Annotated in this window: 51 protein-coding genes and 1 pseudogene (2 of these 52 only partly in view); 29 read left to right on the forward strand and 23 right to left on the reverse strand. The window is 60.9% G+C overall.

The features are described from left to right. From ACKFRT_RS00820 to ACKFRT_RS00830, 3 genes and pseudogenes are all read right to left on the reverse strand, one after another. A protein-coding gene (locus ACKFRT_RS00820) for a hypothetical protein (RefSeq protein WP_408925407.1) crosses the window boundary here: on the reverse strand, nucleotides 1–264 show its beginning. It extends 1281 nt beyond the left edge of the window; only the first 264 of its 1545 coding nucleotides appear in the window; the start codon lies at nucleotides 262–264; its stop codon lies beyond the left edge, outside the window. Between the two features lie 359 nt (nucleotides 265–623). Further along, nucleotides 624–923 carry a hypothetical protein gene (locus tag ACKFRT_RS00825; protein ID WP_293818868.1) on the reverse strand — a complete coding sequence of 100 codons (300 nt, stop codon included), beginning with the start codon at nucleotides 921–923 and terminating at the stop codon, nucleotides 624–626. A 144-nt stretch (nucleotides 924–1067) separates the two neighbouring features. Continuing rightward, nucleotides 1068–1580, reverse strand: a pseudogene (locus tag ACKFRT_RS00830) (hypothetical protein). Nucleotides 1581–1752: 172 nt separating this feature from the next. Between ACKFRT_RS00830 and ACKFRT_RS00835 the strand changes: the two are divergent. Next, complete coding sequence (locus ACKFRT_RS00835; RefSeq protein WP_408925408.1) at nucleotides 1753–1992, forward strand: type II toxin-antitoxin system Phd/YefM family antitoxin; 240 nt, start codon at nucleotides 1753–1755, stop codon at nucleotides 1990–1992. Beyond that, the gene (locus ACKFRT_RS00840) at nucleotides 1989–2408 is read left to right on the forward strand and encodes a type II toxin-antitoxin system VapC family toxin (RefSeq protein ID WP_408925409.1); all 420 of its coding nucleotides are present in this window, start codon (nucleotides 1989–1991) and stop codon (nucleotides 2406–2408) included. Before ACKFRT_RS00835 ends, ACKFRT_RS00840 begins: the two co-directional genes overlap by 4 nt. Nucleotides 2409–2418: 10 nt before the next feature. Here ACKFRT_RS00840 and ACKFRT_RS00845 read toward each other — a convergent pair whose 3' ends face one another. Continuing rightward, nucleotides 2419–3195 (reverse strand): YoaK family protein, encoded by a 777-nt coding sequence (locus tag ACKFRT_RS00845; RefSeq protein ID WP_408925410.1) that lies wholly within the window; start codon nucleotides 3193–3195, stop codon nucleotides 2419–2421. 441 nt (nucleotides 3196–3636) lie between these two features. Between ACKFRT_RS00845 and ACKFRT_RS00850 the strand changes: the two genes are divergently transcribed. Next, entirely contained in the window at nucleotides 3637–5376 is a 1740-nt protein-coding gene (locus ACKFRT_RS00850; protein ID WP_408925411.1) for a hypothetical protein, read from the forward strand. Continuing rightward, nucleotides 5376–6566: a hypothetical protein gene (locus ACKFRT_RS00855; protein WP_408925412.1), complete on the forward strand. Its 1191-nt coding sequence runs from the start codon at nucleotides 5376–5378 to the stop codon at nucleotides 6564–6566. Before ACKFRT_RS00850 ends, ACKFRT_RS00855 begins: the two co-directional genes overlap by 1 nt. 129 nt (nucleotides 6567–6695) lie before the next feature. Here ACKFRT_RS00855 and ACKFRT_RS00860 read toward each other — a convergent pair whose 3' ends face one another. After that, entirely contained in the window at nucleotides 6696–7472 is a 777-nt protein-coding gene (locus ACKFRT_RS00860) for a MerR family transcriptional regulator (protein ID WP_408925413.1), read from the reverse strand. A 271-nt stretch (nucleotides 7473–7743) separates the two neighbouring features. On the opposite strand from ACKFRT_RS00860, the gene ACKFRT_RS00865 reads away from it, so the two are divergent. From ACKFRT_RS00865 to ACKFRT_RS00880, 4 genes are all read left to right on the forward strand, one after another. After that, nucleotides 7744–9009: a metallophosphoesterase family protein gene (locus tag ACKFRT_RS00865; RefSeq protein WP_408925414.1), complete on the forward strand. Its 1266-nt coding sequence runs from the start codon at nucleotides 7744–7746 to the stop codon at nucleotides 9007–9009. A gap of 86 nt (nucleotides 9010–9095) precedes the next feature. Next, nucleotides 9096–9599, forward strand: coding sequence for a 2'-5' RNA ligase family protein (locus tag ACKFRT_RS00870; RefSeq protein ID WP_408925415.1), 504 nt, complete (start codon nucleotides 9096–9098; stop codon nucleotides 9597–9599). 170 nt (nucleotides 9600–9769) lie between these two features. Then, entirely contained in the window at nucleotides 9770–11008 is a 1239-nt protein-coding gene (locus ACKFRT_RS00875; RefSeq protein WP_408925416.1) for an MFS transporter, read from the forward strand. A gap of 77 nt (nucleotides 11009–11085) precedes the next feature. Continuing rightward, on the forward strand, nucleotides 11086–11742 hold the full coding sequence (locus ACKFRT_RS00880) for a hypothetical protein (protein WP_408925417.1): 657 nt from the start codon (nucleotides 11086–11088) through the stop codon (nucleotides 11740–11742). Between the two features lie 21 nt (nucleotides 11743–11763). On the opposite strand, the gene ACKFRT_RS00885 is transcribed toward ACKFRT_RS00880, so the two are convergent. From ACKFRT_RS00885 to ACKFRT_RS00905, 5 genes are all read right to left on the reverse strand, one after another. Then, nucleotides 11764–12639: a patatin family protein gene (locus ACKFRT_RS00885; RefSeq protein ID WP_408925418.1), complete on the reverse strand. Its 876-nt coding sequence runs from the start codon at nucleotides 12637–12639 to the stop codon at nucleotides 11764–11766. Between the two features lie 107 nt (nucleotides 12640–12746). Then, on the reverse strand, nucleotides 12747–13709 hold the full coding sequence (locus tag ACKFRT_RS00890) for a DUF808 domain-containing protein (protein WP_408925419.1): 963 nt from the start codon (nucleotides 13707–13709) through the stop codon (nucleotides 12747–12749). Nucleotides 13710–13734: 25 nt separating this feature from the next. Then, entirely contained in the window at nucleotides 13735–14445 is a 711-nt protein-coding gene (locus tag ACKFRT_RS00895) for an SDR family oxidoreductase (protein ID WP_408925420.1), read from the reverse strand. Nucleotides 14446–14522: 77 nt separating this feature from the next. Continuing rightward, the gene (locus tag ACKFRT_RS00900; protein ID WP_408925421.1) at nucleotides 14523–16376 is read right to left on the reverse strand and encodes a hypothetical protein; all 1854 of its coding nucleotides are present in this window, start codon (nucleotides 16374–16376) and stop codon (nucleotides 14523–14525) included. Beyond that, the gene (locus tag ACKFRT_RS00905) at nucleotides 16354–17064 is read right to left on the reverse strand and encodes a DUF4232 domain-containing protein (protein ID WP_408925422.1); all 711 of its coding nucleotides are present in this window, start codon (nucleotides 17062–17064) and stop codon (nucleotides 16354–16356) included. Before ACKFRT_RS00905 ends, ACKFRT_RS00900 begins: the two co-directional genes overlap by 23 nt. A gap of 220 nt (nucleotides 17065–17284) precedes the next feature. On the opposite strand from ACKFRT_RS00905, the gene ACKFRT_RS00910 reads away from it, so the two are divergent. After that, on the forward strand, nucleotides 17285–18454 hold the full coding sequence (locus ACKFRT_RS00910; protein ID WP_408925423.1) for an acyl-CoA dehydrogenase family protein: 1170 nt from the start codon (nucleotides 17285–17287) through the stop codon (nucleotides 18452–18454). Nucleotides 18455–18668: 214 nt separating this feature from the next. Next, entirely contained in the window at nucleotides 18669–19340 is a 672-nt protein-coding gene (locus ACKFRT_RS00915; protein ID WP_408925424.1) for an excalibur calcium-binding domain-containing protein, read from the forward strand. A gap of 72 nt (nucleotides 19341–19412) precedes the next feature. Here ACKFRT_RS00915 and ACKFRT_RS00920 read toward each other — a convergent pair whose 3' ends face one another. Further along, complete coding sequence (locus tag ACKFRT_RS00920; RefSeq protein ID WP_408925425.1) at nucleotides 19413–19964, reverse strand: DUF402 domain-containing protein; 552 nt, start codon at nucleotides 19962–19964, stop codon at nucleotides 19413–19415. Between the two features lie 93 nt (nucleotides 19965–20057). Next, nucleotides 20058–20744 (reverse strand): hypothetical protein, encoded by a 687-nt coding sequence (locus ACKFRT_RS00925; RefSeq protein WP_408925426.1) that lies wholly within the window; start codon nucleotides 20742–20744, stop codon nucleotides 20058–20060. Between the two features lie 371 nt (nucleotides 20745–21115). Between ACKFRT_RS00925 and typA the strand changes: the two genes are divergently transcribed. From typA to ACKFRT_RS00960, 7 genes are all read left to right on the forward strand, one after another. Further along, on the forward strand, nucleotides 21116–23032 hold the full coding sequence (gene typA / locus ACKFRT_RS00930) for a translational GTPase TypA (protein ID WP_408925427.1): 1917 nt from the start codon (nucleotides 21116–21118) through the stop codon (nucleotides 23030–23032). A gap of 96 nt (nucleotides 23033–23128) precedes the next feature. Further along, entirely contained in the window at nucleotides 23129–24871 is a 1743-nt protein-coding gene (locus ACKFRT_RS00935; RefSeq protein WP_408925428.1) for an ABC transporter family substrate-binding protein, read from the forward strand. 5 nt (nucleotides 24872–24876) lie between these two features. Then, nucleotides 24877–25890 (forward strand): N-acetyl-1-D-myo-inositol-2-amino-2-deoxy-alpha-D-glucopyranoside deacetylase, encoded by a 1014-nt coding sequence (mshB, locus tag ACKFRT_RS00940; RefSeq protein WP_296215269.1) that lies wholly within the window; start codon nucleotides 24877–24879, stop codon nucleotides 25888–25890. A gap of 96 nt (nucleotides 25891–25986) precedes the next feature. Next, nucleotides 25987–26463: a hypothetical protein gene (locus ACKFRT_RS00945; RefSeq protein WP_296215265.1), complete on the forward strand. Its 477-nt coding sequence runs from the start codon at nucleotides 25987–25989 to the stop codon at nucleotides 26461–26463. A 73-nt stretch (nucleotides 26464–26536) separates the two neighbouring features. Then, nucleotides 26537–26854 (forward strand): ferredoxin, encoded by a 318-nt coding sequence (gene fdxA / locus ACKFRT_RS00950; RefSeq protein ID WP_043015056.1) that lies wholly within the window; start codon nucleotides 26537–26539, stop codon nucleotides 26852–26854. Between the two features lie 73 nt (nucleotides 26855–26927). Beyond that, nucleotides 26928–28052: a succinyldiaminopimelate transaminase gene (gene dapC, locus ACKFRT_RS00955; protein ID WP_408925429.1), complete on the forward strand. Its 1125-nt coding sequence runs from the start codon at nucleotides 26928–26930 to the stop codon at nucleotides 28050–28052. A 78-nt stretch (nucleotides 28053–28130) separates the two neighbouring features. Next, a complete protein-coding gene (locus tag ACKFRT_RS00960; RefSeq protein ID WP_408926112.1) occupies nucleotides 28131–29018 on the forward strand; it encodes a pseudouridine synthase in 888 nt (295 codons plus the stop codon). On the opposite strand, the gene dapD is transcribed toward ACKFRT_RS00960, so the two are convergent. Both dapD and ACKFRT_RS00970 read right to left on the reverse strand, forming a co-directional pair. Next, nucleotides 29015–30025: a 2,3,4,5-tetrahydropyridine-2,6-dicarboxylate N-succinyltransferase gene (gene dapD / locus ACKFRT_RS00965; RefSeq protein ID WP_408925430.1), complete on the reverse strand. Its 1011-nt coding sequence runs from the start codon at nucleotides 30023–30025 to the stop codon at nucleotides 29015–29017. The genes ACKFRT_RS00960 and dapD overlap by 4 nt on opposite strands. Nucleotides 30026–30040: 15 nt before the next feature. Further along, nucleotides 30041–31471 carry an amino acid permease gene (locus ACKFRT_RS00970; RefSeq protein ID WP_408925431.1) on the reverse strand — a complete coding sequence of 477 codons (1431 nt, stop codon included), beginning with the start codon at nucleotides 31469–31471 and terminating at the stop codon, nucleotides 30041–30043. A 94-nt stretch (nucleotides 31472–31565) separates the two neighbouring features. On the opposite strand from ACKFRT_RS00970, the gene dapE reads away from it, so the two are divergent. From dapE to ACKFRT_RS00995, 5 genes are all read left to right on the forward strand, one after another. Further along, a complete protein-coding gene (gene dapE / locus ACKFRT_RS00975; protein WP_408925432.1) occupies nucleotides 31566–32702 on the forward strand; it encodes a succinyl-diaminopimelate desuccinylase in 1137 nt (378 codons plus the stop codon). Nucleotides 32703–32885: 183 nt separating this feature from the next. After that, nucleotides 32886–33773 (forward strand): TIGR00730 family Rossman fold protein, encoded by an 888-nt coding sequence (locus ACKFRT_RS00980; RefSeq protein WP_408925433.1) that lies wholly within the window; start codon nucleotides 32886–32888, stop codon nucleotides 33771–33773. 68 nt (nucleotides 33774–33841) lie between these two features. Beyond that, a complete protein-coding gene (locus ACKFRT_RS00985) occupies nucleotides 33842–34195 on the forward strand; it encodes a DivIVA domain-containing protein (RefSeq protein ID WP_408925434.1) in 354 nt (117 codons plus the stop codon). A 4-nt stretch (nucleotides 34196–34199) separates the two neighbouring features. Continuing rightward, complete coding sequence (locus ACKFRT_RS00990; RefSeq protein WP_296215251.1) at nucleotides 34200–35678, forward strand: M17 family metallopeptidase; 1479 nt, start codon at nucleotides 34200–34202, stop codon at nucleotides 35676–35678. Between the two features lie 127 nt (nucleotides 35679–35805). Then, nucleotides 35806–36681, forward strand: coding sequence for a methyltransferase domain-containing protein (locus ACKFRT_RS00995; RefSeq protein ID WP_408925435.1), 876 nt, complete (start codon nucleotides 35806–35808; stop codon nucleotides 36679–36681). A 57-nt stretch (nucleotides 36682–36738) separates the two neighbouring features. Here the strand turns inward: ACKFRT_RS00995 and ACKFRT_RS01000 are convergent, their stop codons facing one another. After that, entirely contained in the window at nucleotides 36739–38316 is a 1578-nt protein-coding gene (locus ACKFRT_RS01000; protein ID WP_408925436.1) for a GH32 C-terminal domain-containing protein, read from the reverse strand. Between the two features lie 27 nt (nucleotides 38317–38343). Then, on the reverse strand, nucleotides 38344–39528 hold the full coding sequence (glgA, locus tag ACKFRT_RS01005; protein WP_408925437.1) for a glycogen synthase: 1185 nt from the start codon (nucleotides 39526–39528) through the stop codon (nucleotides 38344–38346). Nucleotides 39529–39683: 155 nt separating this feature from the next. Between glgA and glgC the strand changes: the two genes are divergently transcribed. Next, complete coding sequence (gene glgC, locus ACKFRT_RS01010; RefSeq protein WP_296215244.1) at nucleotides 39684–40901, forward strand: glucose-1-phosphate adenylyltransferase; 1218 nt, start codon at nucleotides 39684–39686, stop codon at nucleotides 40899–40901. A 92-nt stretch (nucleotides 40902–40993) separates the two neighbouring features. Here the strand turns inward: glgC and ACKFRT_RS01015 are convergent, their stop codons facing one another. Beyond that, nucleotides 40994–41674, reverse strand: a complete 681-nt coding sequence (locus tag ACKFRT_RS01015; RefSeq protein WP_408925438.1) for an O-methyltransferase — start codon at nucleotides 41672–41674, stop codon at nucleotides 40994–40996. Nucleotides 41675–41872: 198 nt separating this feature from the next. Here ACKFRT_RS01015 and sigE point away from each other — a divergent pair, with 198 nt between their 5' ends. From sigE to tatB, 3 genes are all read left to right on the forward strand, one after another. Beyond that, nucleotides 41873–42463, forward strand: a complete 591-nt coding sequence (gene sigE / locus ACKFRT_RS01020; protein ID WP_296215239.1) for an RNA polymerase sigma factor SigE — start codon at nucleotides 41873–41875, stop codon at nucleotides 42461–42463. A 72-nt stretch (nucleotides 42464–42535) separates the two neighbouring features. Then, the gene (locus tag ACKFRT_RS01025; RefSeq protein WP_296215237.1) at nucleotides 42536–42904 is read left to right on the forward strand and encodes an anti-sigma factor; all 369 of its coding nucleotides are present in this window, start codon (nucleotides 42536–42538) and stop codon (nucleotides 42902–42904) included. Nucleotides 42905–42940: 36 nt separating this feature from the next. Next, entirely contained in the window at nucleotides 42941–43519 is a 579-nt protein-coding gene (tatB, locus tag ACKFRT_RS01030; protein ID WP_408925439.1) for a Sec-independent protein translocase subunit TatB, read from the forward strand. Between the two features lie 74 nt (nucleotides 43520–43593). Here tatB and ACKFRT_RS01035 read toward each other — a convergent pair whose 3' ends face one another. The 3 genes from ACKFRT_RS01035 to ACKFRT_RS01045 form a co-directional block, all read right to left on the reverse strand. Continuing rightward, nucleotides 43594–44724 carry an Mrp/NBP35 family ATP-binding protein gene (locus ACKFRT_RS01035; protein ID WP_296215234.1) on the reverse strand — a complete coding sequence of 377 codons (1131 nt, stop codon included), beginning with the start codon at nucleotides 44722–44724 and terminating at the stop codon, nucleotides 43594–43596. A 63-nt stretch (nucleotides 44725–44787) separates the two neighbouring features. Further along, nucleotides 44788–45324 carry a DUF1003 domain-containing protein gene (locus tag ACKFRT_RS01040; RefSeq protein WP_296215232.1) on the reverse strand — a complete coding sequence of 179 codons (537 nt, stop codon included), beginning with the start codon at nucleotides 45322–45324 and terminating at the stop codon, nucleotides 44788–44790. Nucleotides 45325–45328: 4 nt separating this feature from the next. Beyond that, nucleotides 45329–46660, reverse strand: coding sequence for a magnesium transporter MgtE N-terminal domain-containing protein (locus ACKFRT_RS01045; protein ID WP_296215231.1), 1332 nt, complete (start codon nucleotides 46658–46660; stop codon nucleotides 45329–45331). Nucleotides 46661–46798: 138 nt separating this feature from the next. Here ACKFRT_RS01045 and ACKFRT_RS01050 point away from each other — a divergent pair, with 138 nt between their 5' ends. Further along, nucleotides 46799–47452 (forward strand): hypothetical protein, encoded by a 654-nt coding sequence (locus tag ACKFRT_RS01050; protein ID WP_296215228.1) that lies wholly within the window; start codon nucleotides 46799–46801, stop codon nucleotides 47450–47452. A 114-nt stretch (nucleotides 47453–47566) separates the two neighbouring features. Here the strand turns inward: ACKFRT_RS01050 and ACKFRT_RS01055 are convergent, their stop codons facing one another. From ACKFRT_RS01055 to ACKFRT_RS01065, 3 genes are read right to left on the reverse strand one after another with little or no spacing between them, the layout of a single operon-like run. Continuing rightward, on the reverse strand, nucleotides 47567–51262 hold the full coding sequence (locus tag ACKFRT_RS01055) for a multifunctional oxoglutarate decarboxylase/oxoglutarate dehydrogenase thiamine pyrophosphate-binding subunit/dihydrolipoyllysine-residue succinyltransferase subunit (protein ID WP_408925440.1): 3696 nt from the start codon (nucleotides 51260–51262) through the stop codon (nucleotides 47567–47569). A gap of 53 nt (nucleotides 51263–51315) precedes the next feature. Continuing rightward, nucleotides 51316–54792: an ABC transporter ATP-binding protein gene (locus ACKFRT_RS01060; protein WP_408925441.1), complete on the reverse strand. Its 3477-nt coding sequence runs from the start codon at nucleotides 54790–54792 to the stop codon at nucleotides 51316–51318. Nucleotides 54793–54843: 51 nt separating this feature from the next. After that, nucleotides 54844–55611: a hypothetical protein gene (locus ACKFRT_RS01065; protein WP_408925442.1), complete on the reverse strand. Its 768-nt coding sequence runs from the start codon at nucleotides 55609–55611 to the stop codon at nucleotides 54844–54846. A gap of 64 nt (nucleotides 55612–55675) precedes the next feature. Here ACKFRT_RS01065 and ACKFRT_RS01070 point away from each other — a divergent pair, with 64 nt between their 5' ends. Together ACKFRT_RS01070 and ACKFRT_RS01075 are read left to right on the forward strand one after the other, a co-directional pair. Continuing rightward, complete coding sequence (locus ACKFRT_RS01070; protein WP_408925443.1) at nucleotides 55676–57190, forward strand: carboxylesterase/lipase family protein; 1515 nt, start codon at nucleotides 55676–55678, stop codon at nucleotides 57188–57190. A 165-nt stretch (nucleotides 57191–57355) separates the two neighbouring features. Then, on the forward strand, nucleotides 57356–57671 hold the 5' end (the start) of the coding sequence (locus ACKFRT_RS01075) for a hypothetical protein (protein WP_408926113.1). It continues 536 nt past the right edge of the window; the window shows 316 of its 852 coding nt (coding positions 1–316); the start codon lies at nucleotides 57356–57358; its stop codon lies beyond the right edge, outside the window.

The following is a 57671-nucleotide window of genomic DNA, read 5'->3' on the forward strand; positions in this document are numbered from 1 at the left end:
CTGTCCTGGGATGACTTTGCTTTTGGGGTTGGTGGTGGGGTGCCAGTTTTTGCCCGCTTGGTTATCGACGTTGTTGTCGTCGAAGCCTGGTTCTGCCGGTTCGAGATCTTCGCGCCCGGGTGCGACGTAATCGGCGTTGTTGTCGGCTGGTGTGCTGGCGGCTGCTGGTGGTTGTGCGGGCTGAGCTTGCACGGTGGGGGTGAAGCCGATGCCGAGGGTGAGGGCGAATAGGAGAGTGGTGATAGTGCGAGATGGTCTGGCCATGGTGGGGCATCTTTCGCTGTGGTGAATGGTTAGAAATGAACTTAGCGCGAGATAGTTCCTTTGGGGATGAAAAATGGTTGAATAGTTGGGAAATCTTGTAAATATGCAGGAAGATTCCTGAAATTATTCTGCATGGCTGTTTGTCGACAGTCTATTCAGCGCTATATCTGTTCTTCTTATATATGGAATAGGTGAGCGGCCGGGAGAGGGGATGCGATGCGACGTGCCGTGAAAGAGATGCGAACTCCCCGGACTTTCCTCATATCCCGAGCCAGGCATACTCGGAGGCAATCGACGTGTGGCATTGTTCACCCCGATAGCCACGTATCCGGCAGCAGCCTCAAGTACTGCCCCCGCTTTCAAGCGGCGTCCGGTTTTCCCTTCCCCATCATCTGCACTACGTGTTCAGTGCCCAAGTCGATCAGTGCCGACAGATTATTAATCGCACTCGGGTTCGCGGAACGGAAGGCCTGCACGCGGTTCCTGACGCCTTTGCCAGGTGTAGCGGAGTCGTATTGGGCCTGGATTGAGAACACAGCATCGATAAGGGCTGTGCTGATCTCCTGGGGGTAACCACCGCGGTAGGCGGTGAAGTTTGATTCGGGGATGTGGCGGGTTGCGGCAATGACAGCGTCAAGCTGGGCCGAAGTTATGGTCATGCCTGTGAGATCTCCGTATCAGTGGTATTTGGTACGCCTACGTGGGCTGCATTGATCCCTAAAGCGAAGTAGTACTGTAGGTCACCGTGACGTCTTTAAGTTCCAGGGTCGGAACGTGCGGGGCGGGAAGATGCGAGGCGGGGCTCATCGGTTCTCTCCTAGGGCTGCAAGTGGGTTGGTGCGGGTGACGCGGACGACGGCAATCAACGCGCCGATCAGGCTAGATACGAAGAGGATCGCGCTGCCGCTGAGGACGGATCCGAGTTCGGTGGCGTAGGGCATGGCCGTGGTTTCCAGGAAGCTTTCGAGGCCGACGGCGATGAGTGCACCGACGATGACGGAGATTTCCTTGTACGCCTACGGGCTTATCTCTTCGCCCTTACATGCGCCAGCGTGGATTTCCTGCCAGACGTCGAGGGGCAGGTAGGCTGCGTCGACGTTGACGATGTAGCGGGTGAAAGCAGAGTCCGTCTGGGGGCCATCGGCGAAAGCGATGACGTCACTATCCATTGCCTTCAGGCCGGAAACACCGTCGTTAACCAATCCGGCTGTGAGGCCGGAGATGATGACGACCAGCAAGGACATGAGCGCCAACACGACGCTCATGAGGAGGAATCGGGTGCGCGCAAAAAGCATTTCGCGCAAGGCTAGAAACATGATGAAAAACCCTGGGGTTGAGGTTGGGGGAGGTGAGCGGTTGATCAGTCGCTACACAGGCTTTAGCAACAATGTGTTGCAAAGATAAAAACAGGGCGTTTCTAACAGCGGGTATTGAAAGTACCGCTGGTTAGTTAGAATGTAGGTACGTTGCTACAAAAGGAGGGTTCTCATGACTAGCGTGAGTGCGCGTGAGTTCAATCAGGATGTGAGTTACGCGAAAAGGAAGGCCAGTGAGGGGCCCGTTGTTATTACTGATCGGGGTGAGCCGGCCTTCGTATTGCTTTCCATTGATGACTACAGGAAGATCTCCGGCTCGAATAAAGGCTGGGTTTCGCGGTTGCAAATGGAAGAGGACATTGACCTCGAGGACGTAAGGATGGACTTCGAACCGCGGGTGCCCGAGCTATGAACTACCTGCTCGATACGAATGTGGTAAGCGAACTCCGGAAGCCGCCCGGGAAAGTAAATCCCAGGGTGTTTGAGTGGGTTAATGCGCAGATCTTGCACAGCCAATTCCTCTCTGCCATCACTATCTATGAGCTCAAGTTAGGTATCTCCCGAAAGAATCACATCGATCCTGTGCAGGGGCAGCGGCTGCAAAAGTGGTTCACTCAGGATTTACTTCCGCTGTTCGAAGGCCGGGTTCTTCCTCTTGATGAGCGAGTGGCTATAGAGGCGGCCAATTTGAATGTTCCGGATCCCCGGCCCCAGGCTGATCCATTAATTGCTGCCACCGCGCGTGTGCATGGGCTGACAATCGTGACTCGAAATCAGAAGGATTTTGAGCCGATGGGTGTGCAATATTTGAACCCCTGGGAGCTCTAGTCCACTAGCACTAAACCGCCAGCCCACGGTTGCGCCGCCACTGGCGGTACACCAGTGCAGTCACGGTTCCCGCGTACAGCATGCCCGTCACCACCAGAACCGCGTGCAGGCCCACCTGGACATACATCCAGCCGCCCAGCAGTGCCCCGCAGGCTAGCGCCATCCACAGAGCGAAGTAGCGTATCCAGTCGATGTGTGCCCCACCGAACAAAGCGGCCACGAATCGCTGCGACATCTTCACCAGCGTGCCGGTCATATATGTCAGCGAGATGCTCACCTCGCCATCGCGTTCGAACGTGGAGTTCATCGCACCCACGGTGAACGATAGACTGTACACCGCCAGCTGCTCGTGCCCCGTTAGTACCATCACCGATGCGAGCGTGGAGGTTGCACAAATAAACAACAGGATCACCTCACGAGTGCGCGTGCGTGGCAAATGCCTATGTCCCAGTTGGCTGATCAGAGCCCCAATTCCCACGCCGACCAAGAACAGCACCATCACGCCGCCCGCTGTCGCAGCAACCTCCCATTTCCCCGCGTTTACTGCCGCCGTCAGGCGCGTGGTGTTACCCGACATAAACGAAAGGAAGTACCCTCCCAAGTACAAAAACCCCAGCGTATCTACGAATCCTGCGATGGAGGATAAGTAGATAGCCAGTGCGTGTTCTCCGGTGCGGTAGCCTTTCATGGCGCAATCGTAGCAACCGGCGCCGTAGAAGCTCAGTAGACTGCCTCCGTTTTCTCGCGTCGGAGCTCGACTCAGAACGGCGGAAGCAATTCGATTCATCTGCAAGCTCTTGATCAGGCGGCTCGCGTGTGCTGGAGGGGTAGCGGAGCTGGTGTGCTTGTGCGGCCATGGCTCGCACTAAGTCGGCGTTGTCGAAACAAGCGGATCTCCCAGTCCCGGTTTAGTTCTTCTACCAGGGCTTGAGTTATCGAACTATGGCTGATCTTGAAGCCGAATCTTGGAAGCAGAAGCCGTTACGGCAAAGAATAGAAACTAGGGTGAAAGCTTAGGAAGCAAAATCCGGGGCACCATCTAAAGAATACTTTCTGCTACAATAGTAGTGAAATGGGTATATCCTTTCTAAACGTTGACATTGAATGGAAGTCATGATGGAAAAGTATAAACAGCGCTCCCCCAGGTAGTTTTGTTGGAAACGGAACAGGTGCTAACAAGTGGACGCGCCTCACACAATCGACGACGAACTTTCTAGCAAGTTTTTTGTTGGTTTTCACTATCACCTCTCCCGCAGCGGCTCAACAAACCCCTGAGGTTCTTTCCGATACGGAGAGCAATAATGCCAACTATGTTGCACCGGATCGTCAGGGGCTTGAGCCGACCGAGCCAGGGTTTGACGATAACACGGTAGATAATGACGCTGGCGCCGACTGGGAGCCGACCGAAAACCCGAAGAGCATGGTCATCCCAGGACAGATGCGCTCAGACCGAGAAACTGTGCCTGCTGGTTTCACAAAAGAGGAAGCCGATCTAGCTGAGATCCAGGAAGCTCAAGAGCAAGCTACTGCGCGTGGTGCCGAGCTGCAGGCTTTCGCAACGGTTGCACCGACGAATTGTCGAACCTACTGGCCGTCCACTTTTAAGGTTTGCGGCGAAATCCGTAAAAAATACGATTCGATGGGGGGACCGAACAGTTTTCTAACGTGGCCAAAGTCTAATGAACTCGGACTTCCAGATGGTGTGGGGCGTCGGAACGAATTCATCAATGGTTTTATTTACTGGCATCCTAGCTTTGGTGCACACCCAGTGACGACACACTTTTCAATCGCATGGGATCGCACGGGTTGGGAACGCGGCGCACTGGGGTACCCCACCACTGATGAGATAGCTTTGCCGGACGGCATCGGTCGTAAGCAGTCTTTCTCGAAAGGGCACATCTACGGGTCTCTTGCTGGACTTGGAACTATCAAAGGCGCAATCTACGACAAGTGGATGTCCATTGGGGCAGAAAAGGGAGTGTTGGGCTATCCAATAACTGATGAAACCATCACACCGGATGGAGTTGGCCGATTTAATCGGTTTACTGGTGGAATGATGTACTGGCACCCACAACACGGAGCACATAGTGTCAGAGGGTCAATCCTGGACAAATGGGCCAGGCAGGGGTATGAGAGAGGAGCGAGCGGGTACCCTGTCGGGGACCCAAAGGACGACGATACATTCAGAATCACCCAGCACTTCCAACGAGGGAGCTTGTCTGGATACGAAACACCCATTCCTGAGCTCGCCGAAGCTCTGGATCTGAGTGAAAAAGAGACGGACGAACTATACACACAACTCAGTGAAGACTTTCGCCGTCACCAGATTCCTTTGCGCAAAGGGTTTGAAGATGCTTACCAGCGTGCCAAAGAGTCTCTAGAGTTCACAGCCTTCGGATACAGCCCAGTTCCGTCCCAGACGAATCCCTACGCAACAAATCGCGCGTCGGTTCCTGGAACAGGTTGTGATGAGGCCGATTTCAAAGCGCCAGGAAACGAGCGAACTAATCGGGGTGATGTTTTCTACTCAAAAGCAGTAAGGGCTAAAGTGATTAACCATGGACACAATGGAATTTTCGTAAGCCAAGGAAATGCTGATCCGCGGAGAGTGTCTACCGTCGAAGCGGTGGGACCCGGTCAAGGAGTGCAGCTATTGCGAGGTGGGGAACGATTAGGTGTATGCCAGCCTACTTACCTTTCTGTCAAAACAGACAATGCTACTAGAAATAAGGCTGCTAGCTGGGCCGAGGGTAAAATTGGAAAGGGTTATAACAAAAACTTTGCACTCACGAGGATAGGGTATCTAGACAGAGACTCATATAATTGTTCTCAACTCGTTTGGGCTGCTTATAAGCATGCCTCAGGTGGCGGCTTAGACATAGGCGAAAGATACCCCTACGAGCGATATCAGGCAGGGGTATACCCTATGGACATCCTTCTCTCGCACAGAACAAGAGCGTTCAGCTAATGAGTAAGCGTAACGCTATTCTGATCCTACTGACACTAATCTTAGTGGCGGGGTCGTTTCTGTTGTGGAAATATATTCCAGCGACCCCAAGGATCACGGAATCTGGATCAGAAGAAGCTCAATACATAGGAATTTCAACCGAAACAAACGGACCTCTGACGCCAACCGATAGAAACAATATTTTCTGGACTTCGGAATCAGGTGAAGGTGGCGTATATTACTCCACAGTGCCCGTATATTTCCCATCGCTCCTTAGGGTAGGTAATGGCTTCGCCTCTCCCGATAAGGATTCAATCATCCTAGTAGATCAAGATCTCCACGAAAAAAGAAGCTTCCCGGTGCCTGGACTAGGTACAAGTACGCAAAGTGCTTCAGCAAATTCACGTAACTATATGCACGGAGTTTTCTTATTCAATACGGGCGACTCCACCTCTTCCAATTCTAGAAAAGTGGTCGCAGTGAGTTCAGGTGGGGTGCGGAGTATAGACCGCGAGAATTACCTAAGCGCGCTTACGGCTTGCAATAATGGAACCATAAAATGGATTGAATTCTTTCCTCGGGATAAGGAATCTATAGACGATAAGGGTACGGCACAAATAGTTACTTGGACTCCTGACGGAGAAATTGAGACTTCCGATATTATTTGGGACTTTCAATACGAACCGGGTCACGAGAATCAGCTAGCATGCGACTCGTCTTCCAATGTAATCATCAGTGAAGATAACAACGGAAAACCAGTGTCGCTTCTTTTGAAAAGTCTAGGTGAAAAGACAGAAGTTGAGGGCAAGGTTGATCTTCCGGAAATTCCGCCGCCCGCAATGGCAAGGTTCTCTAAGGTTATTCAAGGTACTCTGTATTCGTTAGATAAAGATAATGCGTTAACTGCTGTCGATATCCGAACAGGAAGTATCAAATACAGAGAAACGCTTGATGTTAAAGGCCCTTCGCCAGTCTCCGTAACTTTCGAAAACGATATAGCCTATCTGGTTGTTCGTCCAGATCGCTTTGAAAACAAACAAGCTGTATTGCCTGTGGACTTAAAGAACCCACAGTGCGTCGGGGAGGTGGTTCCTCTTATGGGGTATGATGAGACTTCTCAAAAATCGAGACTGGAAAGACTGGGAAACTCTTTTATGGTAGCTACAAGCGTGCTCCCTATAGATGTAGATAGAAAACCTATTTGCCGGTAGGTGCTGTTTAGGCTGAGCGCTATTTGAAATAGCCTGGCTTTTGTGTCGTTTAGGGTTGATTGGAAGACCTGGGCTTAGGCAGGCCCGCCCAGGAAACATCCCAGAACCAATTTCTGTTGGTTCTCCCGGCTAGTCATCCCAGCTGGGATTAGTGATTCCCTCCTGGTTGGCACGGTGTTCCACCAGCGAAAGCAGGTAATCCTGTGCTCCCTGGTATGCTTCGGCAAAACGCTCGTCGTCTACGTACATCCGTGCCAGAATCAACTGCCGCGAGGTCGTAACCTCGTACCACTGGTTAATCGTGGCGCGGTGCCGCTCCACGAGGGCTTGTGCTTCTTCGCTATCGGGGGTGACGCCACCATCTCGGGCGGCTACCAGATCCGCCACGAAGCGGTCGTGGTTGGCCTTAACCTCCTGGAAGTCGCCATCAGTCATAGAGGCCAGCTTTTCCTGAGACTGCTGGTATTCCGGGGTGTCGCCCCAACGTTCGCGAGCTTCCTCCTGGTAAGCGGGCATCTTCTCGCCGAAGTACTGCTTGATCTTGTCCATTTGTTCCATGGTGTATCCCTCCACTCGGGTTGTTGTTATCAAATCCTCGACCGCACGCAATTGGCTCTCCACCTCGTCGCGCTTGCGCGCCAAAGCTTCCCGGTGGGCGCGGAGGGCACGGTCAAGGGCAGCGTCGGAAGGCGCTTCAATCAGGTCGGGGATCTCCGCCAGCTTGAAGCCCATGTTCCGGTACAGCACAATGGCCGCGCCGATGCGCAGATTTTCCTCGGTATAGAGGCGGTAGTCGCCCAAGGTGCGCCACTGTGGGCTGAGTAGCCCAATGGAATCCCAGTGGCGCAGGGCTTTGGGCGTCACTCCCAGAAAATCTGCAGCATCACCAATCGTGTATTCGGTCATGGGCTACATCCTTTCGGTTGCCGCAACGGCAAGGTCAAGCGGAGAGATCAAGTGGCAAGGTCAAGCGGTGGAGAGGGAAAACGCGAAGTTGTTATGAATTCATCTTCATGCAACCTCGCGCTTACCTGCTGGCGATAGTTTGTGGTGGTTCAATTCTCGCAGAAAAAGGAGCACCCTCACCTTGTCTAATAATTTGTCTAATAATTCGTCTTAAGCGCCGTCTTCCAACTCGCAGCAGCCGGAAGGCCGGCAGAAGCCCAAGCAGTTTAATGTGAACCGCCGTAACTTCCTGGCGGGAACGGGAGCGTTGGGCGTCACCGCGGCGCTTGCACCGGCAGCACAGGCGCAGGCGTGGAGTTCGTCGGCTGGCTCGCTGGCCGGTTCCAGCTTTGGTCTAGGCCGCGGAAACGGCAGCAACGGCAACGACGGCAGCGACAGTAGCGGTGGCGACAACAATGGCACCGGAGCAGACATGCCGCTGAAGTTCAACGGCGACGGCAAGTTCAAGATCGTCCAGTTCAACGACACGCAAGACGATCACCTGACCGATCGCCGCACCATCGAATTCATGGGTAAAGTGCTGGACCAGGAGAAGCCGGACTTCGCGCTGATCAATGGCGATGTGATTTCCTCGGGCCCCAAGACCACCGAGCAGGCCTTCCAGGCCGTCAACAATGTGGTACTGCCGATGGAATCTCGCAAGATCCCGTGGGCCATCACCTTTGGCAACCACGACGAAGACTCGATGGAAGACGGCACCCAGGCCGACGAGATTGCGCTGCTGAACTTCGTGCGTAAGTACAAGTTCAACCTCAATGCCGCGGACGATCCGATCTACGGCGAGTCCAACGTTTCCCTGTTGGTCCAGGGCAACGCCAACCCGAACCCGGCTTTCGCTATCTGGCTACTGGATTCCGGTAACTACATTGGTGAGGAGCTAGCGGGGCAAGAGACCAAGGAGATCCCCGGCTACGACTACATCCACAGCGACCAGATCCAGTGGTACCGCGAGACCTCCCGAGCCTACGAAGAGCGCTACGGCAAGAAGGTTCCCGGCCTGATGTACTTCCACATTCCCACTTACGAGCATCGCGACATGTGGTTCGGCGGTCCTTACAACAACGGCCCCATCAAGCACAGCCAGGCGAAGAAGCGCCACAGCATTGAAGGCGTGAAGAACGAGGATGTTTATGTCGGATCCTTCAACCCGGGCATCTACTCCGCTGTCCGCGAGCGTGGCGATGTGCTGGGCATCTACTGCGGCCACGACCACATCAACACGTTTAACGGCAACTACTTCGGCGTAGAGCTGGGCTACTGTCCAGGCACCGGCTTCGGGCCATACGGCCTGCACGACGGCACCTGGTCTATGCACACCCTGCGCGGCGCCCGCGTGTTCGAGCTGGACGAGGCCGACGAGCGCGTCTACAAGTCCACCCGCCTTGTCTTTGCCAAGGAACTGGGGCTGGATATGAACCCGAAGAAGCAGCCGCTGGAGAAGCCTGCGAACCTGCCGGAGTACGTGTCCTTCGAGTAGCTCGCCCAAAGTTCGTCTGAGGAGGTTCGCCTAAGGAGTGGCAGCGCACCGGGCGCACACGTGGTGGCCAGTTAGGATAGGGGGCAATGTCCGTCAATTCCCCTGAAAACATCCTGCTGAACCTGCCCGACGAGCAGTGCGCCACCATCCGTGGCATCTTCGACGAGCTCGCAGGCCGCGGGTTCCCGCCGCAGCGCCAGACTCCGCACATCACGGTCACCTTTTCCCCAAGCATGGCTCCGCATGTTGTGGAGCGTGCTCGCGAAATTTTGCCGGGTGCTATTCCTTCCGAACTCGCACGCCGGGGCGTGGTGGTCTTCGGGACGGGCAAGAAACAGACCGTCGCGTGGCTGCTCGAAGCCACTGATGAGCTGGAAAACGCTGCCCGCGAACTCAGCGCCCTCAACCCCGACGGCCGCGGCCCGCGTTGGGTTCCACACCTCACGGTCGGCTTACGGTTGCCGCGGGATGTCGTCCCTTCTTATATTGACGCCCTGTCTCAGATCACACCGCGAGATCTAAAGTCCATCACCGCAGCTGAGGCGACGTATTGGAGGCCAAGTGTGGGGGAGCGCGTGGTACTTGCCTGATGGCTGGTGGCGGGCCGGGGGATGAGGGGGCGTCTACAAGTAAAGAGAGGAAAGAAGTGAACCCTGTCTCACTTAGGCTGCAGATGTTTGGTAAGCTGCTTCACGTAAAAATTCACGGCTGATCTAATGGGAGCCATAGACCGCAGCTAAAACCACAATTTCAGAAGAAGGTGTCTTTCACGTCCGCGTCAGCGAATAAACCGAAGAATCTACACGAAGACCCCAACGCGCAAGGGCACGCCACAGCGAAGGAGCCGGTTGTAACACCGGCTTTTGTCTTTGCATGGTTAGTAAACTTTGCCCAGTTCATGGTCTTCTACGTCCTAGTGACGACCATGGCGGGATATGCAGTTAAGGAATTCGCCGCCAACAACGCGAGCGCGGGTCTGGCCTCCAGTGCCTTCGTTATCGGCGCAACCGCCGCGCGTGTGTTCTCGGGGTTCCTCGTCGACGCAGTGGGGCGCCGCCGGGTGCTGTTCACCGCCCTGGTCATGGTGATCGTGACCTGTGCTTTCTACATTCCCGCGAGCTCGCTGGGGTTACTGATTGCCGTGCGCATCATCCACGGCATCGGCTACGCCTTCGCTAGCACCGCGGTGATGGCGGTCGCTCAATCGGTTATCCCCAACGCGCGCCGCGCGGAAGGCACCGGCTACTTTGCTTTGGGCACTACCTTGGCTACCGCGGTTGGTCCGGCGCTGGGGTTGTGGCTGGTCGGTTCCGTCGGCTACACCACCATGTTCCAGGTTGTCCTGGGGATGTCCGTCGTGGCGTTTCTGCTTTCCCTGCTGGTTCGCTCTCCGGAGCCTAAGGGTGCGGATGGGCACCACCACCAGCCGACGTTTAACCTGTCGGCTATCGTCCACCCGAAGGTCGCGCCTATTGGATTCTTTATGCTGCTGGTCGGTATCTGCTACGCAGGTGTGATCACCTACCTCAACAGCTACTCCGAGGACAACAACCTGGTCACCGGTGCGAAGTACTTCTTCCTGGCCTACGCCCTGGTTACCTTGGTGATGCGTTTTGTGCTGGGCAAAATCCAAGACCAGAAGGGTGACAACATCGTCATCTACCTGGGCCTGGTCACTTTCGCCATTGCACTGGTCATCCTGGCCTTTTCCACACAGGACTGGATGGTCATATTGGCCGGCGCGTTGACGGGCTTGGGGTACGGCTCGCTGATGCCGGCCGCACAGGCGATCTCCGTGAAGTCTGTCGAACCGCATCAGATGGGCGCGGGCATTTCTACGCTGTTCCTGCTGCTGGATGTCGGCGTGGGCTTCGGGCCGATTTTGCTGGGTATGATCGTTTCCGCCACCAGCTACCAGGCTATGTACACGATGCTGGCCGGGCTGGTCGTGGTTAGCGCCGTCGTGTACTTCCTTGTTCACGGTCGGAAGGTTAGCTAGAGTTCGCTAGAGTTCTAGTCTTCACTTCCGCATGGCGCCTGTGGGCGCTGCGGGAGCCACCGAAAGGACCCCGCCGTATGCAGCACGCCGTGAGTTTCGCGTTGGCCGATTCCGTCAACGTACTGCTCATCGGCGTGCTTTTTGCTGTCGCCGTGATGCATCCGAAGCCGCATCGTTATGCCGCCATCGCCGCAGTGTTAGTGGCAGGCGACTGGTGTGGGGTGTTTTTGCTCTCGTTGGCTGTACTGCTGCTGTTCAATGGCGTATCAGACTCTGTGCAAGCCGCCCTGGACTCGCCGATCTTCGGCCTGGTTCTCATCGCGGTGGGTCTTTTAAGTATTTTCTTGACGCTGCGCGGCGGCGATCCTTCCCCCATGATCAATCGTCTGGCGCGGCCTCTGCGCGCAGCGTCGTGGGGGACGTTCTTCTCGGGCATGGTGCTAGGAATTGTGCAGTCGGCAACGTCCGCGCCCTTCTTTGCCGGGCTGGCCTATCTGAGCACTGCGGGTATTTCGGACGCGGCGAAGTACCTGACGGTTTTCCTGTACGCCACGCTGGCGCTGAGCCTGCCAGCGCTGTCGGCCGTGGCGCTGGGAATTGTGCTCCGGCGGCCGGAGAGTGGACTGGCGCGGTTTATCGACGGGCTGCGCCATCGCAAGGAGCAAATGGTTGCACTGGCGGGATACGTCGTGGCTGCGATGCTGATCGTGCTGGGGTTGCTGAGCATCCTCTAGTACCGCCGTGCAGTCTGGGTGCTAGGCCTCGCCCAGAAACTCCATCCACGTATCCCACTCCCGCTTCGTCTGTTCCAGGCCATCATTCCAGGACTGCTCTAGACGATCCATGCGCCGCTCGGTATTGCTGACTCTCATCTTTTCCGGGTAGAAGACGAGTGCCTGGCCTTTGGATTCGAGCTCTGCGATTTTGTCGGAGGCCAGGTTGTACTTAGGCGGGCGGTCGATCATCGCTTGAGCCACGGCAGGGCGCTTGCGCAGCAGCGCGCGCACTAGCTGCGGACTGCGCAGTGCCGGGCGGACGTACCCCTTCGGCTTGGTGCGCAGCACCAGGAATTTTTCAAAGCCATCCTCGATGGCCGCATCGATCAAGAGGCCGCCGGAGGCACCGAGGGCACCATCAACATAGTCCACACCGTCGATAGTCGGCACAGGCATCAGACCCGGCAGGGTAGAGCTGGCGCGCACCTTGCGCATCAGGTCCGGAAGATCCTTCACGTCCTTGCGGCGCCAGTAGATGGTCTCGCCGTTATCTGCACGGGTTGCACCGATGCATATTTGCGAGTTGGAACGCCGGAATGTTTCCCAGTCGAATGGCAGGTCGTTGCCTGGTGCGCCGGCGGTTTCGTAGATGTACTCGGCGTTGAAGTACCCGCTACCGCGTACGAAGGACGTTAACCCGCCGGTCTTGGGGTGCCCGCCGAATTCCACGAAGGACTCACGCGCGCGCTTCCTATCACCAGAGAGGAAGTTCACGGTGTGGGAGGCTCCAGCGCTGATTCCACCAACCCAACCAAACTCGATATTGTGCTCTATCAGCTGGTCGATGCACGCGGCGGTGTAGCTGTTGCGCATTCCACCGCCCTCGAGAACAAGGGCTACATCTTTGGCAGACACGACAGTGGAGCCTCCTAGGTCGACGAGGAAGTATGAGTGCGCGCTCCGGCGCTTCTATTTACATATGTAGCGCAGTTGCTGTGTCTTTGTTGGTTGGGGGTAGACAGTTAGCGGGAGCGCAGCTTCTTTACGCCACCTACGACTGCGACGATGATCAGGCCAATGATCAGGCCGCAGAGCAAGCTAAAGCCGGTCTCTACCAGCCAGGTCACCGCACCGCCGAAATGCTCAAAGTTTTCCACAATGTGGTGCACTGTCTCGTACGGCCAGTGCAGCCCCAGTTCGTCGAAGCCCACCAGCAGAATGTGGCCACCGACCCACAGCATGGCCAGGGTGCCAATAATGCCGATCAGGGTGAGCAACTTTGGCATGCCCTGTACCAGGAACCGGCCGAACTTCTTCGTCCCGTCGCCCGCACCCTCCTTGTGCATCAGTGCCAGGCCCATGTCGTCAATCTTGATCAAGATGGCCACTAGGCCGTACACCGCGAAAGTCACAATCAGGCCAACAATGATGAGAACTAGTGCACGGGTGAGCAGGGGCTCGGGGGCGACCTCGTTAAGGGAGATCACCATGATTTCGGCGGAAAGGATGAGGTCCGTGAAGATCGCACCGCGCACCATCGCATCCTCGGACTGGTCTTCGCCCCCGTCTGTTTCTTCGCCCTTGGTTCCGGCCTCGCCTTCGTCTTCCTCATGGGTGCCGTGCCCACCCAACCCGAGTTTCTCAACGATCTTCTCGGCGCCTTCGTAGGAAAGATAAAAGCCACCGAGCATCAGCAAGGGGGTCAGCGCGCTGGGCAGTAACCAGCTCAGCAGCAGGATGATCGGGAGGATAATGATCAGCTTGTTGACGAGGCTGCCCTTGGTGATCTTCCAAATGATCGGCAGCTCGCGCGCCGGGCTCGCCCCGGAGACGAACTTCGGGGTGACGGCAGCATCATCAATAACAACCCCAGCCGCCTTCGTTGAGGTGCGGCCCGCCATAGCAGCGACGTCATCCGCCGTGGCCGCGGTCTTCTTCGCGATAAGGGCAATATCGTCTAACAGTGCCGCTAGGCCAGCTGCCATGGGGTTCTCTCTTCTCTGTTGGGGGTTAGCTCGATCGGTTCTCGGCGTGTGCGTCGAGTGCCTCGGCGATGGGGGTTTCGCCGTTGTTGAACTCGATAAAGTGGCCAACCAGGTTCGGTCGATCCACAACTTCGGCGATAACGGTGGCGACGTCGGCGCGGGAGACCTGGCTGGACTTCAGCGCGTCGTCGCCGTTGGCGGTGCCATTCGCCTTCGGCGCGCGTGTCTCGATCTTAGCGGTCGGCTCGTCCAACGTCAGGGCAGACGGGCCGACGAGGGTCCACTGAGTTGCAGATGCGCGCAAGTGGTCGTCTGCCGCTGCCTTGGCCTCGCAGTAGGTGAACATGGAGTGATCCTCCGGCACACCGTGGTCTGCGCGGGAGTTGAAGTAGCTGACCATGATGTAACGCTTGGTGCCCGCACCGTCGATAGAGCGGATCGCTGCATCGCGATCCACGCGCAGGGTACGCGCGTCGTCCCCGCCGCCTACGCCCGCGGACCAGATAATAACGTCCTGATCTGCGAACAGCTTCTCAAACCCAGCGACATCCAGCTGCTCGATATCCTGCACCACGGCCTGTGCGCCGGTGGCCTCCACGTCTGCCACGTGGTCGGGGTTGCGCACCACGGACGTTACCGTGTGGCCAGCTTCCACGATCTGCGGTGCTGCCTTCAGCGCCACCTTGCCGTGGCCACCGAGGATCATAACGTTTTGAGCATTCTGAGCGTTGGACATGTAGTGCCTCCTTGAGGGAATTGCTTGAGTTAGCTCTAGTTGCCCTCAACGGTACGGAAGCACGAGGTATTCCAGCCCTAGTCGGCCTTCTTTGCCGCCAGCGGGCCGATGCTTCCGGCACCGATACACACGTAATCACCGTGAGCGCGCCCCTGCGTTGTGCCCTGCGCGCCATTGGTTGTTTCTGCGCGGACCAGCAGGATTCCACCTCCGCCGGAGACCCGCACCCAACGGGGCTTCAGCTCGGTATTGACGTGTGCCTCCACTGCACGCCCCTCGGTCCGCTCGGCTTCTTCCAGACCGTTGGGGGTGGTGATGGTAAGTGTCATGTCAGTGCTTGCGGTCGCGTTGAGCTGCCAGGTCCAATCGCCGAACGGTAGGGCCTTATCCAGCACAATGGCCTGGGACTGCCCTGCGGCGATGCGCACCCCACACTCCGGTTCTTTACCAGGGGTACTTGTTGCGGACGCCACCACTTCCGCATCCACAATCTGCCCCGATTCGTCAATAATCTGTGGCGGTTGATCTACCTGCGTGACGGCGGGCTGGCCTGTCAGCGTGGAGATGCTGTCATAGGGGTGCACCACAGGGGTGAGGATATCCAGCGGAGCGGGTTGTTCCAGCAGCTGCGGGGGATCCTCTGGTCCGTCCAGCTGCGTGGAGGCGCGTAGGTTGGCTAAGTATTCGGCTGTCCGGTCGTTGCTCCAGGCACCCACCCAGGTGTACGTCGAGGTGAGGCTAATGGCAATAGCCGCGAGGATCGCACCTGCCCCGACCCACCGAGGAGGCCGGGCTGCGGCGCGGAGGGTGGGGCGGTAGGCGGCGTGGGGGCGTCTATAAGAAAAGGCGCAACAACCTACGACAAGGACGGCGAAGGTGAACCAGTCCGCAAAGTAGTGCATGGAACTCAGCAGCAGCCCCGCAGTGCCGGAGCCACTGCGGGCACGGCTGAGCAGCGCGTAAATAATCGCGAGGTAGCCCAGAATTGCGAGCAGGCCGAGCGCACGGCGGCGAATGTCGCGGCGCAGCCAGAATGCCGCGGCGACGAGGAGTAAGACCGCGCTGACCACGCCCCACCACGTCGGGGCAGTGGCGAAAGCGCTGGACGGTGACCATCGATCCCAGGCCACAGGACCGCCCAACGCGCCGGGCAGTACGGCAGTGAGCAGGCTATTAGGCAGAGCCGACCACAGTGACTGCTGATCCGACGAGCCCGTGGGCAAGGGAGAAAGGGTGAGGAAAAGCAGCGACCAGGCGACGAACAGAGCGCCAGGGGCGGCGAAGAAACGAGCGATGCGAGGCCGGGGGAGGCCGGAGAGCAGTGCAAGGGCGAGGGCGGCCGGGACGATGGTGAGGGCTTTCTCTGTGAAAAGCAGCGCGCCCAGCAGTACCGCAGTAGCAATAAGGGAGTGGCGGAGCCGGCCGGCGAGCACACAGAGCAGGAAGCCCGCCATGCCGATCTGCCAGGCCAGGGCGTTGAGGGCGGCGGACCACCAACCGGCGGCGTCCATTAAGAAGGGGCTAAACAAAAAAGCGGCGTAAAGGCCCAGGGTGGTCAGCGAGCGGCCGGCGAGGCGCACGCACACGAGCGCCCAGAGGGCGGCGGCGACGGCGCTGAGAAGCATGATGAAACAGGCGGGGAGCCACCAGTTCAGGGGTGCTATGCGGTGTGCTAACACCTGGGTGAGCGCCGAGGCGGGCATGAGGTGCCCATCGTAGCTGGCGAAGTAACCTCCAAATGAGGCGCCACGGAAAGTGGCGGGGATGAGGAAATCATCCCAATAGAACGTTCGCTGGCTGAGTTGGAGCGCGCGGGTGATGAGGGCGAGGAGGGCAACCGCGACGAGCAGAGCGGTGAATCGGCGGGATGGCTTGTGGGCAGAAAGCACAGTGTAGTGAGATGCGGCGCTACTGGCCAGCCTTGTCGTCACCCCTATTATCCAGACCGACGGGTTGGACGGATAGGTACTCGACATCCCCGGAGCAGCCCTCCAGGTTCTTCATCGGTACGTATGCGGCCTTAGTTTGCTCTGGCGGGTAAACGCGCAGACCGTCAGCCTTCTGCGACTTGCATTCCTGGGGATCCAGTACGCCGGTCTTGGTGATCTTTACGCCGGCGATGGCGGATGCGCCAGGGTCGAGCTTTACGGTTTTGCTCGGCACGCCATCTTCGCGCTGCGCGGGCTTGCCCAGCTGGGTGCCGTTATGGTTCGTGACCATGGACACGCCTGGGAAGCCGCGCATCGAGCACGGTGTAGAGGAGGTGTTTTCAAAGACGACATTCACCAGGGTGGATCCGGCCGCACCCTGCAGACCGGTGGTCGTGATCTCCAGGTCGTTGGTGGCGCACATGCCGCCCTTGTCTACGGCGCCGTCGTCGGTTTTGCTGCCGGTGCTGCCGGTGCTGGCGGTATCTCGGTCGGCGAGGGTCTGGGCGGAGGTGTCTTCGCTAGAGGTGCTCTCGGTGGATGCAGCCTCGGTGGGCGCTGCGCCGTCATCCTCGCAGGCGCTCAACGTCAGCGCGGTGCCCGCGAGCAACAGGGCAGTGGCGCCCGCGGCAAAGGTGGAGCGTGGGGCGCGGGATCGGGGCGTGGCCGGGTGGCGGCGTAGGCTCATCATGGTTACAACTGTAAACGTAAGGTGCACATGTGGCCAATGAGATTGGCATATTGTTACCGAAAGGTAAGCGGACAGTAATCCCGCCGCGTCTAGGGCGGGAGGGTGGGATGCAAAGTTCTTTATGTATTTATGGCTTTCAATCACCGAATGGCCGAAGCGCATTACACTCGGAGGGAAAGAACGTTCTCAACTTCATTGCTAGAGAGGCGAAGAATTAACCATGGGCTTCAACCCTGATTTCGAACCATTCCGTCTGCCCGACGAGTACCTCGCCCTGCGCGAGGCTATCCGCGACCTGGCTGAGCAGCAGATCGCGCCCTACGCCAAGGACGTTGACGAAAACGAGCGTTTCCCGCAGGAGGCCCTGGATGCCCTGAACGCTGCGGGCTTCAACGCCATCCACGTGCCAGAAGAGTACGGCGGACAGGGGGGCGATTCCCTCGCAGCCGTTATCGTCATCGAAGAGGTAGCCCGCGTTTGTGGGTCTTCCTCCCTGATTCCAGCGGTGAACAAGTTGGGCACCATGGGGTTGATCCTGCAGGGGTCCGATGAGCTGAAGAAGGAAGTTCTGCCGGACATTGCTAACGGTGCTCTTGCCTCTTACGCACTCACGGAGCGCGAGGCTGGTTCGGACGCCGCAGCGATGAAGACCCGCGCTGTCCGCGACGGCGACGAGTGGGTCATTAACGGTTCCAAGTGCTTCATCACCAACGGTGGTAAGTCCACCTGGTACACCGTCATGGCCGTGACCGATCCGGAGGCTGGCGCTCGTGGCATCTCCGCGTTCATGGTGCACAAGGACGACCCGGGGTTCAGTGTTTCGGGTTACGAGCACAAGCTGGGCATCAAGGGCTCCCCGACGGCCGAGCTGCTATTCGAGGACTGCCGCGTTCCGGCTTCCCGCATGATTAACGAGGAGGGCACCGGCTTCAAGACCGCCCTGCAGACCCTGGACCACACTCGTCCGACCATCGGCGCGCAGGCGCTGGGTATCGCGCAGGGTGCATTTGATCAGGCCGTGGCTTATGTGAAGGAGCGCAAGCAGTTCGGCAAGGCGATCGCCGACTTCCAGAACACCCAGTTCATGCTGGCGGATATGAAGATGAAGATCGACGCCGCACGCCTGATGATTTACACCGCTGCCTCCAACGCAGAGCGTGGCGTGGCTGAGGATGGCGCCAAGCTGGGCCTCATGGCTGCAGGCTCCAAGGCATTTGCTTCCGACGTGGCCATGGAGGTCACGGTGGACGCGGTTCAGCTGCTCGGCGGCTACGGCTTTACCCGCGACTTCCCGCTGGAGCGCATGATGCGCGACGCGAAGATCACCCAGATCTACGAAGGCACCAACCAGATCTGCCGCATGGTGATGGGCCGCCAGATCTTGGGTTAGTAAAAGCTCACGATCGATATAACGAGGGCCAGACGAATAACGTACACCCCGCACAGGTCGGTGAGTAGGGCTCGAAGCGATGGAAATAACCGGGGTCGAACTCTCAGAGTGCTTCCAGCTCATTGAAGCTTGAAGTTCTATTCGGGGGGGGGCGAAAAACCACCCCCTGAGCATTTGCTTAGAAAAAGGTTAAACAATGGTTTACCTTTACAGCATGATGAAAAAAGTTGTGGTGGCCGCGCTGTCGGTCAGCCTGATCATGGGAGGTATCTCCCCGGTCGCGGCGCAAGAAAATTCCGTGGTTTCTGAAGGACTTTCCTCATCGGGGTCGAGCGCTTCTGATCGGACAAACGCAGAGAGCAACGACTCGGAGTCTGAAGCCGCTGGAGGTCAGTCTTCCTCCGAAGATCCAACAAACGTTGAGCTAAGCGCAACGCCGGTTGGGTCTACTGACCTGAAGACGGTTATTGGCGCGATTGTCGGAACCCTCGCGGTGGGTGCACTTATTGCCGCTGGTTTAAATTGGGCAGTTCAGTCACGCATCATCCCCAACCCCTTCCCAGGGCTAATCCCCAATCCGCCTGCACCTCCAGCTCCGGTAAAGAAGGCGCCGGCAAAGCCTGCTCCGAAGCCTGCGCCGGCAAAGAAGCCTGCTCCGAAGCCTGCGCCGGCACAGAAGCCTGTTGTTGCGAAGCCCGCACCGGTTAAACGTCCAGCCCCAGCAAAGCGCCCGGCTCCTGTACGCCCGCAAAACGTGTACTACGCAAATTGCAAGGATGTGTGGAATCGCTTGGGCCGTCCGATCTACCAGCGAGATGCAGGTTTCTCTGGCCGTTTCGACCGTGACGGCGACGGCGTGGGCTGCGAAAAGCGTCCAAACTATTAGTCAGCCGTAGCTCTCATTACCTGTGTCGGGTGGTGAGAGTCTTTTGGTGTTTCGGATAGCTGAGGCAGTGCGTCAAAGACTCACGCCATGGGCTGTTAGCCAATCGGCCACGCAGCCGTGTTCGTGTAACCCGTCAAGCAGACGCTGGGTGGACTCCAACGCCCTGCGTGCCTCTTCGGCGGATATGTAACCCGCCAGGAGCGCTTCACCTAACTCGTCCAGGTCCAAGACCTGGACTTTTTGGTGTGCGGAGGCTCCGAGGGTGTGCGTCACCACATCGACGTAAAGGTCGCGGGTGTGCCAGGTTGCTGGGGTGGTGGCGTCATTAATGTCGATAAAGGCGATGTCGATGTAGAAATCCTGCGTCGGCTCGATGCCGTCGAAAAAATGAAATTTGTTGAGGCGGATATCTAGGTGGGTGACGAGCCACGACTCGAGGTAGTGGAAGCGTGGGTGGCCGGGGGTGGGGCGGCGCATGTAGAGCACCGGGTGGGGTGTTGTCGTGGAAGATTGCGCGGTAGATAGTTCATAGGCATCGACGGAACGTTCGTATCCCTTTGGGTCGATGTTGATCCTGCGGGCGATGTCGAAAGTCTCTTGCTTTACTCTGTGTAGATCAGCCATGGCTTTGGAGGGGACGTTGTGGGGATATGAAAAAAGCCGCGCGGAGGGCGCGGCCATGAGGGGTGGGAACCCAGATTGTCTAGGTCTAAGCTCTTAGACGTGCAGCAGCGCTGCGGTCGGCAGGAAGTTGCAGTTGGAGTTGCCGGATTCCTTCTCGTGGGTGGTCACGCCACCTTCCAGTAGGGCGATAACGGTGCCCTTGCCGGTCTTGGCAACACCGTTGACGGTGGCTGGTCCCTTGGGGTTGATGCCGGTAAAGCCCAGCGGGGTGCGGCCGATCTTGCCGGTGTTGATGTTGATCCAGTGGACGTTCATCGCGGTGGTCTGCTTCTTGGCCACGGTGCCGGTGCCCATGGCGGTAAAGACGAAGTTGATCTCGCCCGGACCGATGCCCGGCAGCGGGAGCTTAGCTGGGCCGGGCACGCCCATAGCGGTACCGACGGCCTTGTTCTTGCCGCCGATGCACTTGCCAGAAACGGTGGGCCAGCCGAACTGAGTAAATACCGGAGCGTTCTTCGGAACCTCAACGCCCGGCTTGCCGTCGCCACGGAAGAAGCCGACCAGCTTCTTGAGGGAAGCCTTGACGTTCGGCGGCAGTTGCGGGTTGTTGGCGAAGGCCTCGATCTGATCCAGGACGTGTGGCGCGGGGCGACCCAGGTGGTCGATGGAGCCCTGAACCTGGGCGCCGGCAGTTGCAGGGGCCACCACGGTCGGGACTGCCAGTGCGCAGGCAGTGGTCAGTGCAGCGGCGGCACGGGTCAAGCGTCGAGAGAAAGCCACGGTGAACCTTTCGGGTTTTGTGTTGTCGTTTCTTGTATGTGATGCGACTAATGCGTCTATAAACAGAGGATGGCAACCACATTAGTCACATCAGTAACATTTGTCACGCAGGTAACATTGATTGGAAACCTTTTGTAAACAATAACACCGGCCGGGGAGCATGTCTCAAGGTTGTGGGAAAAACTTCTTCGCGCCCTTTGCGTTATTGTGGGGAATCAAAGGAGTAGGCTATGAAGGGTTCCCTTGAACCCTGATTGCAGGAGCTGCTTCCAGCGTAATCCGGTGCTACCTATGCGCCCGATGCTCCCGAAGTGCCTACCGCGCACATCGAACTTGAACCCAAGACCCCAAATAAAGGAAAGCTCGGATCTGTGTCTTTGACTGAATTCCGCAATGTCGCCATCGTCGCGCACGTCGACCACGGCAAGACCACCCTCGTCGACGCCATGCTGCACCAGTCCGGCGCCTTCTCTTCGCACGGCGAGGTTGAAGAGCGCGTGATGGACTCTGGCGACCTGGAAAAGGAAAAGGGCATTACGATCCTGGCGAAGAACACCGCCATCCACCGTAAGGGCCTGGGCAAAGAGGGCAGCGACCTGATCATTAATGTGATCGACACGCCCGGCCACGCCGACTTCGGCGGTGAGGTCGAGCGCGCTTTGTCCATGGTCGATGGTGTGGTTCTTCTTGTAGACGCCTCCGAGGGGCCACTGCCGCAGACCCGCTTCGTACTGGGTAAAGCCTTGGCTGCGAAGATGCCGGTGATCATCTGTGTGAACAAGACCGACCGTCCGGATGCCCGTATTGACGAGGTTGTCGAAGAATCCCAGGATCTGCTGCTGGAACTCGCCTCCACGCTGGAGGACGACGAGGCTGCAGAGGCTGCCGAACAGTTGCTAGACCTGCCGGTACTGTACACCTCCGGCCGCGAGGGCAAGGCCTCCACTGAGAACCCGGGTAACGGCAACGTCCCGGATTCCGAGGACCTGCAGCCGCTGTTCGACGTTCTCTACGACGTTCTGCCGGAGCCGTCCGCCGACGTGGACGGCCCACTGCAGGCGCACGTTACTAACCTGGACTCCTCTTCCTTCCTGGGACGCATTGGCTTGGTTCGAATCCACGCTGGTCGCCTGCGCAAGGGCCAGCAGGTCGCGTGGATTCACTACGACGAGGACGGCAACGAGCACACCAAGACCGCCAAGATCGCAGAGCTGCTGCGCACCGAGGGGGTGACCCGCGTGCCGGCCGACGAGATGATCGCCGGCGACATCGCCGCCATCTCCGGCATCGAGGACATCATGATCGGCGATACCCTGGCGGATCCGGAAAACCCGGTCGCCCTGCCGCGCATCACCGTCGACGAGCCTGCGATCTCCATGACTATCGGTGTGAACACCTCCCCAATGGCTGGCCGTGGCGGCGGCGACAAGCTGACCGCCCGTATGGTCAAGGCTCGCCTGGACCAAGAGCTGATCGGTAACGTCTCCCTGCGCGTGCTGCCCACCGAGCGTCCGGATGCCTGGGAAGTTCAGGGTCGTGGCGAGATGGCTCTATCCGTGCTGGTGGAAACCATGCGCCGTGAGGGCTTTGAGCTGACCGTCGGCAAGCCGCAGGTGGTCACCCGCAACATCGACGGCACCGTCCACGAGCCCTTCGAGAACTTGGTTATCGACGTTCCCGAGGAGCACCTGGGTGCCGTTACTCAGCTGCTGGCCGCCCGCAAGGGTCGTATGGAATCCATGGATAACACCGGCACTGGCTGGATCCGCATGAAGTTCATCGTCCCGGCCCGTGGCCTGATTGGCTTCCGCACCGTCTTCATGACCGAGACCCGCGGCACCGGCATCGCCAACAGCTACTCCGCTGGTTACGAGCCGTGGGCTGGCGAGATCAAGGGTCGTGCGTCTGGCTCCCTGGTCGCCGACCGCTCGGGCCAGATCACCGCATACGCGCTAATCCAGCTGGCAGACCGCGGTACCTTCTTCGTCGAGCCGGGCGCAGAAGCCTACGAGGGCATGGTCGTCGGCGCGAACAACCGCGACGAGGACATGGACATCAACATCACCAAGGAAAAGAAGCTGACGAACATGCGTTCGGCCACGGCGGAATCCACGGTGACCCTGGCCAAGGCCCGCACCCTGACTCTGGAAGAGGCTATGGAGTTCTGTGGTTTCGACGAGTGCGTTGAGGTGACCCCGGAAGTTGTCCGCGTACGCAAGGTGATCCTGAACGCCACCGATCGTGCCCGCGCCCGTTCCCGCGAGAAGCAGCGCAACAACAACTCATAAAAGTTGGCTTTGTTCCCGATCTTTTCCCCGCCCACCTCGTCGGCGCACCGTTCACCCAATGCGCGTCGTCGAGGTTTTTGGGGTGCGGCGCCCACAGTGGCTACCTCCCTGGCCGCCGCCACCTTCGCGGTAACGCTTTCCGCCTGCCAGGCGAACCCGGGCGAAGCCCCGACGGTGGAAGACCCAGCCTCTCCCACGCAGACCCGCCAGCCGCAGCCGGTGGACGAGAGTCTGCGAGAGATCACGGTGGGGCTGGACCGCTTTACTAGCAACCTCAATCCGCACCTGGTGGGCAACCGGAATCCGGTGGTGGCGGCCGTGGCCGACTTGACTCTGCCGAGCGTGTACACGAATGGATCGCGGGGAGAAAACCTCAATGACGACCTGATCGCAGAGGTAAAACCGAACGACCCAGCGAACCCGACAGAGGTTGTCTACACCCTCCATCCGGAGGCGCAATGGTCCGATGGCACGCCCATCACCATTTCCGACTTCCAGTACCTTCGCGAGGCGATTGTGGACGAGCCACTCGCGGTAGCCAAGGGCCTGTATCGGCACATTAGCTCCATCGAGCCGGAGAAGAAGGACAAGAGCTTTAAGGTAACCTTCGACCAGCCACTGAGCGATTGGAAGCGGCTGTTTGCGCACCTGCTGCCCAGCCACATCTACCGGGCTGAGGGGCGCTCTTTCGACACGATGATGGACGAGGGCTCTGTGGCCTCGGCGGGGCAGTACTCCGTGAAGACAGTGGATGAAGGCCGTGGCCTGTTGGAGCTACAGCGCAACGATCGCTACTGGGGTGCGAAGGCGGCCAAGAGCGACGTCATTCGCTTCACCGCAGTTCCAGACAAATCCACGGGCGCCCAGATGATGCGTACCCAGCAAATTCAGATGTACATGACACAGCGGTCGGCGACGAGCGACCTGGCCCTCGACCAACTGCCTTACACCCAGATGCGCAATACCGCCCGCGGGGTGCAGCTAAACCTGCAGGTCAATCAAGCCAGCCCTATTTTCTCTGACCACGAGACTCGCCGTCGCGTTCTGGGCGCTATCAACGCGGAGATGGTTGCGCGCATCGTCTCTGGCGATCCGGAGATCGAAGCTCCGCGGTGGCACGTCACCCCGGACACGGCCACCGAAATGCCAACCGACTTGACCTCTGAGGAACGTCCAGATGGCATCGTCATCGGTGCGGTCACGGACGACCGCGTCGCGGTAGACGCAGCGCGCTCCATCGTGGATCAGCTGCTGTTGGTCGGCATTCCCGCGAGTGTGCGCACCGGAAAGGCCGGAGAAATCCTCGGTGCCGCGGTGGAGAACGGGGACGTCGATGGTGTGGTGACGTGGCAACGCAGTCCGCAAGTCGTTTCCGATTACGTGGAACAGTACGGTTGCACCTCCGCCCCCGGCTCCGAAGATGCGCAAACTCAATCCGATGCAGATTCGCAGGATCCGGCTGACAGGTCTGACAGTGAGGGCAGCGAGGACGAGGGGGCGCCCGCAACCCCGAAGAAGCCCGGGGGCGGCAACCTGAGCGGCACCTGCGACCACGACCTGCAGCAGCGCCTGGACGACCTGAGTGAAGGCCGCACCAAGCTCCACGATGAGCGGGAAAAATTGGACGATCGGATCGCCGAGATCTCCACGGTGCTGCCGATCCTGTCCGACGGCTTCACCGTAGTGGCCTCAGACCGGCTCAACGGCCCCACGCCGGGGTTGGAGGACTGGCCACTGGATGACAGCAGCTCGGTGCTCATCTCCGCACCGCAGTGGACACTCAGCCCCATTGAGGAGATCAACCGCAACTCCGCCGAAAACGCCCGCAAGGAGGACTAACCCCCGTGGCCAACACACCCGCCCCGACGCAGAACATCACCGTGATGGCGGTGCACGCGCATCCCGATGACGAGACCCTCTGGACGGGGCTGGCGCTGGCCAAGGCACGCCGTCTGGGCCACGACGTTGCCGTGGTCACCTGCACCCTCGGGGAAGAGGGGGAAGTGATCGGGGAGAAGTACCAAGCTCTTGTGGACCCTCAGCAGTATGAGCGCGGCACGGGGATGCTCGGGGGCTACCGCATCGCGGAGCTGCAGCGTGCACTCAGTGCGCTGGGCGTGCAGCACGGACCGAACCTCCTGGGCGGCTGTGGAACATGGAGGGACTCGGGCATGGAAGGCAGCGAGTCGATTCGCCACCCGCGGGCGTTCTCCCGCGTGGCGGAGGCACCGGCGTTGCAGGCCGACGAGGGCTTTGAGGCGCAGGTGGAACAGCTAATCCAGCAGATTCAGCGTATCCGCCCGGAAGTCGTGCTGACGTACGCCGCCGACGGCGGCTACGGGCACCCGGACCACAAGCGAGCCCACCGCATCGTGCACGAGGCGGTACAGCGGCTAAGTGCCGCGGAATCTGCACCGTTTGTACCCAGCCAGGTGCTGTGGTGTGTGACGGAAGACGGAAAGTTTGCAGAGGGGATGTACGGGCTCGCAGACAACCCCGTGGCGGTGCCCGCGGGGTGGACCCTGCCCGGCGAAGGTGAGATCGCTACCGTTCCCTCCGCCGAGGTGGATCTGGTCGTCCACGGTTCCAACGAGGACATAGCCGCCAAGCAGGCCGCCATGCGCGCCCACGCCACCCAGATTTGGGTAGCCGACGGCACGGCCTCGGACGTCAATGGCGAAGTGCGGAACTCCAACCCGCCGGCTCCCACGGCTGCCACGCTGTTCTGTCTGTCAAACCTCATCACCCAACCCCTGCTGGATACCGAGAGTTACTGCGTGGCCTGGACACACCCCGGTGTGCCGGAAGACTATTTTGCCCGTGCGCTGGGGGAGAACCTGGTGCATCGGGGCGCTTAAAGCCACGGGGGTCGGAAGGGGCGTCTAGAAGAGGAAAGAACAACAACACGCAGCCTTGAAAGGGCGCTATCGAGCAGGGCACTAGGATGGAGCGACGTGAACGCGAAGAAGAGCACAGCCACGGCCAAAGGTCTGCAGGACGAGCCGAACTGGGGCCACCCCACGAAGAGCCAGGCGCGCAAGGATACCACGCGCGCTGAGCGTATTTCGGGCATCGTGTGGCTCTCCATCGGCGCACTGTTTGGGCTGTTCATTAGTGTTTTGTACATCGGTTCCAGGATCACGGTGGGCGACGTGCAGGTGCCGGTGCCGTGGACGATTTTGTTCGCGCTGGTGTTCAACCGCGCCCTGACCAAGACCGCACTGCTATGGACCGACAACAAGCTCATCGCCGGTATTCCGGCGTTGGTATGGTTGGCAGGCTACCTGCTGGCCGTGATGTGGCCAGAGCTACCTTTCGGCGAGGCGACGATCATGCCACAGACCGTGTGGTCTATGCTGCTGCTTGTGGTTGGTATGGCAGCCGCCGCGTGGCCGCTTCGCCCCCAGTTTTCGCTGGAACCACTGAAGTGACAGAATAGAAGCCCATAAGAACCCCATAAGATCTGTGGAGTATGACGAACTTTCCAGAAAGGGTAGGTAGACGATGACCTACACGATCGCGCAGCCCTGTGTAGACGTGATGGATCGCGCTTGCGTTGAAGAGTGCCCCGTTGACTGCATCTACGAGGGCAAGCGTTCCCTGTACATTCACCCCGACGAGTGCGTCGACTGTGGCGCCTGCGAGCCGGTGTGCCCGGTTGAGGCCATCTTCTACGAGGACGACGTGCCGGACGAGTGGGAAGAGTACAACGACGCGAACGCCGCGTTCTTCGACGACCTGGGCTCCCCGGGTGGCGCCGCCAAGCTGGGGCCGCAGGACTTCGACGCAGAGCTGATCGCCGCTTTGCCGCCGCAGGCCTAGGCTTTTCTTTGTGACGCCCACATTTCCACCGGGTAGCGCCGGGCGTTAGAGACATGCGGTATAGAGTACAAGCATGACCTTGAAGCGCACCCCAGTAGCCGACCGACTGCCCGATTTCCCATGGGACTCTCTTGCCGAGGCTAAGGCTAAGGCGACGAGCCACCCAGACGGGATCGTGGATTTGTCGGTCGGCACTCCCGTAGATCCGGTCTCTCCTGCCATTCAGCTGGCGCTGACGGAATCTGCGGCGGAGCCGGGTTACCCACAGACCAAGGGCACCTTGGCGCTGCGCAAAGCCATCGTGGGGGCGATGGAGCGCCGCTTCCACGTAACCGGTTTGGATGCCGACACCCAGGTGTTGCCGGTGATTGGCACCAAGGAGGCCATCGCCTGGATGCCCACCCTGTTGGGCCTGGGCGCAGGCCATACGGTTGTCATTCCAGAGCTGGCATACCCAACCTACGAGGTGTCCGCCCGTCTGGCCGGGGCCGACGTGCTGCGTAGCAACTCGCTGCTGAAGCTGGGGCCACAGACCCCGGCGTTGATCTATCTGAACTCCCCGGCGAACCCCCACGGCCAGGTGCTGGGAGTGGAACACTTGCGCAAGTTTGTGGAGTTTGCCCGCGACCGTGGCACCATCATCGTTTCCGACGAGTGCTATCTGGGGCTGGGCTGGGGCGACGAGCGCCCAGTGTCGATTCTGGACCCAGAGGTATGCGGGGGTGACTTCACTAACCTGATCGCCGTGCACTCGCTGTCGAAGACCTCCAACCTGGCCTCGTACCGTGCGGGCTGGCTGGCTGGTGATAGCGTCCTGATCCAGGAGCTGCTGGGTATTCGCCGCCACGCGGGCCTGATGAACCCCGGACCGATTCAGTCCGCCATGGTCGCCGCACTGGAGGAGGACGGCCACGAGATTTTGCAGAAGCAGCTGTACCGCAACCGCCGCGATCTGCTGCGGGCCGCTCTGTTGGAGTCCGGCTTCGAGATCGAGTACTCCGACGGCGGACTGTACCTGTGGGCGACGCAGGGCCGCGATGGCCGCGAGACCGTGGCTGAGCTGGCTGAAAAGGGAATCCTCGTCGCGCCGGGCGATTTCTACGGCCCGCAGGGTAAGAACTTCGTCCGTGTGGGACTGACCGCCACCGATGAACGCATCGAGGCAGCCGCCCGCCGCCTCACCGGAACCGCCGACTAGCAGGAGCTCTGGCTTCCCATTCCTCCCCTGCAACGGTGGCGCCCGCCGCCACGACACGGCGTATCCGCCGTGAAAACCATGTTGCGCGGCGCCGTCCCCGACGATGGTCGCACCTACCTGGCCGCCGCTGCGGGGGATTCGCCCTTTGCTCCCGGCACGCCGCTGTCTCCGGGGCTCGTTCTTGTGGGGCGGACGCCGACATGGGTCTATCCCGACTTTCCAGAAGAGCCCGCGGAGTTGTTGGCTGCGGACATTCCCATCTTGTATTCCGGGCCGGACGCAGTGGTGGTAGATAAACCCCACGGCCTGCCCTCTACGCCCAACGGCAAGTTGCTACGCGCTACCGCCCAGTCGTTGCTGCGAGTGCGCTTGCAGGAGCCCGAGCTGGTGGCAGCCCATAGGCTGGATCGGGAAACCCGTGGCGTGCTGGTGCTTGCCCGCAACCCCATCACCCGCGGGTTCCTACAGACCCAGTTCCAGCGCCGGGAAGTCACCAAGACGTACCAGGCGCTTGCCGCCGACATTCCGCAGGTCGGGGAGCAATGGCAAGAGCTGCGCTTGCCGATGCTCAAGGTGAAAGACGATCCCCAGGTGCGGGTAGTCTCAGCCGCGTCGGCGCGGCGAGGGGCGAAGCCCACGATCACGCGCATCCGCAAACGTGGGCGCAGGGAATGTTGGCAGGCCGCAGGCGGCGCTACCGCCGTATACGAGCTGCAACCCGTGACCGGGCACACGCACCAGCTCCGCGTTCTCATGCATCACCTGGGAGCGCCCATCATCGGCGATGACACGTACCCGCACTACCGCCCCGGCACGGCAGCGCTGCACTTGCGCGCGGTCGCGATAGAGCTGGCGCTGGTGGCCTCACAGGAAAACGGCGCCAGTATGAGCGCAACAAAAACCAGGCAGCGCATCGAACTCGAGCGCTGCCTGGAAGATCCCTGGTCCGGGTGGGAAAGAGATTAGTTGGCGTGTAGAGCCTCGTTGAGCTCGACGGTGGAGGCGTTTGCCACAGCCTCGACCGCGCCGGTGAGAGAGTTGCGGCGGAACAGGATGCCGCTGGCGCCGGAGAGCTCGGCGGCCTTCACAGATTCGCCGTCCTGCTTGCCCAGCTGCTTGGCGACCTCGCCGGTCAGCGTGACCTTGGTGCCGAAGGTGACATACAGGCCGGCCTCGACGGTGACGTCGTCGCCCAGAGAGATGCCCACGCCGGCATTCGCTCCCAGCAGGCAACGCTCGCCGATGGAGATAACCTGCTTGCCACCGCCGGATAGGGTGCCCATGATGGATGCGCCGCCGCCGATGTCGGAGCCATTGCCGACGACCACGCCGCCGGAGATGCGACCCTCCACCATGGAGGAGCCCAGGGTGCCGGCGTTGAAGTTGACGAAGCCCTCGTGCATAACAGTCGTGCCCTCGGCCAAGTGGGCGCCCAGGCGAACGCGGTCGGCATCGCCGATGCGCACGCCAGTGGGGAGGACGTAGTCGACCATGCGGGGGAACTTGTCCACGCTGTAGACCGTCACCGGACCGCGCTCGGCCTGCAGACGGGCGCGGACAGACTCGAAGCCGGGAACGGCACACGGGCCGTGGTTGGTCCATACAACGTTGCTGAGCAGGCCGAACAGCCCATCCAGGTTGCAGCCGTGCGGCTGGATCTTACGGCCAGAGATCAAGTGCAGGCGCAGGTAAGCATCGTGCGCATCGGCGGCCGGGGCATCCAGATCGGCAATGGTGGTGGTCACTGCCACGCGGCGGGTGCCGCGGACATCGTCCGTGCCAGCCAGCTTGGCTAGGGGACGGAAGGACTCAGGCGCGGAAGCGGTGGCGTCATCAAGATCGAACTCCTGTGTGCCCGCCTCAGCAGAACCGGCGGTACCAGAGGTGCCCAGGTCGAACTCGAAGAACCAGGTATCCAGCACATCGCCGGAGTCGGTCAGAGTGGCAAATCCATTTCCATATGCAGCAGTCATGGTTGTCGATCCTACCTAAGCCTGGATATCACTGTGCTGCGGAGTCTGCGCCTTCTGCGTCTTCTGTGTCTTCTGTGTCTTCTGCAAAAACCATCCGATCGCACTCAGCACGACGAATGCGATGGTAACGGTGAGTACCTGCAGGCGGGCGCCGTCGTCGAAGAGCATCAGGATGGTCAGGGCGATCAGCGCCAGGAACGTCAGCCACGACAAGATGGGGTAGCCCCACATGCGAACGCTCAGGGTGCCATCGCGAACGAAGGTCGGGCGAAGTTTGATCTGTGCCAGGACGATGACCATCCAGATCACCAGCAATGTGCCGCCGACTGCGTTGAACAGAATGTTGATCAGGTTCGTAGGCCCCCACACCTGCAGCGCGACCGAAATGAAGGCGAACAACAGCGAACAGCACACGGCGCGGTAGGGAACCTTCAGCGAATTGGTCTTGCCGAACCACCGCGGCGCATTGCGATCCCGGGAGAAGCTGTACATCAGTCGGCTGGTTGCATAGATCTGCGCGTTGAAGGCAGATAGCAGTGCCAGGACGATCACGCCCTCCATGATCTCCGCGATGCCCGGGATCTGGGCGAGAGCCAGGATTCGGGTGAAGGGCGACTCCTCGGCGGACTCTGCCTCGCCCAGCGTGTCGAAGGGCAACAGGGCGGAGATCAAAAAGACGCTGCCCAGGTAGAACACCGAGATGCGCCAGATGACCGCGCGGACGGCAGCGGCGATGGAGGTGGCGGGGTCCTTGGACTCGGCAGCGGCGATCGTCACGATCTCGATGCCTCCAAAGGCGAAGGCTACGGCCAGCAAGCCCACGGCCATGCCAGAGATGCCGTTAGGGGCGAAGTTGGAGAAGTTGCTGAGCCCCGGGGATTCGTAGCTAGGGAAGAATCCCAGCAGAAGGCCCGTGCCGACAACCAGGAAGATGAAGATGATCGCAACCTTGATGAATGCAAACCAGTACTCGAACTCGCCGAAGCCACGCACGCCGGCCAGGTTCACGACGGTGAACAGCACCACGCAGACTAGGCCGGGGATCCAACCATCCACGCCGAACCACGAGCCCATGATCGCACCGGCGCCGGTGATCTCGGCGCCCATCACCATTATCAGCATGAACCAGTAGAGCCAGCCCAGAGCAAATCCGTTCCAGCGGCCAAAGGCCATCTGGCCGTAGGTGGCGAAGGTGCCGGAGGCGGGGCGGGCAGCGGCGAGCTCGCCCAGCATCTGCATCACTGCGATCACCACGATGCCGGCCACAGCGTAGGACAGCAGCACTGCGGGGCCCGCGGCCTGAATACCCACGCCGGTACCGAGGAACAAACCTGCGCCGATGGCTGAGCCGAGACCCATCATTGTGAGGTGACGGGTCTCTAGGGTGTTTCCCAGCTGGTTAGAGGTGCCGGAATCGGCACCAGTTTCGGATTCTCGAGTCTTCATACACAAAATTAGAACACAACCATCGCCGCTAAAGGCCAGCATGGGTACTTTTAGCTGCGTTGGCTTTGGTTCAGCTCGGCTAGGATCGCTAACAATGAGTACTGCAGAATCTTCCGAAACTTCCATCGACCTGTCTGCCGGGGCGGTTGCCCTGACCCGCCAGCTCGTCGACATTTATAGCGAGTCGCACCACGAGCAGCAGATTGCCAACGCGGTAGAGCCCGCATTGCGTGCTATCGACAATGTGGAGGTCACGCGCCGTGGTAACACTCTTGTCGCACGCACCCACCGAGACCTCGGCGACCGGGTAGTGCTGGCCGGGCATCTGGATACCGTGCCGCCAGCGGATAATCTGCCTTCCCGCGTGGGCCCGGACCCCGAGACGGGGGAGCAGACTATCTTCGGCCTGGGCTCCGTGGATATGAAGTCCGGCGCGGCCTGCTACGCCCACGCCTTCGCCACCTTGGCGAACTCCCCGGAGCTGGCCTGCGATCTAACGCTGGTGCTCTACGAAGGCGAGGAAGTCGCCACCAAGTACAACGGCCTGAACCATCTGGTGCAGTCGGACCCGGACCTGTTGGCGGGCGATCTGGCTCTGCTGGGCGAGCCGTCCGGCGGGAAGATCGAGGCCGGGTGCCAGGGCACCATTCGCGTGAAGGTCACCGCCTTGGGCGCTCGCGCCCACTCCGCCCGTAGCTGGCTTGGCCACAACGCGCTGCACGACCTGGCCCGCGTGCTAGTGCGCGTAGCGGACTACGAGCCGCAGGACGTGGAAATCGACGGTTTGACCTACAAAGAGGGGCTCAACGCCGTTGTGGCAGAATCCGGCGTGGCCACCAACACCATTCCCGACGAGGCCTGGGCTTTTATTAACTTCCGCTACGCGCCACACCGCAGCGTGGACGAGGCTTTGGCGCACCTGTACGAGGTGTTGCAGGTAGGCACGCCCGATGCTCCTGCCGAGGGGTTTGCTGTCGAACTTGATGACGCCGCAGCGGCAGCCGCCCCGGGCCTCAACCAACCTTTCGCGGCGAAGCTAGTGAACGCCACCGGGGGACGGGTCGGTCCGAAGTACGGTTGGACCGACGTGGCTCGTTTCACCCAGCTGGGTGTCCCGGCGGTGAACTTCGGTCCCGGCGATCCGGGGTTGTGCCACACCAAGGACGAGCGTTGCCCGGTCGGGCAGATCGAGGACGTCAGCCGCGAATTGATCGAGTTCCTTACCCGCTAGCTCTGTACAGCCTGCACCGCCCCCTCACTACTCACGGCCCCGTTGTGTGGTGCGTAGAGGGGGGGTGAACAGGGGAGATGCGCTATGTCGTTTACTAAAACGAGCGCCACGGCGGTGCAACCAGTAGCGTGAAAAGCGTACAGAAACGTAAAGTTCGACCAGAGATTTAAGGCATACTCACGCATGACTACCAGCGAAAACAACCGTGATTTCCGACTCCGCGGCCCCATGCTGTTGCGCGGTAAGAAGCACAGCCAGAAGCAGAAGTCGACCACGGACCAGCGACTACTGGACGAGCAGGCCAGCACCGACTGGCTGCACACCGACCCGTGGCGCGTAATGCGCATCCAGTCCGAGTTCGTCGACGGCTTTGGTGCGCTGGCGAAGATCCCGAAGGCGGTTACGGTGTTTGGTTCGGCGCGAGTGAAGCCCGACCACGAGTACTACGCCATGGGGCGCGAGCTGGGACGGCTGATCAGCGAGGCCGGCTACGCGACGATTACCGGCGGCGGACCGGGCCTGATGGAGGCGCCGAACCGTGGCGCACAGGAATCCGGCGGCATGTCCATCGGCCTGGGCATAGAGCTGCCCATGGAGCAGAGCATGAACCACTGGGTGGATCTGGGACTGAACTTCCGCTATTTCTTCGTGCGCAAGACCATGTTCCTGAAGTACTCCCAGGCCTTCATCTGCCTTCCTGGCGGCTACGGGACTTTGGATGAACTGTTCGAGGCGCTGGTGATGGTGCAGACGGAGAAGATCCGGAAGTTCCCGATCATCCTGATTGGTAAGGAGTTCTGGGGTGGGCTGATCGACTGGATCACCACCCGCCTGGTGGATGAGGGCATGATCTCCCCGGAGGACGTGGATCTGTTTCACGTCACCGACGATCCGGCCGAGGCGGTGCAGATCTGTGTGAACGCGCACGCCACCCACGTGCGGAAGCTGAAGCTCCGCCAGGAGGAGCTGGCTCTGGAGCAGGAGCGTATCAATGCTCAGCTGGAGCGCTTCGGCGCCGAGGACGCACCGGCGGCGCAGGCTGAGCCGGGAGAACAGCCGGGGGAGAAGTAAGGTAGTAGAAGGCGCCGAAACCCCCGCAAAGCACCAGAAGGCGCACAAGAGACGGTAGATTAATAGGCATGTTTTGGTTGTTGTCTCTCGTTGGGGCGTTCCTTGTGGGCGCGCTCCTGGTCTACTTGCTCGGTACCGTTTTCGGCCGCGGCGAGGCACTGCCTCCCGTGACTGCGGGGAACGCGAAGAGGCAGCACTGGACGGATTTAGGAAGCAGCCCGCTGACCGAAGAAGGGATCCGCAACACCGGGTTTTCATTGGAGATCCGCGGCTACAACCAGGCTGAAGTGGACTTCTACATCGATCGCTTGGCTGGGCGCATAGCGGAGCTGGAACAGCAGGTTGGTGTTGATTCTGGCACCGATGCTGCAGCAGGGACCACAGAAGAAATCGTCACCGCCCACAGTGAACAGGAGCGTTAGAAAAATGGCACCGATCCCGAACATCCCCCAGAAAGTGACCCATGTGACGATCGGCCCGCGCGCGGAGGGCTCCGAAATCATCGAAACCCAGGTGAAGGTTGCCCCGGGAACGAGCGCACCGGGTGAGGTAGAGCTAGATACCTCCGGCCAGTGGGTGGCGTGGGTGCCGTCCGAGCCGAGCCGCCCATTGGATCTCAGCGACGGCAGGGATTTCCTGGAGGACGGCTGGCGCGGTGCTGGCGCCAGACTGGTGCGCCGCATCGGCAAGGTTGTCGACGGCCATCCCGTGCGTGCCAAGAAGCACATCGTGCAGGTGCACCTGCCGGAGGAGTTCACCCCGGCCAATGTCCGCTCCCTGGTGATCGGTCTGATCGTCGGTAACCACAGCTTCGTAACCACCAACAAGCGCAAGCCCGCTCGCGTGCGCGACGTCCATGTGGTGCTGCCAGAGGGCTACGAGTTCTCCGGCTTCGATACCGCCGACTATGTGGCGGCAGTCAAAGAAGGCAAAGCGCTGGGTAAAGCAACCTGCCTGTCCCGCGACCTCGCGAACGCACCCGCCAATGTGAAGTCCCCTGAATGGCTGGCCACACAGGCCAAGAAGGCTGTAGAGGGCATCGACGGAGTAAAGGTGCGCCTGCGCGACGCGGGTTGGCTGAAGGACAAAGGCTTCGGCGGAATCCTCGCCGTCGGTGGGGGCTCCTCCCGCCCGCCGATGCTCATCGAACTGGTGTGGGACCCGCAAAAGGTGGACCAGCGTCGCCGTCGCCGCACCGTGGTGCTGGTGGGTAAGGGCGTGACCTTCGATACCGGCGGGATTAGCGTGAAGCCCGCGGCAGGCATGGATACCATGCGTACCGACATGACTGGTGGTGCCAGTGTCATTGCTGCCTTCCGCGCACTCGCGGAGCAACAGGTGCCACGCAAGGTTGTGGCGCTGATCCCGACAGCGGAGAACATGATCGACGGTAAATCCTACCGCCCGGGCGACGTGGTCGAGCACTATGGTGGTTTGACCTCTGAGGTGACGAATACCGACGCGGAAGGCCGCATGATCCTGGCTGATGCCGTCAGTTATGGAGCAAAGAAGTACAAGCCCACCGCTGTGGTGACCGTTGCCACGCTTACGGGTGCAGCGAAGGTAGCACTGGGGCTGCGCACCGGTGCGGTGTTCTCCGACAACTGGGGCGCAGGCGTGAAGCTCGCCCGCCGGGGTGCGATCGTAGGGGAGCGCTGGTGGCCGATGCCAATGCAGGAGTACCTGGAAGAGAACGTGACCTCTAAGATTGCCGACGTGCGGCAGACCCCGAAGGGCCCGGGGGCGACCACCGCTGCCATGTTCCTGCGCCGCTTCACCCGTGGTTTGCCGCTGATCCACCTGGATATCGCCGGGCCGGGTCGTGCGGATTCCACCTTTGACGAGGTCACCCCGGTGGGCACGGGCTTTGGCGCGCGCACGCTGGTGCAGTGGCTGATGCACTAGCACTGCCACCAGCTTTTTAGCCCCGCCCGATATAGGTTTCGGGCGACGGACGGTTTACCATGGGGTGGTCGTTTATTAGCTCCCGCTCCAGCGAGCTTTTCTAAAAATTTCAGGAAGGAATCTGTTCGTGCTTGCAGATGTCATTGACCTCCTCGCCGACCCCGTAGACGGTTCCCGCTTGAGCGCCGGCGACGAAGAGTGGCGTACTCTGGTCTCTGAATCGGGCCATAGCTACGACGTCGCACGACAGGGTTACGTCACGCTCGCGGGTGGCTCCGGGCTGCGTTATTCGGGCGATGATGCTTCGATGATCGAGGCGCGCGAGACCTTCCTGTCGGGTGGCCACTTCGCGCCCTTCGTGGAGGCCGTGACCGCCAACGTTGAAGATGTCTTGGATGACGGCGAGGTCGCCGCCGAGCACGCCCCGTCCATTGTGGAGATCGGCGCGGGCACGGGTTACTACCTGGCTCATGCCCTCGATACGATCGAACGCTCTCGGGGTGTCGGCATCGACGTTTCTACTGCAGCGGCGAAGCGCCTGGCCACTTCGCACTCTCGGGTCGGGGCTGTTGTGGCTGACGCCTGGTCGCGCCTGCCGATTCTTTCGGAAAGTGTGGACGCCATCATGGTTGTCTTCGCACCGCGTAATGCGGCAGAGTTCGCCCGTATCCTTACGCCGAAGGGACAGGTGGTTGTCCTGACCGCGGAGGTCGGCCACCTGGGCGAGCTGCGTGAACCGCTGGGCATTCTGGATGTGGAGGAAGGCAAGGTGGAGCGGATGATCAACCAGGCATCAGGTCACCTGGTGCCGGTGGGGGACCCGGAGCACATCGAGTTCCCGATGCAGCTGGATCAGGCTTCCATTGCTGCGCAGATCGGTATGAGCCCCTCGGCGCGCCACATTCACCCAGACGTGCTGCAAGAGCGCATTGCGGCTCTGCCGGAGACCATGGAAGTCACCGCCCGCGCGGCTATCACGCGCCTGGCGAAGGCCAACGGCTAGCGCTTTCACGCGCCTGGCAAAAGCCAACCGCTAGCGCTTCGGCGAGGGGGCTGGCGGCTAGTCTTCGTCGAAAATTCCCTCAGCTACGTCGCGGTCGGCGATGAGGCTCTCGGTCATGTAGCGTTCCTGCTCCTCGGGGGAGGTCAGGCCTGCCTGCATACGCATCAGGTGACGGCCCGCGGTTTGCATGGAGGAGATGATTTTTGCCCCACCCGTCGCGCGCACGTCGATGTCGGAAATCTGCGAGTGTGCAGGGATGGCGCTGGTCAGAGTGACCGCGCCGCCGTCGGCGAAGACCTCGCACACGGGACCGTCGAGGAAGACGGTCAGTGTATCCGAATCTGCGTCCTGCAACGGGGCGGTGCGGGTATCCACGCCCAGGCGAGTAACGGAGACCGCGTCGCTGGTGTAACTGATCGTGGCGATGACCTGGCCGGAATCGTCCGTAACGTCGACATCCACGCGCCCCTCGGAGGCATCCAGCTGTGCGGACCAGATGAACGCGTAGTCCGAGAAGGTGCGCACGGCTGCCGGCGCGCCGACGACGTCCTGGAAAAGCTCGCCGTCCACCAGCGACAGGTAGCGCGGGGCCGACAGGCAGTTGGCCCACTGGCCGTCCAGCGACGGGTGAGCGCCCACCAGGCCGAACATCACTGGAGTGGTGTGGTCGATCACGCGCGGACGTGTGAAGTCATGGCCGAAGTCAATGACGGTGAAGGGGCTGGTCACGCTGAATGACGTACCACTTAGGTTGCCGACGACGTAGCCCGCCACCTCGTCGGACTCGCCAGCGCCGCCGGGGAAGGTCACGAACAAGACATCGCGGCGGGTGGAAGAGTCGGCGTCCACCATAGAAACAATGCGCGGAGCGAACGGCCTGCCGGGGCGCAGGGCAGCCTCGGCAGGCAGCTCGATCGGCCCCAGAACGCGCCAGTGCTGGCGGTCGGCGGAGCGCAGGGCAACGATCTGCGCATCCGCCTCGCCGGTGAGGGAGAGCGCGACCATCAGCCAGCCCTCGTTCGGGTGGGCGGGATCGTCGTGGCGAATCACGCTGGGGGTCACCAGGTTTTCTACCGGGCAGGCGGAATCGTCGATGTCGATGGGCCCTAAGCGACGGACGTGAGGGTCCGGGAGGCTTGGGTCATCGGAGACTTCGGTGGCCTCCAGCAGGTTCGGGATCTCCGCGCGCTCGATGGTGAAGGTGCGCGGGCCGCGCTGGCCGTGGGGGATCTCTGCGGAGAGGGCATCTTCGGCGGAGGCATCCTCCACCGCGTGGGTGACGACGAAGAACAGCTCCGCTCCCAAGCCCACCGGGACGGCTGCACCGGCGAGGATGTCCACCTCGCCGACGTTCGTGCCGACGTTCGCGTCGGTGTTTGCAGTGCCCTGCTCGGCGCCATCCCGCTGCGCTAGCCCCTGGTTCGGAACGACGACGTCGTCACAAATGTCCCAGTCGTACGTAGCCTCCGAGGCAACCTGGTGCGCCCAGCGCGACCCCTCAGCAGGGCGCGGGCGGAACTGGTGAAACACGTGCAGGGCATCGCCAGAGAATACGGCTCCTGCAGGGGCTTCCAGCACCCCTGTCTCTGCAGTGACGTGCAGTTCCGGGCGGTGCTTATGGGAGGAAGAATGCATGCCACCATTCATACCAGCGGTTTGTGTTTAAAGCAGGGATCTATACACGTCCACGGTCTGCTCGGCGATGGTGGCCCAGCTGAAGGTCGTTACCGCGCGCTGGCGGCCGGCCTCGCCGAAGGCGCGGACCTTGTCCTGGTCCGCAACCAGTGCGTTGGTCGCTTCGGCCAGGCCACGCTCGAAGGTCTCTGCGTCGTTCTCGTCGTAATGAACAAGGTGGCCAGTCTCGCCGTCGACGACAACCTCCGGGATACCGCCCACGTCGGAGGCCACCACTGCCGTACCGCACGCCATGGCCTCCAGGTTTACAATGCCCAGTGGCTCGTAGATGGAGGGGCAGAGGAACACGTCGGAGGCCGACAGGATTTCCTGCAGGTTCGGCTTGTCCATCATCTCCTTTACCCAGTACACGCCGTCGCGCTCTGCCTGCAGCTTTTCCACCAGGCCGGTGACCTCGGCCTCGATCTCTGGGGTATCCGGCGCGCCGGCGCACAGCACAACCTGGATTTCTGGATCGAGATGAGCCACGGCCTTCAGCAGGTGGGGTACACCCTTTTGCCGGGTGATGCGACCGACAAAGGAGACGATGGGGCGGTTCGGATCCACGCCCATCTCCGTCATGACGGAACGGTTGCCAGCCTCCACTGCCGCTTCGAAAGTCGGGCGAGGCTGCCAAAGCTCGGAATCAATTCCATTCAGCACCACGTGGATGCGGTCCGGGTCGATCGCCGGGTAAGCATCGAGGATGGATTCTTTCATCTTGGCGGAAACAGCGATAACGGCATCCGCATGCTCCATCGCGTTCTTCTCCGACCACGAGGAGACGTCGTAGCCGCCGCCGAGCTGCTCGCGCTTCCACGGACGGTGCGGCTCCAGGGAGTGGGCGGTGGCGATGTGGGGGATGCCGTTTAGCAGGCCACCGACGTGGCCACCCAAGCCGGTGTACCACGTGTGAGAGTGGACGACTTCCGCGTCGCCCAGGGAGTTCGCCATGCGCAGACCCGTGGACAGGGTCTTGATGGATCCGTTTGCCTCGGTGAGTTCGGGATCTACGCCGTGAACGTAGACATCTTGCTCCTCGCGTGGGCCACCCATGCAGTGCACGTCTACGTGCTCGAGCTTCCGCATGTAACGAACCAACTCGGTGACGTGCACGCCGGCACCACCGTAGATCTCTGGGGGATATTCCTTTGTCAGCATGGCGATACGCATGGCTCCAGATTAACCGCGTATGGCTCCGTCTGTCCTGGCAACGAGGCGCTATGGCCCCTGTGGGCACCGTCAGTGCCTATAAAGGGGGCACCACTTGGAGGCCCGATTGCCTGCTTGGCAAGCAAAACTAAAGCTGTATCGCTAGGTTGGAAAGTGTGAAGAGCAGATCAAACGTCCTGTCCATTGTCCTTGCTGGTGGCGAGGGAAAGCGCCTATACCCTTTCACCGCCGACCGCGCTAAGCCCGCCGTGCCTTTCGGTGGCAACTATCGCCTGATCGACTTCGTGCTGTCCAACCTGGTCAACGCTGGTTACTACAAGATCTGCGTGCTGACCCAGTACAAGTCGCACTCCCTTGACCGCCACATTTCCCAGTCTTGGCAGCTGTCCGGCCTGACTGGCCAGTACATCACCCCCGTCCCAGCACAACAGCGCCTGGGTAAGCGCTGGTTCACCGGTTCTGCAGACGCAATCCTGCAGTCCCTCAACCTGGTGTACGACGAGCAGCCGGATTACATCATCGTCTTTGGCGCCGACCACGTTTACCGCATGGATCCGGAGCAGATGGTGCAGGAGCACATCGCCAGCGGTGCTGGCGTGACGGTCGCCGGCCTGCGCGTGCCGCGCCACGAAGCAACCGCGTTCGGCGTGATCCAGGCCGACGACGACAACAAGATCGAGCAGTTCCTGGAAAAGCCTGCCGAGCCGCCGAGCGTGCCGGATGACCCGGAGGTCTCCTTCGCCTCTATGGGTAACTACGTGTTCACCGCACAGACCCTGATCGACGCGCTGAAGGAGGACTCTGAGGACGAGAACTCCAACCACGACATGGGTGGCGACATCATTCCGCGCCTGGTGGATCGCGGTGAGGCCTACGTCTACGACTTCTCCAACAACTACGTGCCGGGCGAGACCGAGCGCGATAAGGGCTACTGGCGCGACGTGGGTACCGTGGATGCTTTCTACGAGGCCCACATGGATCTGATCAGCGTGCACCCGGTGTTCAACCTGTACAACCAGCAGTGGCCGATCCACACTGCAGAGACGGGCAATCTGCCTCCGGCGAAGTTCGTTAAGGGTGGCATTGCGCAGTCCTCCATGGTCTCGGCGGGCTGCATCATCTCCGCTGGTACGGTGCGCAACTCCGTACTGAGCGAGAACGTGATCGTCGAGGAAGGCGCCTCCGTTGAGGGGTGTGTGATCATGCCTGGCGTACGCATCGGGCGCGGTGCCGTGGTGCGCCACGCAATCCTGGACAAGAACGTGCAGGTTTCCGCCGGTGAGATCATCGGCGTGGATCGCGCTCGCGATCAGGATCGCTTCACCATCTCCAAGGGTGGCGTGGTCTGCATCGGTAAGAACGTGGTCGTCTAACCCAGCTGTTCGAGGTTCGGGCTCTGTTCAGGACGAACTTTTTTGCTTCCCGCCCCCGGGGCTTGCGTGTGCGCGAGCCCCGGGGTTTCTCGTTAGACGATCTTCGTGATCAGCGTGGCACCCGCACCGAGGGGCAGGCGCGAGATCTTCGCGTTATCCATCTCGCGGAAGAACTGATCGGCCTCGCGGGCACGGGTGGTCTGGCGATCGGTGTGCTGCTCGTCGCCGACCAGGCCGTCCATCAGGCTGTCCAGCAGTACGAGAACACCACCGGAGCGTAGTGCCGGGAGGGTGGATTCCACGATGGCTGTGAATTCCTCTGTGGCGGCCTCCGCGACGGCAATGTCGTAGCTATCGTTGGCCAGGCGACGAATGACGTCCAGCGGGGCGCTGGGTAGGAAGCGGAACGTGTTGGGGCGCTGGCCCGCGTTAGCGAAGGCCTGCTTGGCCAGTTGCTGGTGCTGCACCTCCGGCTCGATGCACGTCAGGTGACCCTCTACCTGTGCCGCGTTCAGACCCTTAAATAGGTGCAGGCCGATCACGCCACTGGCGGGGGAGACGATGATGCCGGTGGGGGTGTGGCCGCGAGCGGCGGCGTTTGCACCCGCGCGGGTGGCGATGAACTCCAAGAACTCGGCAGTCATCGCATCGGGGGTGAGTAGACCGAATTCCTCGGCTGCCTCGACGGCAGCGGTGGTCACCTCGTCCGGCTCGGTGGTTGCCCGAACGTACTCACGGATGGCCTCAATGGGGGAAGATGATGCAGCATTCACGCTTCCACACGATAGGGCAGGTTTGCGCCGATGTTGTGCTTACCCTCGGCATGTCAGACGGTGGCGTCCAAAATAGAAAAGAGAGTGAACAGGAGTGACCGAAGTGACGAACTTTCGCCACTCCTCCTCAGAGGGTAAAATCCTCACAGGAAACTGCCAGGTGAGCAGCACAAGATTTTGAGGACGATCAGCCACAATATGGCCATGAACGCAGACCAGAAATCCGCCCGCCGAACTACCGCAGAGTTTGATGCGGGGACGGGCGAGCTTCCGACCTGGGGGGAACTGGTTTCAGAGCACGCGGACAGCGTTTACCGCCTAGCCTATCGGTTGGCGGGCAACCAGCAGGATGCTGAGGATTTGACGCAGGATACGTTCATGCGCGTGTTCCGGAGCCTGAAGAGCTACCAGCCGGGCACCTTCGAGGGGTGGCTGCACCGCATTACCACCAACCTATTTCTGGATATGGTTCGCCGCCGCGCGAAGATCCGCATGGAGGCGTTGCCCGAGGACTACGACCGCATCGAGGGGGGCATCGCCGACCCCGCCGCCACATTCGAGCTCAACAACTTGGACCCGGCGCTGGAGCAAGCGCTGGATCAGCTCGCTCCTGAATATCGTGTGGCCGTCGTGCTGTGTGACGGCTTGGGGATGAGCTATGACGAGATTTCCCAGACACTCGGCATCAAGATGGGCACCGTTCGCTCGCGCATTCACCGCGCCCGCGCGCAACTTCGCGGTAACCTGGAGCGTAACCAAGGCGAACTGGTCTTCATCGGGCAGGTCTAGGGTCTTAATCCGGGCCCCGCAAAAGGCACAGCAGGCAAGCCCCAGGACGTACAGAAAGGCAGGTTAAGGCACGTGACATCTTTCGTAGAGAACCTCGCGGGGGAGCTGTCCGTTGATCACCTGTCTACCGAAGCCATCGCCGCTCTCGTGGATGGTGAACTGTCCCGCCGTGCCGAACATCGCGCGAAAATCCACCTGGTGCACTGCGAGGCCTGCCGCGCTGAGGTGCGTGCCCAGCGCAGTGCTGCCGACCGTATGCGCGAGCACGCTGCCGCGGTGCACACCCCGGGCGGGCTGATGGAGAAGCTGCAGCGAATCCCAGAAGAGTGCCGGGCGGACGAATCCCCGCACCGTTTCTCCGTCGACGGTTGCCGCCGCCCGGAAACGCTGGTCGATCGAGTTGACCTTCTGCTGCGGAAGATACACTTCCGCGGTAAGTAAAGTGAAAGTCTCTGCGCAGTAGGTTAGGTTAGACAGGTGTTTTCCAATGTAGGTTGGGGCGAAGTCCTCGTACTCTTGATCGTTGCGCTATTTTTGATCGGCCCGGAGCGTTTGCCGGGGCTAATCAAGGAAGTTCGTGCGATGTTGCTGGCGGTGCGTAAGGCCGTATCGCAGGCTAAGGAGCAGATCGATGGCGAGCTGGGGGAGGACTTCAAGGAGTTCTCTAAGCCGCTGCAGGAGCTCAACTCCGTGCGCCAGATGGGTGCGAAGGGCTTCATTACTAAAACCCTGCTAGACGATGACGATAGCTTCCTGACCTCATTCAATGAGACCAAGCAGGATGTGAAGGACACCGTGGATGCGGTGCGTAAGCCTAACCTGCGCGCAACGCTGAAAGCAGACAATGACAACGGGAAGCAGGCTGCAGCCCAGGGGCAGTCTGCCCCGGCTAGCGGCAGCGCGGATAACGGTGGGGTCAACGTGACCCAGCAGTCTTCCGCGGGAGAGTCCCGCTCGCAGCTCGACGATCCGGTGGCCGATGCCGCGGCGCAGCTGATGAATGGCGGCAAAGAAAAGCCCTCCGCACCCGGATCCGGGTGGGAGGATGTGACCTAGGCGACCGACCTAGGCGATTGCCCCAGTCGGCTACCAGACGAAGCAACCCGCGGGTTCTCGCCGCGGGTTTTCGCTTATTTCTTTGTGACGCCGAGGTTCAGCGACTTACCTGCCAGCGAACTGCGACGCACCGCCAGCTGGTCGGCGATACCTCCGAACGCGATGGTGGCCGGAGAGTTCGGCTCGGACAGGACGATCGGGTTGCCCAGGTCGCCACCGATGCGCAGGTTCGGGTCCAGAGGGATCTGCCCCATCAGCGGCACCTTTGCGCCGGTGATCTGGGAGAGGCGGTCCGCGACGAACTGGCCACCGCCGGAACCGAAGACCTCCATGCGGGAGCCATCCGGCATGTCCATCCAACTCATGTTTTCGATCACGCCGCCGATGCGCTGGCGCGTTTGCTGGGAAATCGATCCGGCGCGTTCTGCGACCTCGGCCGCGGCGGCCTGCGGGGTGGTAACGATCAGCAGTTCGGCGTTTGGCACTAGCTGTGCCACCGAGATCGCTACGTCGCCGGTTCCCGGGGGCAGGTCCAGCAGCAGGATGTCCAGGTCGCCCCAGAAGACGTCTGCCAGGAATTGCTGGATCGCGCGGTGGAGCATCGGGCCGCGCCAGACCACGGGGGAGTTGTCACCGATGAAGTGGCCGATGGAGATCAGCTTCACGCCGTGCGCCTGCAGCGGCATGATCATCTCGTCCACCTGGTGTGGCTTGTCCGTGGAGCCCATCAGGCCGGGCACGGAGTGGCCGTAAATGTCGGCATCGATCACGCCGACCTTCAGGCCCCGCTTCTGCAGCGCGACGGCCAGGTTGACGGTAACGCTGGACTTGCCCACGCCGCCCTTGCCGGAGGCGACAGCGAAAACGCGGGTGGTGGAATCGGCTTGAGCGAACGGGATTACCGGGTCGGCAGAGTCGCCACGCACCATCTGGCGGATGTTGCGGCGCTGCTCGTCGCTCATAACGTCGGTGGTGACCGTGACGTTCTCCACGCCTTCGACGGATGCTGCGGCCTCGCGGGTCTTCTCCGTCAGGTGATTCTTCATCGGGCAGCCGGCGATCGTCAGGTAGATCTCCACGGCGACATCACTACCGTCGATGTCGATGGACTTCACCATGCCGAGATCCGTGATCGTGCGGTTTAGTTCTGGGTCCTCTACGCGGGATAGCGCGCTGCGTACAGCGGATTCAGTGACTTGGGACATGATGGGTTTTAGTCTATCGAACGACCGGCGAGACACTAATTCGGCCTCTTACTAGCTTCCCCGTTAATCCTCGCGGCCGTCTCCTCGCGCTTCCTCGTCACGGCGGGTGTCGTCGATCTTGTCGTCGATGCGCTGCAGGATGTCGTTGAGTTCTTCCAGCTCGCGGCGCAGATAGTCGCGCGTGACAGTTTCGCCGACGGCAATGCGAACACTGGCGACCTCACGGGCCAGGAACTCGGTATCGGCTTTCGTCTCCGCAGCCCGGCGGCGGTCCTCGTCCAAGCTGACACGGTCGCGGTCGTCCTGACGGTTCTGCGCCAGCAGAATAAGCGGGGCGGCGTAGGCCGCCTGGGTTGAGAAGGCAAGGTTGAGCAGGATGAATGGGTATGGGTCCCAGTTCCACCACATTCCGCCCAGGTTTAGCGCGATCCAGGCGACCACAATGATGGTCTGATAAAAGAGGTACTTGCCGGTTCCCAGGAAGCGGGCGATGTTCTCTGCAACGCGACCCACACCGTCGCCGTCCAGGTTGAACTTCTTTTTCTGGCGCGTGGCATCCGTCGGCGTATCGAGATCCGCACGGGAGAATTTGCGTGCCATAGGCCTAAACCCCCTTACTTTCGTTCGTTACTTTCTTGGCCTGGGAGCTGCTGATAGGAGTGGCGTTTGTGGCGGGTGTATCGATACGCCAGTCTTCCTCGCGCCAGTCCTCCGGCAACATGTGGTCCAGCAGGTCGTCGACGCTTACGGCGCCCAGCAAGTGTTGGTCGTGGTCCAGCACCGGGCCACACACCAGGTTGTAGGTCGCGAAATAGCGTGCCGCGGTCTCCTGATTGTCCTCGGCAAACAACGCCGGCAATTCCAGATCGAGGATGCCACCGATGAGGGAAGACGGCGGTTCGCGCAGCAACTTCTGCAGATGCACACAGCCCAGGTATTTGCCCGTCGGGGTGGCCTGGGGCGGGCGCACAACGAAGATCAGGGAAGATAGGGACGTCGGCAGTTCTGGATTGCGGGCATGGGCGAGAGCCTCGGCGACGGTGGCCTGGGGCGTCAAGATGATCGGCTCGGGCGTCATGAGCGCACCAACGGTCTCGGGCGAGAAGTCCATGAGGCGACGGACGGGTTCGGACTCCTCTGGATCCATCAGCTCCAGCAGCACGTCGGAGGTATCGTCCGGCAGTTCGGCCAGGATATCGGCGGCATCATCCGGGTCCATCTCCTCCAGCACGTCGGCGGCGCGTTCGATGTTGAGGTGCTCGAGGATCGCGGCCTGATCGTCATCCGGCATTTCCGCCAGAACGTCCGCCAACCGTTCGTCGTCAAGCTCCGAGGCGATCTTGTTACGCCGCGCATCGTCCATATCCACCAGGGCGTTCGCCACGTCGGCGTTGCGCATCTGCTTGAACGAGGCAATCAGCTCTGCATCCTGGTTCACCGCGCCCGTACCGGAGGCATGGAGGCCCTGAATGTGTTCGATGGGGATGACGTCGATGGACATCTTGCGGCCCAAACGGCTGCGCTGGGTGACTGCCAGGTTACGGATCTTCCACTCCCGGCGACGGCTGCGGCTGAGCTCCACGTCCGTGATCTCCACGACTTTTCCGTGTAGCTCCTCGTGTTCCGGATCGTCCGTGTGCACCTTCGAACCGATCAGATCCTCGAAGATGGTCAGTTCGGCGGAACGGGACTTGAAGGGGCGCAAGTTCACCGAACTGGAGGCGGTAGTGATGTCCGTGGCGGTGATTGCTGCGATACGGAGCATGGGCAAGAAGATCTTACGCTTATTGGAGATCTCCACCACGAGGCCTAGCGCAGTCGCATCGTCGCCATGGATGGTGATGACGACATCGCGGACACGGCCGACGGATTCGCCGTCTGGCCCCAGCACAACCAGGCCGGTCAAACGTCCTGCATAAACACGACTAGTACTCATGACTACTTAGGTTACTTCATCGGAACCACGGGGTAGAATGTGGCAAGTTAGGTAGAGGCCGCATGGGCGGCTGTATCTACGCAGCACGAATGAGGGCGAAGGGGCCAGGTAGAGATGCGAGTGTTGGGCGGGCGAAACGTGGCGTCACTCATCGCGACAGCAACATGCTTGGCAACCGTCACCAGCCTGACGGCCTGTGCGGACAGCGAGCCCGAACAGTACCTGGTTGGAGTGCCGGAGCAGTCGCTGGGCAATGCGCCGATGCCGGAGCGCTATGCAGACGCCTTCGGGCGCTATCTGGTGCGAGGGCTCAACGGCGACGGGCGGAAGGCTGAGCGTGAACCCGTGCCGGCGGACAATCGTATGCGGCAGCTCCGAACGGGGGATATCACAGTCTCTTTTGGTTGTACGGGGGAGCTGCTGGAGCTGCTGGATCGTAATCGGGCAATGGATCTGCGACGGGATTTCAAAAAGCAGAGCCAGGAAAAGACTACTAGCGCAGAGAACGCAGAGGCAGCAGGGGCAACTGGGGCAACTGGGGAAGCCACCACGGGCAGTGCGGCCGCGGCCAGGAGCGAGGAAGAGTGGAAGACACTCGTGTACGACGAACTGCTAAGCACTTTGCCGCAGGAGATCGGGGCGACGGTGCCGGGGGAGGCCACCCCGTGTCTGGATAGCACCCTGCCGCAGCACGCAGTGGTTATTTATGCGAAGCGGGTGGTTGGGCGCGACGAGCTTGGACGGCTGAACTCTGTGGCTACTGGGACGACGATGGAGATGCTCGGGGCATAAGGGGGAAGGCGCAAAGCATTGGGGGCGGGTGCCTCCGCCAGACGCACAAGAGCCCGCCTGAAGAATCTTTCGGTAGGTTCTTCGGCGGGCTGCTTCAGCTAACGCAGGGGGGCTTTATTCGAAAGCTTCCTCTAGCAGCTGCTTCTGCTCCAACTGGTGCACCTTCGCAACACCGGTAGCGGTGGAAGACTGTGCGCGGCGGGATACGCGCTTCAGCTGGAGACCCGGGATGTGCTCTGGCAGTTGCAGCGCCAAGAACGGCCACGGGCCCTGGTTCGCCGGCTCGTCCTGTACCCAGCGCACCTCGGCGTTCGGGTAGTTGGACAGCGCTTCCTTGATGCGGTTGAACGGAATCGGGTGCAGCATCTCCACACGGACGATGGCGACGTCGTCGCGGCCGTCTGCCTGGCGCTTCTTCTCCAAATCCCAGTAGATCTTGCCCGAGCACATCAGAACGGTCTTGATGTTTTCGTTCTTACCGTTCTGGTTCGGGTCGTCTATGACGGACTGGAACTTCTTGACCTCGGTGAAGTCCTCCACAGAGGAGACTGCCATCTTGTTACGCAGCATCGACTTCGGGCTGAAGACGACCAGCGGGCGCTTCAGGGAGCCCAGTGCGTGGCGGCGCAGCAGGTGGAAGTAGTTGGCCGGGGTGGACGGCTGGGCGATAGTCCAGGAACCTTCTGCGGACATCTGCAGGAAACGCTCGATGCGTGCAGAGGAGTGGTCCGGGCCCTGGCCCTCGTAGCCGTGCGGCAGTAGCAGAACCAGGGAGGAAATCTGACCCCACTTGGCCTCGCCGGAGGAGACGTACTCGTCCAGGATGGTCTGGGCGCCGTTGGCGAAGTCGCCGAACTGGGCCTCCCAGGCAACCAGGGCGTCCGGGTTACCCACGGAGTAGCCGTATTCGAAGCCCATGCCCGCGTACTCGGTCAGTGCGGAGTTGTAGGCCTCGAAGCCACCGCCCTTACCGGACTCGCGTGCCAACTCCTCCAGCGGGCTGTAACGGTCGTGGTCGGCGTGGTCGAACAGGATGGCGTGGCGCTGGGTGAAGGTTCCGCGCAGGGTATCCTCACCGACCAGGCGCACCAACTTGCCACCGTTGACCAGAGAGCCGAAGGCCAGCAGCTCTGCAAAGCCCCAGTCGATCTTGCCGTTGCGGGACATCTCCTTGCGGCGCTTGATCACCGGCTTAACGCGCGGGTGTGGGGTGATGTGATCCGGTACGTCGGCAAACAGGTCGCCGATGCGCTCGATCAGCTCGTGATCCACGGAGGTATCCAGGCCGTGCGGCAGATCCTGGGAGCCGGTAATGCCGCTCTGTTCCTTCGGCTTGGTTCCCTTTTCTGCCTCGCGTACCTGCGTGAACACGGTCTCCAGCTGGTCGTGGAAGTCACGCTGTACGCGCTCGACATCTTCCTCGGTCAGATCGCCACGCCCCAGCAGGGTCTCGGTGTACTGGTCGCGGGAAGTCTTGGTCTCGCCGATCAGCTTGTACATCAGCGGCTGGGTCATCGACGGATCATCGGCCTCGTTGTGGCCGCGGCGGCGGTAGGTCACCAGGTCGATGAAGACGTCCTTGCCGAAGCGGTTGCGGTAGTCAACTGCCAGCTGGGCAACCCACACCACTGCCTCGGGGTCGTCACCGTTGACGTGGAAGACCGGGCAGTCGAAGCCCTTTGCCAGGTCAGTGGCGTAGTGGGTCGAACGGCCAGCGTCCGGGGTGGTGGTAAAGCCAATCTGGTTGTTTACCACGATGTGGACGGTACCGCCGACCTCGTAGGCCTCCAGGCGAGCCAGGTTGATGGTTTCCTGCACGATGCCCAGGCCGGCAAACGCAGCGTCGCCGTGCAGCAGCAGGGGCATGACGGTGTGCTTCTCGTGCAGCTGATCCTGCTTAGCGCGGGCGATGCCCTCCATGACCGGGTTCACGGCCTCCAAGTGGGAGGGGTTAGCAGCCAGGTAGACGTCGATCTCGTTGTCGCCGAACATCTGGTGGTAGTGGCCCTGCTGACCCAGGTGGTACTTCACGTCACCGGAACCACCGGCGGCGGCTGGGTCGATGTTGCCCTCGAACTCGGTGAAGATCTGTGCGTAGGGTTTGCCCACGATGTTCGCCAGAACGTTCAGGCGACCACGGTGCGGCATACCGATAACGACCTCGTCTAGGGCTGCGTCTGCAGCGCGGTCGATGGCGGCATCCATCAGCGGGATCAGAGTCTCGGCGCCCTCCAGAGAGAAGCGCTTCTGGCCGACGTACTTGGTCTGCAGGAAGTTCTCGAATGCCTCGGCGGAGTTCAGCTTCTGCAGGATGTACTTCTGCTGTGCCGGGGTGAACTCGGCCTGGCCAGCCTCGATGCGATCCTGCAGCCAGTTGCGCTCTTCGGCGTCTAGAATGTGGGTGTACTCAGAGCCCACCTTCAGGGTGTACGCCTTGCGCAGGGTGGAGAGCACTTCGCGCAGCGTCATGGTTTCGCGGCCGGCGAATCCACCGACGTGGAACGTGCGGTCGAAGTCCCACAGGGTTAGGCCGTGGGATTCGATGTTCAGGTCGGAGTGATCCGGAATCGGCAGACCCGGCTGGGTCCACTGCAGCGGGTTGATGTTGGCGATCAGGTGGCCGCGAGAGCGGTAAGCCTCGATCAGCTGCATCACGCGGGTGGACTTATCTACGCCAATGTTTGGCAGGTCCTGGCTCCAACGGGTCGGGGCATAGGGCACGCGCATTGCGTGGAAGATCTCGTCCCAGAACTCGTCGTTGATCAGCAGACGGCTCATGGTGCGCAGGAACTCGCCGGACTCTGCACCCTGAATGATGCGGTGGTCGTAGGTAGAGGTGATGGTCACCAGCTTGCCGATGCCCATCTCGCCCAGGCGATCCTCGGAGGCGCCTGCGAATTCAGCGGGGTAGTCCATGGAGCCCACGCCGATGATGGCACCCTGGCCCTTGGTTAGGCGCGGCACAGAGTGGCGGGTGCCGATGCCACCCGGGTTGGTCAGGGAGATGGTCACGCCGGTGAAGTCGTCCATCGTCAGCTTGCCTTCGCGGCCGCGGTGAACGACATCCTCGTACTTCTCGACGAACTCGCCGAAGGACATATTCTCGGCTTCCTTGATGGCGGCAACCACCAGGGAGCGCTGGCCGTTCTTGCCAACCATGTCGATAGCCAGACCCAGGTTAATGTGCTCTGGGGTAACGAGGGTCGGCTTGCCGTCGACCAGCTCGTAGGCGTTGTTCATGTCCGGGTGGGCCTTAACGGCCTGCACCAGTGCGTAGCCGATGATGTGGGTAAAGCTAATCTTGCCACCGCCGCGAGCACGCAGAGTGTCGTTAACCATCGCGCGGTTTTCGAACATCAGCTTCGCAGGCATGTCGCGCACGGACGTAGCCGTCGGGATCTCCAAGGAGATATCCATGTTCTTAACTACAGCCTTGGCAGCACCCTTAATCGTGGTCTTGCCCGGCTCCGGTGCGTCTACCGGTTGCTTCGGAGCAGGCGGAGCGGTGCGCTTCGGGGCGGGCTTAACGCTGCTGTTTTGATCCTTGGATGCAGAACCCTTGGGCTGCTTGCCGCCTGCCGTCGTGTCCCGGGTAGGGGTGACGGTGCCCTTGGTGGAGTTCTGGCCGCCCGTGGTCTTCTGTGCTCCGTCGCCCGCCGGTGCCTGGGCGTTGCCCGACGCGCTTGCCGGAGAGGAGTTATTTTCAAAGTAATCGCGCCATTCAGCGTCGACAGACTTTGGGTCTTCCTTGTACTGCTGGTACATCAAATCGACCAGCCATTCATTTTGACCGAAATTTGCGCTGCTCACAGCAGGTCCTCGCCTCTTTCCTTTATGACTTTAAGTCTCGTCGTTCCACCCTACTACAAACCCGCAGTTGGCCTTCGGGCGGCATTCCACAATTTGGCGTACGCGCCACCGTTTTGTAGTAGCTTATTATGCTCGCCTATTTCAACGATGCGGCCGTGGTCCATCACTACGATGGTGTCGGCTCGGGCAGCAGTGCGTAGCCGGTGTGCCACGATTAGCGCGGTGCGGTCGCGTGTAACCTGGTTGATAGCCTCTACTATCTGCACTTCCTCGTCGTCGCTGATGTTCGCCGTGGCCTCGTCCAGCAGCATGATTGCAGGGCGAATGTACTCTGCCCGTGCCAGCGCGATCATGTGTCGTTGTCCTGCGGATAGGCTGCTGGCTCCCGGAGTGATATGTGCCTCGAGCCCTCCCGGGATCGTCTGCAGGATCCTTTCCCCGCCGATGCGTTCTACCGCCGCCTGTACGTCGGGTAGGTGGGGGTGGCCAGTCTGGTCTGTGTTGACCGAACCATACTCTGCGCCATAAGCGATGTTCTCCGCCACCGTTCCCGTAAACAGCTGTGGCTCCTGCGGCACCGTGCCGATACAGCGCCGCCAGCAGCGCACATCAAACTCGCGGATGTCCACTCCGTTCGCGCGAACCGTCCCTTCCGTCGGATCCATAAACCGATTGACCAGTCGTAACAGCGTGGTCTTGCCCGCGCCCGTCGCCCCCACCACGGCCGTCGTGTCACGGAAGGTGTGGTCGATGTCCAGCGTGGGCTCGCCGCTGTTGCCGTCCTCGCTGTCATTTTTGTTGCTGTATTTATATATGACGCCCTCACACCGAATCGCCGGGCCTTTCCCAAAGGCCGGCTTTGTGGCGTTGGCTGGCGCGGTGATCGCTGGGCGCTCGCTGAGCAGTTCGCGGATTCGAGAGGCGCTGACGCTGGCCTGCTGAAACTGGTCGAAAACCTGGGATAGCTGTTGGATCGGACCGAAGAGCATTGTCAGGTACAGACTGAACGCCACCAGCGCGCCTTCGGTGGTCTGGCCGTCCGCGATCAGCGCCCCGCCCGTGCTGAGCACCGCGGCTTGCGCAAGTTGAGTGAGCAAGTTGATGCCCGGGAAATAAAGGCTGACCGCCAACTGGGAGTGGGTGCGCAGGCGGAGGTATTCGTGGGACTCGCCCTCTAGCCGGTGCTGCAGCGCGGAGCTGTAACCGAAGGCCTGGCCGGTGGGCAGTCCCATGAGGGCCTCCTGGAATGTCGCATTGACCTGGCTGATCTGGCTTCTGGCGCGGGTGTACAAGCGGCGCGAAATGATGCGGAAGACCACCGTTGCCACCACGATGACAGGCAGAAATAGTGCGACGATTCCAGCCAATGTGAGGTCGGTGGTGACTAGCATCGCGATGATGCCAATCGCCAAGGTGGCCGAGGCGATCGTCTGGGAAAGCCCCGATTGCAAGAAGTTGGACAGCGAGTCGATGTCGGTCGTGAGGCGAGTCATGATTCGTCCGCTGGACTGGCGGTGGAACCACAGCAAATCCATCCCCGTGAGGTGCCGAAAGAGCTTGTTACGCAGCGCAAAGATAAGCCGCTCGCCGGTTAGTGTGGTGAGTATTGTATTGGCGACCTGCGCACCCCACGACAGCAAGACCACCAGCAATGCGGCCGTGCAGGTGGCCCACAGTGCGCCCATGTCGTTGCCCGCAATTCCGCCGTCGATGGCGTGGCGGATGAAGGTCGGCAGCGCGATGTCGGCGGCGGACGAGAGCAGTAGCGTGACAACTACTGTCGCGATAAGCCCAGGCACCATGGAAAACAGGGTGCGCAGGCGGAAGGTGCCGTCGCGGTCGCCACTAGCATGCTTGAGATCCGCGATGCGGGGTTCTGTCGCCGGGTAGTCGGAGGTATCGGCGCCGTGCTCGTCGGCAGCAACGCTGTCAGCTTTTGGGGCGCGGTCGGGGCACGCTGCGGGCAGGGTAATGGTCTGATCTGGATCGCGGAAGCCGCCGTCTGCCCGGTGGCTGATATAGATCACCGTAGGGTCGGAGATCGCGCCGCGGAGGTTGGCCAGGATCTGCGCTTCCGTGGCCTGGTCGATGGCCGAGGTGGCGTCATCAAAAATGATTGTCTGGGGGCCTCGCAGCAGCACGCGCGCGATGGCGATGCGCTGACGCTGCCCACCGGACAGCGTGATGCCACGCTCGCCGACCACCGTATCGAGGCCACCGGCCTCGGTGATAAAGCGATCCGCGCAGGCCAGCCGGGCAGCCTCCCACACTTCCTCGTCTGATGCCGGATGGCCAAGCAGAATGTTTTCCCGGATCGTCCCGGAGTAGAGAAAAGCGTCGTCCATCACCAGCGCCGGACGGTCGGCCTCCTGCACATCCAGCAGGGGGATGGTGCCGGCTTCTGTGCCAACGACAACCCGAATGTCCGCCGCATCGTCGCTGTTCAAACCTGCTAGTGCATGGGCCAGGCGTGTCTTGCCAGAGGCCACGGGCCCTTCCACGAGCGTGGTGCTGGACGGGGAGATGTCCAGGTGGATCGGAGGCTGCCCCGGCGCTGCAGGAACACGTCCTTTAAACCCCAGCGGGCCGCGCGCAGGCGTGGTGCCGGTGGGGCGCGCAGGAGTGTCAATAATTTCGAAAATGCGATCCGCACACGGCTGGGTGACGTGCACATTAACCAGCATCCCCGCCGCCATGCGGGCAAGGCGGGCAAGCATGGTGATGAACGTGGAGACCGCCAGAAAATCGCCCACGCTAATCGCTCCGCGCATCGCCAGCCAGCCGCCGAGTGCAATTGCAGCCACCAGCGCCACGTTCGGTAGTGCGGACAGTGCGGGTTGGAAAACGGCGCTGAGCTTGCTGACACGCATGTGGATGACATACTGCCGAGCGGATTCCCGGCGGTAGCGGGCGACCTCGCGGGGTTCTTGGGCGAAGCTCTTCATCACCTGCACCCCGGAGATCGTGCGTTCGACCTGTTCCGCGATCACCGCCGCTTGCTGCTGCGAGGCTAGCGATGGGCCGTACAACCGCGTGCGCGAGACGTAGGCTACCGCGAAAAGCAGCGGGATCTGCACTGCCACGATTCCGGCGATGGGTGGGGAGATCCACAACACGACCGCGAAGATCAGCACCAGTTCCAACACGCTGGAGGCCATCAGCGGCAACATGGCGACTGTGCCCTGCACCTTCGTAAGATCCGTAATCGTGCGCGAAATCACCTGTCCCGTGCCGAAAGACCGCGCACCGTGCTCATCGACCGATTGGATTGCCCGGAACATGCGCGTGCGCAGACTGTGTTGGATGCGCACACTGAAAGTGCCGGCGAGGAAGCGGCGCAGCGATTGAGTGACAAAGCGCGCGCAGGCCACCGCCACCAGCAGGCCGATTGCGCGTGTATTGCCGTCTACGGATGCGCCAGCGAGCAACGGCAAAAGCAGCTCGATGGAGGGCAGGAGCACCGAAAAAACCACCACGGCGACGAACAGCCACCGGTGGTGCTGGGCGGATTCTCGGATGACTCTGAACACGCCGCTGATTTTAACGCGGGGGTTGGACAACCCCCATTGAAAGGGAGAGAGCTAAAACAGTTCGTCTGCCTCGCGGATGAAGACGTGCACGTTATCGATCATCTGTTCCGCGATCTTGCGGTTGGCCTTCGCGCCCAGATAGGCGCCGACGCCGAACGGTAGCACCTTCTTAAACATCGCACCGCCGAAGCGCTTGCGTACCTGGCGGAATGCGAAGCGACCCAGGACGTTATTGGCCTGCTTCAACTCAACCGAACTGGGGTTGCGCAGCTTGCGCGAGCCTCGCAGGCCGTTGGCGGCCTTAAGCGAACCGAACGTGCTGTCCTCGGCCAGCGCCTGTACAAGCTCCTTAGCCGTGGCTCCGGAGATCGCCAGGTATACCACAGCGCGCCGGGTTTCTTCCTTCGAGATGTCAATGTTGTTCAGCTCGGCAGACGCCAGGGCGTACAGCGCGCAGACCTCGATCAGCACCGCGGATTCGGCCGCAATGCCCGCCAGCGAGAGCAACGTGCCCACGCCGGGGACAGCTGCCACGCCGCCGGTGCCCGCGCCGGAGCCCGTGGCCAGGTTCTTAAAGTGTGTGTCTAAGACTTCCTGTCGGCGCTGGAGCGTGGCGTCACCATGTTTCTTTTCGATCTTGGCCACATAAGACCGGATGAGCGGCTCCTGAATCGAGACCGTGCGATCGATAGCACCGAAGAATCGACGGGCGACGGGGCCGGAGGGGTAGGGCGCACGCCGGGCCTGCTGGATGAGCTCGGAGGTGGCCGTGGCTTCGTCACGCTGGTGGTCGGACTTGCCGAAATTGAAAATTCCCATAGCTACATAGGGTAGGCGAAAAATTCTCTGACGGTCGGCTCAAGATAGGCAATAGGATGGTGGGATGATGAATCAGGACGGCGTGCGGGTAGAGACCTCCGGCGGGATCGTCCGCGGCGTGCGAATCGACGGGGTGCGCACGTGGCGCGGCATCCCGTTCGGTTCCGCAGAGCGTTGGCAAGCTCCGCGACCGGTGCGTTGGCAGGGCATTTGGTTGGCGGACGAGTATGGCAACGTCGCACCTCAGACGGACTACAATTGGAAAGACGAGGTTATTGGCGATGAGGACTGCCTGAATCTGGACATCGTCCGGCCGGATACGAACGCCACGCTGCCGGTCGTTGTGTTCCTGCACGGCGGTGGTTTCTTTGCCGGTGCTTCCCATACTGCCGTGCTGCGCGGACATAACTTCGCCAAAGAATTGGATGTCGTGTACGTCGCGCTGAACTTCCGGCTCGGTGCGCTGGGGTACGTGGACATGAGCTCCTTGGAGGTCCCCGACGCTTTTGGCTGCGAGGCCAACCCCGCGACCCGCGACCAGATTATGGCGCTGAACTGGGTGCAGGAGAACATCGAGCGCTTCGGCGGTGATCCGGACAATGTGGTGCTGATGGGCGAATCTGCAGGCGGAACTTCGGCCGCGGCGCTGATGGCCATCCCGGAGGCGCAAGGCCTGTTCCACCGCGTGATTCTGCAGTCGGCACCCGTGATGACGGTGCACACCAACGCGCAATCGAACCTGTGGGCTCGCAAGCTCGCGCAGTACTCCGGTCTGGTACCACGCACGACCACCATTGCGGAGCTGCGTGCGTTGCCCTTTGACGACGTGGTGCGCGCAGGCAAACAGATGTTGTGGAAAGGCGGCGGGCTGCGGGAAGGCAACGCGGCTTTCGGCATCGCTATCGATGGCGAGCTGCTGTCGGATCACCCGCTGGACATCTTCGAGCGCGCCGAGCACCAGCAGATCCCTCTGTTGATAGGAACGAACAACGACGAGCTTTCGGCAGCGCAGGTACTTTTCTTTTCCAAATCGGCGCGTCTGAAGGCCGCTCGGACGATGCTGCGCGCGCACGATCCGGCCTTAGCCGACCAGATTGAGGCTGCCTATGGCGACATCGGGCGTCGTGGTGTGTTCTCGCAGATGCTTACAGACGCAGTGTTTTGGGCGCAGTCTGTGCGCCTTGCCGAACTGCACCAGGCCGCTGGTGCGCCCGTGTGGATGTATCGCTTCGACTATGCCCCCGCGATGTTGCGGCGACTCGGGGTAGGTGCGATGCACTCGATGGAGCTGTCGGCTCTTTTTGGTGACGCCAAGTCTTCGAAAGCCAGCTTCGTTCTGGGGGATGAGATGGCGGTGGTGTCCGAACACATGCAGCGAGCCTGGAAGAGTTTCATCTGGGATGCGAATCCGGGTTGGGATCAGTACTCGGTGGGGCGCCGCGCAACACAGGTGTTTGAGCGGGAAATGCGGATGGAGGAGGACCCTCGTGCGCAGTTCCGCAAGGTATGGGAAAAGTTCGACATGCGGGGGTGGGACGGCGACGAAAGCTCTGTGGCCATGCCCCGGCCGGGGCGTTAGCGCGGGCACTAGGGTCGTCGCTGGTGCCTGACTGGATTTCCCGGGGACACGGTGCCGAAGATCGGGTTACTATGGTGCCCAAGTCACGGAATGCACGTTCACTCTGGGCTGAAAACACCTCATCAAACACTGGGAAATACTAGGAAACGCTAGGAGACGTTGGCTGTGGGTTTCTACGAGGACATTGCTCAGGCACTGGATACTGAGGGCATTGAGTCGCGAGTAAACGACGATATGTTGTTCGTACCGATCGCTCCGGAGCTGGAAATTCACTTCCAGCAGATCGAACAGACTGGCACCACAGCAGGGATCAACTCGGCGAATGTATTTTTGGCTAAGGGGGAGCTAGACGAGGTCGCGGGCATTGAGGAGTTCGAGGACAGCCTGGTTGGCGTGGTGTTTTCTGTGGAGGCGGCCGTCTCTGTGGTAGCTCAGTACATTGCAACTGACCAGTGCATTACCGTGCTACACGATTTGCTGG

This window comes from Corynebacterium jamesii, assembly GCF_046097395.1.
Taxonomy (GTDB): Bacteria; Actinomycetota; Actinomycetes; order Mycobacteriales; family Mycobacteriaceae; genus Corynebacterium.

What these genes read in the sequence shown, in the direction of transcription:
- dapE (WP_408925432.1), top strand. Translation starts at nt 31,566, where the DNA reads ATGAGTACTGCAGAATCTTCCGAAACTTCCATCGACCTGTCTGCCGGG.
- ACKFRT_RS00845 (WP_408925410.1), bottom strand. Translation starts at nt 3,195, where the DNA reads ATGAATCGAATTGCTTCCGCCGTTCTGAGTCGAGCTCCGACGCGAGAA.
- ACKFRT_RS00855 (WP_408925412.1), top strand. Translation starts at nt 5,376, where the DNA reads ATGAGTAAGCGTAACGCTATTCTGATCCTACTGACACTAATCTTAGTG.
- dapD (WP_408925430.1), bottom strand. Translation starts at nt 30,025, where the DNA reads ATGACTGCTGCATATGGAAATGGATTTGCCACTCTGACCGACTCCGGC.
- ACKFRT_RS01070 (WP_408925443.1), top strand. Translation starts at nt 55,676, where the DNA reads ATGATGAATCAGGACGGCGTGCGGGTAGAGACCTCCGGCGGGATCGTC.
- ACKFRT_RS00860 (WP_408925413.1), bottom strand. Translation starts at nt 7,472, where the DNA reads ATGACCGAATACACGATTGGTGATGCTGCAGATTTTCTGGGAGTGACG.
- ACKFRT_RS00970 (WP_408925431.1), bottom strand. Translation starts at nt 31,471, where the DNA reads ATGAAGACTCGAGAATCCGAAACTGGTGCCGATTCCGGCACCTCTAAC.
- ACKFRT_RS01035 (WP_296215234.1), bottom strand. Translation starts at nt 44,724, where the DNA reads ATGTCCCAAGTCACTGAATCCGCTGTACGCAGCGCGCTATCCCGCGTA.
- ACKFRT_RS00910 (WP_408925423.1), top strand. Translation starts at nt 17,285, where the DNA reads ATGGGCTTCAACCCTGATTTCGAACCATTCCGTCTGCCCGACGAGTAC.
- ACKFRT_RS00835 (WP_408925408.1), top strand. Translation starts at nt 1,753, where the DNA reads ATGACTAGCGTGAGTGCGCGTGAGTTCAATCAGGATGTGAGTTACGCG.
- ACKFRT_RS00960 (WP_408926112.1), top strand. Translation starts at nt 28,131, where the DNA reads ATGTTGCGCGGCGCCGTCCCCGACGATGGTCGCACCTACCTGGCCGCC.
- ACKFRT_RS00990 (WP_296215251.1), top strand. Translation starts at nt 34,200, where the DNA reads ATGGCACCGATCCCGAACATCCCCCAGAAAGTGACCCATGTGACGATC.
- ACKFRT_RS00890 (WP_408925419.1), bottom strand. Translation starts at nt 13,709, where the DNA reads ATGGCAGCTGGCCTAGCGGCACTGTTAGACGATATTGCCCTTATCGCG.
- ACKFRT_RS00895 (WP_408925420.1), bottom strand. Translation starts at nt 14,445, where the DNA reads ATGTCCAACGCTCAGAATGCTCAAAACGTTATGATCCTCGGTGGCCAC.
- ACKFRT_RS00905 (WP_408925422.1), bottom strand. Translation starts at nt 17,064, where the DNA reads ATGATGAGCCTACGCCGCCACCCGGCCACGCCCCGATCCCGCGCCCCA.
- ACKFRT_RS00870 (WP_408925415.1), top strand. Translation starts at nt 9,096, where the DNA reads ATGTCCGTCAATTCCCCTGAAAACATCCTGCTGAACCTGCCCGACGAG.
- ACKFRT_RS01045 (WP_296215231.1), bottom strand. Translation starts at nt 46,660, where the DNA reads ATGAGTACTAGTCGTGTTTATGCAGGACGTTTGACCGGCCTGGTTGTG.
- ACKFRT_RS00880 (WP_408925417.1), top strand. Translation starts at nt 11,086, where the DNA reads ATGCAGCACGCCGTGAGTTTCGCGTTGGCCGATTCCGTCAACGTACTG.
- ACKFRT_RS01040 (WP_296215232.1), bottom strand. Translation starts at nt 45,324, where the DNA reads ATGGCACGCAAATTCTCCCGTGCGGATCTCGATACGCCGACGGATGCC.
- ACKFRT_RS01065 (WP_408925442.1), bottom strand. Translation starts at nt 55,611, where the DNA reads ATGGGAATTTTCAATTTCGGCAAGTCCGACCACCAGCGTGACGAAGCC.
- ACKFRT_RS00920 (WP_408925425.1), bottom strand. Translation starts at nt 19,964, where the DNA reads ATGGCTGATCTACACAGAGTAAAGCAAGAGACTTTCGACATCGCCCGC.
- fdxA (WP_043015056.1), top strand. Translation starts at nt 26,537, where the DNA reads ATGACCTACACGATCGCGCAGCCCTGTGTAGACGTGATGGATCGCGCT.
- glgA (WP_408925437.1), bottom strand. Translation starts at nt 39,528, where the DNA reads ATGCGTATCGCCATGCTGACAAAGGAATATCCCCCAGAGATCTACGGT.
- sigE (WP_296215239.1), top strand. Translation starts at nt 41,873, where the DNA reads ATGGCCATGAACGCAGACCAGAAATCCGCCCGCCGAACTACCGCAGAG.
- ACKFRT_RS00840 (WP_408925409.1), top strand. Translation starts at nt 1,989, where the DNA reads ATGAACTACCTGCTCGATACGAATGTGGTAAGCGAACTCCGGAAGCCG.
- ACKFRT_RS00915 (WP_408925424.1), top strand. Translation starts at nt 18,669, where the DNA reads ATGATGAAAAAAGTTGTGGTGGCCGCGCTGTCGGTCAGCCTGATCATG.
- ACKFRT_RS00825 (WP_293818868.1), bottom strand. Translation starts at nt 923, where the DNA reads ATGACCATAACTTCGGCCCAGCTTGACGCTGTCATTGCCGCAACCCGC.
- ACKFRT_RS00985 (WP_408925434.1), top strand. Translation starts at nt 33,842, where the DNA reads ATGTTTTGGTTGTTGTCTCTCGTTGGGGCGTTCCTTGTGGGCGCGCTC.
- ACKFRT_RS00980 (WP_408925433.1), top strand. Translation starts at nt 32,886, where the DNA reads ATGACTACCAGCGAAAACAACCGTGATTTCCGACTCCGCGGCCCCATG.
- dapC (WP_408925429.1), top strand. Translation starts at nt 26,928, where the DNA reads ATGACCTTGAAGCGCACCCCAGTAGCCGACCGACTGCCCGATTTCCCA.
- ACKFRT_RS01000 (WP_408925436.1), bottom strand. Translation starts at nt 38,316, where the DNA reads ATGCATTCTTCCTCCCATAAGCACCGCCCGGAACTGCACGTCACTGCA.